A 57,671-nucleotide genomic window follows, 5' to 3' on the forward strand; every position below is an offset into this window, starting at 1 on the left:
ATTTGCCATTTTTAATTTTGGAAAGTAACTACTTGCTGCTCCCATAAATATTAATTCGGCAGTAAATGGATTTGTTACAGTATATGTACTTACTCTGTCTCTAACGCTAAATGCTATACCTCCATATTTCTTGGGCATTCTCCAGCTAAAACCAAAGAGCATCACATTGGCATCTACGTTGGTACTGTTATTACTGAATTTATTGATAGCTTCTTCTCTTTTGGCATAATCAAAACGATCAGTTCTGAAATTGGTCATTGCACCCAACAATTCATTTGTGTTGATGGCTTCAGAGCTAAACGCAACATTTCCTTCTAATAATCCGAAAGTGAATTTTGGATCTCTATAGTTTTTTTTGATTCCGATGTTGGCAGGGTTAATACCAATAGCTTGATAGTCAGTCACGAAAGTTGTACCCACGCCACCACGACCAGTCACTGAGTAAACACTTCCTTCACTTTGAGCGTAGATTTGATTTGAAAAGAGCAATAATAAACTGAAAGTGAGTGAAAAATATATATTTTCTTTATATGATTTCATAAAAGTCTGAAGATAGTTTTTTGGCCTATTTAATAGTAAAGTACCAAGAACACTGTGAACAGTAGTGTTAAGAAACGTAAATATAATTAATCGAGCAATATTTTTTAAACAAATGTGAAAAATATGTACTACCCGAAGTTACTTTGCACTAATTCTATCTTTATTTTGTTATTGATAATCACTTTACTACTGCTAGTGGACTTACTTTTTGGATAGAACTCACAAAAAATAAAAAATAATTGGATAAAATTTATTTTTGGCTTAATACTTAATTCTATATTTCTTAACTTAAATTAGTTGATGAGTATGGAGAAATTTTTGGTAATAAAGTTTTACTTTTGAAAGATAGAGTAAATTCAAAAAATTACTGCTATTGCTATCTTCCCTTATCTATATTAAAAAGAATCATCAAAAATGAATAAAAGAAAAAAGTTTGTTGTTTTTGCGGGCATTAGTTTTCTAGCACTTTTTTTCTTTTCTTTTTCAAGTAACAAGGTTAGCAACCATTACTTTGAAATAGCGAAGAACATGAAAATATTCGCTCAATTATACCAAGAAGTCAATACCTACTATGTGGACGATGTTAACCCATCGGAGATGATGACTACCGGCATTGAAGCAATGTTGGCTACTTTGGACCCTTATACCAATTATATTCCTGAAGATAAAATTGAAGATTACCGTACAATGACTACTGGTGAATATGGTGGTCTTGGTGTTGTTGTTGGAAATAGAGGAGGCAATATTACCGTTTTACTTCCTAATGAAGGTTACCCTGCTTATGAGGCCGGCCTTCAAATTGGAGATATCATAGAAAAAGTGGACGGTGAAGAAATGAAGGGAAAGGGCACTGAAGAGATCAGCAAGTATTTAAAAGGTCAAGCTGGAAGTGAGGTAGTCTTGACCATCAAAAGATATGGAAAGGAAGCTTCGTTTGATGTACCAGTAAAGAGAGAAAAAATTCAAATCAATAATGTACCTTATTATGGTATGGTAACAGATGATGTTGGATTAATTCAGTTAAGTGATTTTACGAGGAATGCCAGCCAAGAGGTAGGAGACGCATTAACAGAATTGAAAGATAGAGGTGCTTCAAAAGTGATTCTAGATCTTAGAGGAAACCCTGGAGGTTTATTGAATGAAGCTGTAAATATTGTAAACTTATTTGTACCTAAAGGTTCTGATGTAGTGTATACTAAGGGACGTATTGAGGATTGGAATAAGACTTACAAAGCGATGAATGCTCCTCTAGATACAGAAATTCCTATTGCTGTTTTGATCAACGGAGGAAGTGCTTCGGCTGCAGAAATTGTTTCTGGCTCAATTCAGGATTATGATCGTGGAGTATTGTTAGGGTCAAGGTCATTTGGTAAAGGTTTAGTACAGGCTACACGCCCATTAGATTATAATTCTAGATTGAAAGTAACGGTTGCTAAATATTACATTCCAAGTGGCAGATGTATTCAAGCTATTGATTATAGCCATAGAAATGAAGAGGGCGAAGCCATTGTAGTTGCAGATTCTTTAAGAGAGCAATTTACAACAGCAAACGGAAGAGTAGTTTTAGATGGAGGTGGCGTTGCTCCAGACATCAAAGTGAAGCCTTTTAACTTTGCTCAAATTTCAATTAGTTTGATTTTAAAGGGATTGATTTTCGATTATGCTACAAAATACCATTATGAGCATGAATCTATTGCTTCTGCAAGAGATTTTGAAATCACGGATCAAGAGTTTGATGACTTTATCGCTTGGTTGAAAGACAAGGATTACGGTTATAAAACAAAAGTGGAAGTTTCTGTAAAAGAGCTTGAAGAGAGTGCTAAAGAAGATAAGTATTATGATGACATTCAAGAAGAAATTGAAACTTTAAAGAAGAAAATTTATCATAATAAAGAGTCTGATGTTATAAAATTCAAATCTGAGATCAAAGATGTTTTACAAGCTGAAATTTGTAAGAGATATTATTTAGAATCAGGTGAGATCGAATCTACATTCAATGCTGACGTAGATGTTATTGAAGCAGTGAAGGTATTGAATGACAAAGAAAGATATCAGAAGATTCTGACATCAAACTAAAAAATAGATTCTTTTTAAAAGAAGGTTATCAGAAATGATAGCCTTTTTTTATATTGTGTATTCTACAAAAGTTACTTTGTACTATTTTTGAAGTAGTAATTAAGCTGTTGCAAATTTGAAATTGGGAGGAGGTGGAGTATTATTTTTGCCTAATCAGGGCAGGAAAAGCAAATCTAAAACTTCCAATTTTTATTGTTCAACTGCTTATACAACAACAAGCAAATGGATTGTGATTTATAGCCACTCTTAAGTTTATCATTGTTACAGTCAGTGTGGTCTATCGAGACTTATCCAATCTTTTTAGATGAAATTTTATAATTCTAACTATTATGTTCGCTAACAATCAGTTTATAGATAACATATTAAAAATCTTCACATATACATTTGAAATTGGAGGCAAAACATTTACTCCACTCTCTATTTTACAGGTAATTTTTTTCATTGTCTTGGTATTCTACTTGTCCAAAAAATTAAGAGACATATTGGTAGATAAAATCTTATTAAAATACCATGTAGATGAAGCTATTAGTTATAATATAGGAATTTTGGTGCGGTACTCTACAATTGTAGTTGGTTGTGCGATTATCATTCAAAGTACTGGTATTGACCTAAGTTCTCTACATGTTTTGATTGCCTCTCTAGGTGTAGGTATTGGTTTTGGTTTACAGACTATTGCAGATAACTTTTTATCGGGTATTATCATCCTTTTTGAACAACCCATAAAAGTAGGTGATATGGTAGAAGTGGGTGATGTTAGAGGACGTATAGTTGAGATTTCATCTAGATCTTCAACGATAAGAACGAATGATAATATTACTGTAATTGTACCTAACTCTCACTTTATTTCTAATAATGTAGTGAACTGGAGTTATAATGAAAAAAGTGTAAGATTAAGGATTCCAATAGGTGTGTCGTACAAAGAAGATCCGGAAAGAATTAGAAAAATAGCATTGGAAGAAGCACATAAGATTGAAGGAATACTCCAATTTCCTACTCCAGATTTGATTTTTACAGAATGGGGAGATAGTTCCATTAATTTCACATTGAACATCTGGACAGTCAATTATTATTCAAAGCCAGATATCTTGAAAAGCCAAGTGTATTACGCCCTTTTTAAAAGATTCAGAAAAGAAAACATTGAAATACCATTCCCTCAAAGAGATTTAAATCTAAGAGATGGTTGGGAACAATTAGAATCTGTAAAAAGTTAGAGATCATACTAAATTAGTGGTAATTTGATATACTTCAGTCATATTTTGATAGTCTTGATGAAATGTTTGTCGTTGAACAATTTATAGTTTTCAATAAGAACAAATCAATTCTAATCTAATATGAAAAAGTTACTTCTTGTTTTCCATTTGATCGTATTTTCATCTTTTACTATTTATGCTCAAACAGCAACAAATACTTCAATTGCCAAAAGTTTAGGCTTATTTGTATTTCCTTCTGATGGGCAAGATCAAGCAACATTGGATGCTGATGAAATGGCTTGTTATAAATGGGCCATCCAACAAACAGGTTATGATCCTATGAACCCGACAAAAGTTGAGGCAAAACAGGCTGATACTTCTGCAGATGGATCAATGGTTGTTGGTGCAGCAGGAGGAGCGGCTGCAGGTGCAGCAGTTGGTGCTATTGCTGGCGATGCAGGAAAAGGAGCTGCGATCGGGTCTGTTGTAGGAGGTTTGAAAGGTAGAAGGGCAAAGGTGTATGGTGATGCAAAAGAACAAGCTCATAATAATGAGGTAGCGGCTCAACAGGAAAAAGAATTAAAAGATAATTTTAATAAAGCATTTACGGCTTGTATGAGTGGTAAAGGTTATACTGTGCAATAGCACAAAAAAATAATAGAATGAAATAATAAAGAGTGATGAGAAATGAGTGTGATGTATAGCACCTTTCTACATCACTCTTTTTTTTATAGTGTACTAAATTTTTTGAAATCTGAAGGTCGCAACTGCAGGTGTTACTTCAGTACCATTTCCTAAAGGAGCCGATGTAATTTCGAAGATATTGACTACCGGATCAGATGGAGCATTCGGTGATGTAAAGGTTTCACCATCATCAGTCCCCGAATCATAGTGTATAGGTGTGATGGTTACATCGTCAACCCATTCATTATCGGCATAAAGGTCTAAGTTTTCTACAGCAACAAACCAATCAGGGCTTGGGGCAATCATAGAAACTAAACTCACATAACTATGGTCACTACTTACTGTAATTTCAAATTCAATTTTTGCAGTACCAGAAGATAATCCTCCTTCACTAATTAAGAAATCGGCTTTTCCAGTAGAAATAATATCAAGGATCTCTGCAGTGAGAGGCGATTTTCCTCCCGTTTCTGCCATTACTTTAATGCCATTAGTGGCTAATGTATTTTCTTTAAAAAGTGTAGTGTCTGCCGTATGTGCCATTCCAATAACACCTGAAAAATGAGAGTTACTCGGATAATCTGTTGGGTGAGAACTTGAAGACCAAGTCCCCTGATAGGTAATTTTATAGGTAGCAGTTGTTGGATCACTTCCACCAGGAGGTTGTACATTATCATCATCATCCGAACAGCCAAATAAAATTCCGATGAGTAATAGAGAGAGAATTCGTAGGTTTTTCATAATATATTTTTGTAGCAATTTAAATTTTGTTGGAATAAATATACTTTATTATAAACCCACGAGATGTGAAGAAGTTCACATTTAAAGAAAAACTTTTTTTAACCCTTTTGTACTTAACATAAATACAAAAGGAAGTACAGGAGGTAAGAAGCGTCCGTCCCAGTTTTCACTTGTGATACTTATTGTGAACAACTGCAGGAGAAAATATATTAATCCAAAAAGCTCGACTTTGGTGAGATTACTTTTCTTAATTCCTACTACCGCAAAGATGTAAATGGGGTATAAGAAAAGAATACTATACAGGTTATGTGAAAGAGAGTAGTAGGGCTTGATGTGCGTCATAAAGAGGCTGCCTTTAACAATACTTATTTTTAGGAAGTAAGTAAAGTTTTTAAAGGCGAATAAGAACAATTGAGTAATTATCCCAAGTTCTTTTGAAGGTAAATAGGGGTTGTCTAAAGGTTTGATTTTGAGCGTTTCTTGAAAATAAATAATCTCAGGAAGCAAGTAGCCTTCGATCATTAAAGGCCCATAGTAAGCGAGCATTTCATTGATAAGCAATCCCAAAAAAAGAAAGGCAATCAAAAATACATATTTGTAGTTGGTTTTTCGTTGAAGGATAAAAAGTGTGATACAAAAACTGAGGAGAAATAAGATGCCGTTTGGGCGAGTAAGAATACATAAAATACCAATTACTATTCCGCTCCAATACTTCTTCTTAAAGATGAGATAAACCGTAATAATACTCAAAGAGGTAAATATCGATTCTGTGTAAAGTATAAAATTCCATTCATGTAAAGGAATCCAACCTAAATACATGAGTACACCACAAAAGGCTAAAAATTGATCTTTGAAATTATAGAAAAGTAAACGAAAAAAGAGGATCATACTACAATAAGCAATGATCAATTGTCCAATAGCGATAACCGTAATTGAATCTGTAAATAGTTTGATGAAAGCGATGTATAGACAATATCCTAAATACCAAATTCTTCGATCGGCTACAAAGGTACCTTCTATTAGATCTTGGCCTGCTTGTAAATAAAGAGGTGAATCAGCCCCTTCTTTTATATTAAACTTTTGGAAACAGATCCATTGTACACTAATCCATAATAGTGATATGATCAGTTGTAGACTGAAAATATTTTGTTGGTTGACAAAATCTCTAAGCCGCCTGATCATCTAATCGTTTAATATCAAAATTATTAAATCCTTCATGTACTACGATTGTGATTTTGTTTTGAGAGAGAAGTTCGAGTACGGCCAGGAAATTAAATACGATGGAAACATTATTGAAGTCTTCTTGAATAAGTTCCATAAATGAAAATTCTTTACGAGTCTCCAATCTTTTGATGATTGTATCTTGGCGTTCTTCTTGAGAATAAGGATAAGGTACAACCTGATGTCGGGGAGCATTTTCTCTAGCTTCTGCCTTTCTTAAAGCAGTTTGATAAAACTTGAGTAATTTGAAGAGGTCAATATCTTGTAATTCTTGTTCAACACCTATTTCCTCTTCAAGTTGTTTTACTTCTGTCTGAATATTTCCTCTTTTTTCACGGTCAAGCATGTCTGCCTCCCATTCTTCTAAAGTGTTCAGAACAGATTTGTATTTCATGTATTCCAAAAGGTGTTTCACCAATTCATCCCTAGGGTCAATGTCATTTCCTTCTTCATCTTTTTCCACCCTTGGTAATAGCATTTTTGCCTTGATTCTCATCAAGGTTGCAGCTACAACTATAAAGTCGCTGGCTAGTTCTATATTCAATCGTTCCATTTCCGCCATATATTCCATAAAGTCATTGGTGATACTGTAGATAGGAATATCATGAATATCCAATTCATCTCTTTGAATAAAGAAAAGTAAAAGGTCAAAAGGACCTTCGAAAATGGGAAGATTGATTTCGAAACTCATGAAAAATTATAAATGTAAGTGGATACGACCAGACTCGTTCAATGACAGTTTGATTACTTTCCCAAAGTGAAATTGAAGCCTGAATATATTTTTAAGTGGCATTTCTAAAAAATGAGCTAAAAAAACTCTCATGACTACACCATGTGCAACTAAGGCAATTTTTTCTCCTTCTTTATAATTGTTGATTTCATTCCAGAAAGAAACCAAACGCTCTTGTACCATCTCTAGCGACTCACCATTTGGAGCAGCAACTTCATCAAATTCTTTTGACCATTGTGCTAGTTCAGTTTTAATGTCGGCAAACTTCTTCATTTCCCAATCACCATAGGAAATTTCCATCAGTCTAGGTTCGCATACTTTCATATCACACCTCAAAGTTGTAGCGAGTAGCTTACACCTTTTAAGTGGACTGTAGTAAACTGAGTTGAATTGCACGTCATCAATGGTTTCTTTTATGGTTTTAACTTCTTCTTCAAAAGTATCCACCACATCTAAGTCCGTTTGTCCGTAAAGTACTGTGTTAGCATCAATATCAGGAGTTGTGTGCCTGATAAGATAAATTGTCATGCTCATAGTTTTAAGCTTTATTGCATTGCCGATTGTAAGTACTGTGCAGTGTAGCCTTCTTTGATTTTGATAAGATCATCTGGTTTTCCCTCAAAAACAATAGTACCACCATTTTTACCACCTTCAGGTCCAATATCAATCACCCAATCTGCTGTTTTGATCACTTCTACATTATGTTCAATGATAATTGCAGAGTGTCCTTTATCAATTAGAGCGTTGATAGATTTTAATAGCTTATCAATATCATGGAAGTGAAGTCCTGTAGTCGGTTCATCAAAGATAAACAATACTTTTTCACTTTCCTTTAATGTTCCTTTGGCTAGGAAAGAAGCTAATTTCACCCTTTGTGCTTCACCTCCACTGAGTGTATTAGAAGATTGTCCAAGTTGAACGTACCCTAAACCTACATCAAGAAGTGGTTGTAAACGTTGGATGATTTTCTTTTGATCACTGAAAAATGCTACAGCATCATCCACACTCATGCGTAGTATATCTGAAATACTTTTCTCTTTATACTTAACATCAAGAATTTCTTTTTTGAAGCGATCACCATTACAGCTTTCACAAGGAAGATAAATGTCAGCCATAAACTGCATTTCGATTTTGGTAGTTCCTTCACCTTGACAAGCTTCACATCTACCTCCATCTACATTGAAAGAGAAAAAGGCAGGTTTGTAACCTCTTTGAACAGATAATTCTTGTTTGGAGAATAACTCACGAATAGCATCATAAGCTTTGACATAAGTGACAGGGTTGGATCTTGAAGATTTCCCAATTGGATTTTGATCTACAAATTCTACTCTATTAACGGATGAAATATTCCCTTCGATTTGATCAATCTTTGGTTTTTCCTCTGTATGCTGCCCTAGTGCTCTCAGTAAAGCAGGTGTAAGACATTTTTTAACTAAAGTAGATTTTCCTGATCCCGATACTCCCGTGATACAAGTAACGGTTCCTAGCGGGAACTTTGCATTTACATTTTTGAGATTATTCTCTCTTGCTCCCTTAATTTCAATATACTCCTTCCATTCCCTGCGTTTTTCTGGAGTAGGTATACTTGATTTTCCACTCAAATATAAAGTAGTGTGAGAGGTATCAGGATGTTTTATAGCTTCTTCAATAGATCCTTGAAAACGGAGTTCACCGCCATAGGTTCCTGCATCAGGTCCAATATCAATAATCTGATCTGCTGCTTTCATGACTTCCTCTTCGTGTTCTACAACAATTACTGTATTCCCTAATTTTTTTAATTCTAAAAGTACAGAAATCAAGTTTTGAGTATCTCTAGGATGAAGTCCGATACTTGGCTCATCTAGAATGTACATAGAACCCACCAAGGCACTCCCCAAGGAAGTGGCTAATTTGATACGCTGATATTCACCACCGGATAAAGTGGAAGTAAGTCGGTTGAGCGTCAAATACCCCAAACCAACTTTATTCATATATTTTAGGCGGTTTTTAATTTCCGCCAATAAGCGGTCTGCAATTTTGTGATCGTGTTCACTGAGGTTGATGGTATTGAAGAAGGTTTCACTTTCTGCAATTGGCATCAACACAACATCTACAATAGATTTACCATCTACTTTCACGTAAGAAGCATCCTTTCTTAATCTCGAACCGTGGCATTCAGGACAAGTCGTTCTACCTCTGTATCTAGATAGCATCACTCTGTACTGAATTTTATGTTTTTTCGATTCTAAATGATCAAAGAAAGCGTTGATTCCTTTAAACTTTCCTTTTCCTTTCCAAAGAATATCTTTTTCATCTACAGTCAATTCACTGTAAGATCTGAAAATAGGGAAATTGGTTTCATGTGCAGTATCTAAAAGTGGCTTTAACCACTTTTTCATCGTCTCTGTTCTCCATGGAATAATGGCATCGTCAACAATGGAGAGTGATTTATCAGGAATGACCAAGTCTTCATCGATTCCTAAAACTTTACCAAATCCCTCGCATCTTTTACAAGCACCATAAGGGTTGTTGAAACTAAAAAGATTGACACTTGGTTCTTCGAAGGTCATTCCATCTGCTTCAAATTTATCAGAGAAAGTTTTGATAATGCTCTCTTCACCTCTTCTTACAAATTCGATTTTACATTCTCCACGACCTTCAAACAAAGCAGTTTGAACAGAGTCAGCAATTCGGAATTGATTTTCCTCATCTCCATGCTTTACTGCATTTCTATCAATCAACATTTCAAGGTCATCTAAAATGATTTTTTCACCTTTTTCCAGTTGATCAATCAGTTCTTCGATATAAACAATCTCACCTTTAAGAATAACTCTTGTAAATCCTTGTTGGAGGAGAAGTTTTAAGACTACATCAATTTCTCGTCCTTCTTGTAAACCCAAAGGGCAGGATACGACAAATCGACTTCCTTCTTCAAAAGAATAAATATAATTGACAATATCTGTTACGGAAGATTTGGCTACTTCTTGCCCTGAAATAGGGGAGTAAGTTTTACCAATTCTTGCAAAGAGGAGTTTTAGGTAATCGTAGATTTCAGTGGTAGTCCCTACAGTAGACCTAGGATTTTTAGTGGAAACTTTTTGCTCTACAGCAATGGCAGGGCAAATTCCTCTGATGTATTCTACCTCAGGTTTTTCCATCCTTCCTAAAAACTGTCGAGCATATGAGCTCAAGCTTTCCACATACATACGTTGGCCTTCAGCAAAAAGAGTGTCAAAAGCTAATGATGATTTTCCTGATCCAGAAACACCTGTAATGACTACAAAACTGTTTCTTGGAATAGCAACGTCAACACTTTTTAGGTTGTTTACTTTTGCCCCTTTTACAATAATAAAATCTTTAGGATTTAATTGATCTACCGACTGCATATAAGAATGGATATTTACTGAACTACAGAGTATAAAATTAAGCGATCTATCTTTAATTTTGACTATGAAAGATGAAATATCTACATCATTTTTTTAAAAAGCACCTTAATTCTGTCACCGAAAAAAAAAAGTAATAAAAATCATGTCAGTTTTTTTTAAATGCTAATTGTTTTCATGATTTTTGAACGGTTACTTCTGCAATTGAGTATGTGGAATACAAAATTCAATTGTTTATTTTGTAAAGTAGAGGCTTAATCTACTCTTAACTTTAAATTACTATATACACTCGACGAGAAATATTTTTTCCAATTTTTAGTTAGTTTTAAGAGCATGTTTTTCGTAGTGTAAAATGTGCTTTTGTTATGATTTTTTAAAATGGCATTTATTCTAAAACTATATTTGGTTTGGGGACTTAGTATGTTTGCATTGGGTTTGATACTACTTTATCCATTTTTTGCTATCATCATCTGGTCATCCAACAATAAACTGCTTAAAGCGACTTATTATGTAAATAGATTATGGGCAGTATTTACTTATGTCATGATCTTGGTTCCAGTAAAACGTATCAGAAAAACAAAGCTCAATAATTCTGAGCCTTATATATTTGTGTCTAATCATTCTTCTTTTTTAGATATACCTGCAGTTCAGCTGATCGTTAATCAATTTGTGGTTTTTCTGGGGAAAAGGAGTTTAGCGACTGCTCCACTATTTGGCTGGATGTTCAGAAATCTGCATATCTGTGTGGATAGAGGAAATCCTGAAAAGACAGAAGAAATGTTTAGAAAGTGCCTTACCAAATTGGAGCAAGGGTTTAGTATCGGTGTATTTCCAGAAGGAACACAAAATAGAACTCCGCCTACATTGAATAAATTTAAAGATGGAGCATTTATTCTTGCCATTCGTGCTCAGCGACCAGTCGTTCCGGTTACCATTGTGAGTAATTGGAAAATATGGCCTGCATTGGCTCCAAGACTTTCATGGTCTCCTTTAATTCTTGTTCAGCATGAACCCATTCCTACCAAGGGAATGACACTCAAAGATGTAGCAGAGTTAAGAGTAAAGGTTAAAGAAGTAATCGAAACAGAACTAAAAACACGTTATCCTAAGGAATATAATTTGTAAAATATTACTATAAATTTTACAGAATTATTAAAAAATGACGTACTTAGTGTTTTAGAGTGAAAAATTAAGCTATTTATTTTATGATTATTGATAAAGAAGCTATAGAAAAAATTGCTCATTTGGCTCGCCTGGAGATGGATGAGAAAAGTGAGGAGAAAATGCTGAAAAGCATGAATGAAATTGTGGAGTGGGTAGCAAAATTGGAAGAGGTTGATACGGAAGGTGTAGCACCTCTAACTCATATGACACAAGAACAAAGTGTTTGGAGAGAAGACGAAGCTAAATATACACTTAGTCATGATGATGCTTTGAAAAATGCACCGAAAAAGGATGCAGATTTTTTCAGAGTGCCTAAGGTATTAGATTAATAGTCGACGATAATAGTACAAGCAAAAATAAAACTTCTGAAGTGTGAAACTTGAGAAGTTTTTTTTATTGTATAAATCTCGAAACTAACTTCATATTTTTAGGAAAGAATCTCTACTGAACAGAGGATTAGGGTATTTGTAGAAACCTTCTCCTGAGATCATCCCCAGCTTTCCTTTCTTTATATATTCGTTTTGTAAAAACTCAGCGTTAGAGGCACGTTTTTGATCATTGTCTTTCTCTCCCCAATATTTTTCAATGTTATAGACCGTATCTAGGCCAACGGCATCTATAATGATAAAAGGTCCATATTTATTTCCAATAGCCATCCATGATTTATCGATGTCTTCAAAAGAGGCAATTCCTTTCCGAAGCATAGTTAATGCAGTAGAAAGCATTGGAATAAGAAGTGAATTTAAAAGATATCCACTGTTTTCTTTTTGTAATACAATAGGGAGGATATTTAAATTTTTGATAAAGTGAATTAATGATTCAATGACCAAAATATCAGTATCCGGGTGTCCCATTATTTCTACAAGCCTATTTTCCCAAATCACATTAGTAAAATGAGCCCCTACTAATTGTAGTGGATGCTTGAAATGTGGTGCTAAATCACTTGGAATAAAAGAATCACTATTTGATGCGACAATCGTAGTTGGGGAGATAAATTGAGAGATAGCTTTATAAAATTCGATTTTAGCTTCCATTTTTTCAGGAATAGATTCTATAAATAAATCACATTCTTGACAGGCTTCTTCGAGATCACTGGTGTAATGAATATTTTTTAAAGTGGTATCAACTTGCTCTCTATTGGAAGTAAACTTTTCCAAAAATGAGGCAGCAAACTTTTCGTGAAGCGCCTTACCAATTTCTAAACCAATATCTGAGGTGTCGTATAATTTTACACGGTAGCCATTAAAGGCAATGTACCATGAAATTTCTGAACCTAAAGTATCAGCACCTGCGATAGTTATTGATTTTAAAAGCATAGAATAAAACGAAGTTACAGCTTAATTGTTATTAAATACACCTCCATAGCTTAGAGCATAAATAATAGCTTTCACTTTCCATCTTTTTATAAAAAGTACGGAAGCGAATTTGATCTTAATTTAATCAAATATAAATAAATTTTAATGGATAAAATAAGGCAGCTGAAAAGAAAATTTTATCTCACGGAAAATTAAAAATAGAAAATGGGACGGAAAAAAGAATGGAAGCTTTAGAGTAGAAAACTTACAGCTAGTGAGGGCACAAAAAAAGTCATTCCTTTTTAATCTGGAATGACTTTCTTTTGATTTATGTATTACGTTGTTTTAGCAACGGAAATGATCTATAAATTATTGACTAACGGTAGCTCTTGTGTCATGCTTAAGTCGATGACAGTATTGAGTTGTCCCATTATTTGAACAAAACGAGCTGCTGTTTGTGTAGAAACCACTTTTTTCATTGCTTTAAAATACTTCTGGTTCAAAGCAATTTCTTTTTTATTAAGCTTGAAACTGGTATTCATCAACTCTTCAGTTCTCTTCTCATCCAAAGTTTCAAAGCTTTCTGCATATTCTTTTAATAGTGCATACTGTTCATTTAATAATTGACTTTGTTCATATTCATATTTATCATAAACAGGCCAAAATTTGTCAGCTTCAGCTTCTGATAAGTTCATATTCTCTTTAAGAACTCCTCTTTTTTCAGCTTTGATTAAGGTTTTAATAGTTTCAAAGTCCATATTTTGACCTTGAACTTTACTTGTTAATGAAGGATTTTGAGCGAACAAGTTTAAGCATACAAAAAGAGCGAGTATAGTACCAATAAGTTTTTTCATAATATCTTGTTATCTTATATTCAAGTTTTATCAACGTTAGAAAATGAGCTGAGTTCTTAAATGAGTATTAATAAAGGTAAATGCGTAAATAAATATCTAAAAAAGAATGCTAAAAAATAAATTATAGTGTAATCTAATCCACCTTTATTTGTAGAGTTTCACTATTCAAAGATCAAGCGGTATTCTATCCGAGTAGATTTACTTTTTGATGTATTTATTTTCTATTCTTTTTTACTCAACCATTCCTCCGGATCTAATTTTTCTCCATCCATATTCCATATTTGAAATTGAATCTCATAGGTCCCATCTGCATTTTGACCTGCATTTCCGAGCTTAGAATTAATAGAAATGACATCACCCACTTTTACATTTACCTTATTCAATTTAGAATAAACAGTAAAAAAGTTATCGTGTCTCAACATTACTACATTTTGAAGGTTGGGTACTTTGGTAACAGCAGTTACTTCCCCGCTGAAAACACTTTTAACGACAGCATTTGGTTTTACTCGAAGGTCTATTCCATGGTTTTCGATGGTGACTCCTGATAGAATGGGGTGAGGTCGAACTCCAAAGTGGTTGGTGATCATGCCTCCTTCTACGGGCCATTTGAGACTACCTTTGGTTTCTTGAAAACTTGTAGTCGTTACATTCTCATTATTGATTTTATTTTCCGCTTTATCGGTAATTTCAATTTCATTTTCGAATACATTTCCTTCTTTAGAGACATTAGAAGTCAATGCTAACATTTGCTTTTGAAGTTCGGCTAAGGCTTTTCTTTCTTTTTCAAGTTGTGTTATTAATTCTCTTTCCTTGAGTTTTAGGTTGCTGACTACTTTGGTTTGTCTTTCTTTTAATGATTTCAATTGAGCCAATTGTACTTTTTCTTCTTCGAGTAAAGCAAAAGACTCTTTATTTCTAGCTTTGATTTCTTCTTTCTTATGAAGCAGAAGTTCTTGAGATCTTTCAATTTCTAGGATCTGTTTTTTTCTGACGTCCTTATAATGTTCAAGGTAATTGGCTCTACGTACAAACTGAGTAAAGTTTTCGCTCGAAAAAATATAAGCCAACTGCTGAAAGTCACCTCCTGTTTTATAAGCAGCATAGACGAGTTCAGCATATTCCTCTTTCAACAACTCAATTTTTCTTTGTAAAGAATCAGCTACAATAATCGCCTCTTTCTCCTCATTTTGAGCTTCGGTGATTCTATTTTGAATTTGACGAAGATAATGTTCACGTCCTTCAATCTGAGCTTCAATGTCATTAAGTTCACTTAATGAAGCCTCTTTTTTATATTGGGTATCATCTAAAATAGCCTTAGTTTTTGCAATTTTGTTTTTTGCTAATTTAATATCCTTTTGAGCAAAAAGGGAATGGGTAACAAATGTGATTAAAAATATAAAAACTATTTTTTTCATTAATTGATTTATATGCAGAACTAAAAAGTGAACCCATAAGTAATTTTAACCCATCAATTGACAATAAATTGATCAAGTTATTTTTGTTTGGTTACTTATTATCTTTATTGAAAATAATATTTTAAGTACTAAGTCAAAAATAGTTTACATAAAATAATTTTGAATTTGTACTTAGTACTTACTTGTACATAAAAAATCGTACCTCTATTAATCATTCACAATTGAAACAGGATTTTAGAATAAGGAAATACGTTGCATCCGATCGAAACAAGTGGGATAATTTTGTTGATGAATGTATGCAACCGCACTTTTTCTTCCATAGGTCTTTTATGGAGTATCATAAAGATCGCTTTACGGATGCAAGTCTTATTATAGAAGACAAAAATGAAAATATTGTGGCTCTTTTTCCTTCTTCAATAGCAAACGGAGTCGTCTCATCTCATGCAGGGCTTACCTTTGGTGGATTATTGTATAAAAGAAGAACTTTCGTTCAAAAGGTAATAACGGTGTTAGGTTTAATTGAAACCTATTACGCCAACTTAAGTGTTCATAAAATGATCTACAAAGTGATGCCTTATATCTATAAATCGGAGCAAGGAGAAGAAGATCTTTATGCTCTGTATATGAATAATTGGAAGTTAGTGAGAAGAGATTTTAGTACAATTGTAAAGAAGGATTCTACCTTGGTTTCAGATAGGTCAAGACGTAAAAACAATACAATTGCCCTTCAAAATCAAATTGAAGTTTTACCATCAGAAGATATCACTGCCTTCTGGAATCTTTTGAATCAAAACTTAAAAGATAGACATCATGTAAACCCAACTCATTCTTTAGAAGAACTTCAATTATTGATGCGTCTTTTTCCTGATAACATTAAGTTGATAGGAGGTTTTAAAGATGGAGAAATGTTGGGTGGGGCCTTATTATTTTTAACTCCTTATGTTTGTAAAATTCAATATTCTGTAAACTCTTTGAAAGGAAGAGAGTTTAAAGTATTAGATGCAGTTTTCTTGTCAATTATAAATGATAATCAAAGGCCTTATGTTGATTTTGGGCATTCCTCCGAAAATGAGGGTAAATTTCTTAATGAAGGTCTGAGTAAGTTTAAATTTTATTTTAAAGGCGAAGCATCTGTCTGTGATTTCTATGAGAAAGATCTCTCAGCAAATTTGTAGACTTAATAGAAACTATAGAACTTTGTATTTATGGATGAAATAGTAAACAGAGTAGCACAGAGTGCACTGATTTCTTTTGACTTGGAAGATATTCGAGCAAAAGGAGAGCGCGTGCTAATTGATATAAAAGAACAACTTTTTCAAGGTTTGATCTTAAGGGAAAAGGACTTTCGGGCGTTTATAAAGGAACACGATTGGTCTCAATATCAAGATAAACATGTGGCGATAACATGTTCGGAAGATGTCGTAATTCCTACTTGGGCTTATATGCTTTTAACCACAAGGTTGGAAAAATATGCTTCAACAATTGTTTTCGGAGATTTATCTCGATTAGAAGAAAAATTATTTGAGAAAGCAATAGCAGAATTAGATACTGATCAATTTATTGATAAACCTGTTGTAGTAAAAGGGTGCAGTAAAGAAGATGTACCTGTTACCGCATATGTGGATATTACAGAAAAGCTTCGCCCTATAGCGAAAACAATCATGTATGGCGAGCCTTGTAGTACAGTACCAATTTACAAGAAGCCGAGAAAAAAATAAGGTAAAAAGAGAGGAGTGAAGAATGCTGAGTTTTCCCAACATTTTTCACTCCTCTTTTATAATTGCTTAAAACGAATCAAATACGTAATTGTAATTGTGTCACGAACAATCCTGCATGATGATCAACAACGTTCTTTCCTAGGTCATTAATCATATACACTGGACGAAGTTGGTAAGCCGCTGTAAGTTTGACATTCTGACCAATGATAGCCCAGTTAACACCAAAATCACTTTGGAAAGAAGTCTCATCTAAGCCTTCAAGATTTTTATAGGAAACAGCAACATAAGGCTGAAGTTTTTTCTCTGAATTATAAATAGTTTTAGGCAATGTGTAGCCTAACTCTGTATGGAAGATATGTCCCGTACCATGAGAATACTGAGAGAAACCAGGTCCTTGGGGTGAAGAAGGAGCATTAGGATCTGTCCCTGCAAAACCACCCATTACATGTAAAGTTCTCAAGTAATCATTTCCGTATTGGTAGTTATAATAAACTGCATATCCTGTAAAACCAGCACCGTTATTACCTAATGGAGTACTTAAAAATACATCTACAGCAAACTTTGTAATGTCATTTTCTTGAATGTACATGTCTCCATTGATGTCTTCTTTATAAGTACCAGTTCCTCCTGGTTGGTATTGGAAACCTGCTCCAATATTGAACACTCTTTTTTGTCCGAAGTAGTTCATCTGACTTGCACCTGAAACAGATTGAGCTTCTACATCCCAGAATTGCCAGCTGAAATATCCGTTATAATTATAATTATTTTGTTTTAAAAGGTAGGTACTGCCAATAGTTGCACCTGCTGCGTTATTGTTATAAGCATCTTCTAACTCACTTTTTGACATTGGAAGACCGCCTACGGTAGGCGTACTTACTGGAGCCGTTCCCATTATTGGTTGGTTGATCGATACTTGATAAGCCAATTTACCTAATACATTACCCCTTGCAAAAACACCCATTTGTCTTACAATAGCGTCCGTACGGTTTACTTCAGGATAGTTGAAGTAAGGATGATCTACAGTAAGGTAGTTGTTTGATCCCACACGTGAAAGACGGGCTAAACCTTGCCAAAAGTGAATACCAGCACCAATATAGTTTTGATCAGCAATTTTTATTTGTCCTTGAAAATCATGAACATAAACGTTATTGTTGATATTAGAATTGGTAGCGTTACTCGTTGCACCGATGTGGGCAAAAAGTAAATACTTATTTTCAATATTAGCATAGAACATCGTACGAATACGACGCATCGAAAAATCACTAAAATTAGAGATAGGCTCTCCTGTTAATGCATTTGTAGTACCAGGGTTTGTTTCACCCGCTCTCCACCATGCTTGAATACCAATTATTGTTTTGAAATAAGAGGTCTTCTCTTTATTTAGATCCAATCGTAAGCCTCTTTTGAAAGCATCTACAGATTTTTCATAAGGCGTTTTTTCAACGACAGGAGCATTGTTTTTCTCTTGTTCTGATTGTGCAAAAATTGATAATGAGACAAAAGTTAACAATAGCGTGGATAAAATTCTTTTCATTTTAAGATAGAGTTCATAAACATTCGTGCAAAGATATTTCACAACAGAATGATAAAAAAGGTGAAGAATCTCTATCTACACTTTTATTCTAATGATTTCTATCATAAAAATTACTAATTTCCTCCTCAGCGTGTGATAATTTGTATTTGAGAATCTGATTAGTATGCTCATCTACCCAACTTTCTAGTGCAATATCGTGCTTCTGTTTACTGTTGGCGTAGTGTGTGTAAGAAAGACCAAGCTTTTGAAATTCTTGATTGAAAAGGTCTTCAATTACAGCAAAATTGGTGATAAGGTCACTACTAAGTTCTCGAACTTCTTGTAGTTCCTGTCGGATACTCTCTTGAATTAGTTTTCTTATTTTTTGAATTTCTTGCTTTTCTTGTTCAATTTTTTGTTGTGAGTAAATGTTGTTATCCTCACTTAAAGAATTCCAGTAAACATCGAAAGCTTCTTGGGTGATATTGTTTTGTGCGTGAGCACTCAATAAAGAAACGAAAGTCAAGATAATTGATAGTGATAGTGTTTTCATGATACAGTTTTAATTATAAAGGGTATGTTTTTGTAAATGGCTTTTACCCTTAAATAGTTCACGAGGCAAAGCTACATTTTATGTAAGAAAATGCTTTATAATTCTTTTTTTACTACAAATTATTATTCAGATAAATCAATTAATACTTAGTGATGAGAATATTTAGTAGAATTAATCTCTTTTTTAATTCAAAAGATAGAGAACAGTGGATTTTAAATGATGTGATTTCCGTTGAAAAGAGGTCATTTTTTAGGGTAGAGAAGATGGTAGAATCTGAGATTATAAAAAAAGCCACCAAAAACTTTCGTCCTTGATGGCTTTTAGAAATTGATCTCTTAAAGATCAAATCTATATCTTATAAGTGGATACACTCATCATACGCTAAGGCAGCAGCCTCCATTACCGCTTCCGATAATGTTGGGTGAGGGTGAACCGCAGTGATGATTTCGTGACCAGTTACTTCTAATTTACGAGCAACAACCGCTTCAGCGATCATTTCAGTAACGTTTGAACCGATCATATGGCAACCTAACCACTCACCATATTTCGCATCAAAGATTACTTTTACGAAACCTTCTTTATGACCTGCAGCAGATGCTTTACCTGACGCAGAGAATGGGAATTTACCCACTTTGATTTCATAACCAGCTTCTTTTGCTTGCTCTTCAGTCATACCTACTGATGCTACTTCAGGAACAGTGTAAGTACAACCTGGGATGTTTCCGTAGTTCATTGGCTCTGGAGATAAACCTGCGATTTTCTCAACACAGATAATACCTTCGTGAGAAGCAACGTGCGCTAAAGCAGGTCCTTTCACGATATCACCAATTGCATATACAGAAGGGATGTTAGTTTGGTAGTAATCATTTACTAAAACTTTACCCTTGTCATGAGCAACACCAACTTCTTCTAAACCGATACCTTCAAGGTTAGTCTCCACACCAACAGCAGAAAGCACTACGTCGCACTCGATAGTAGTTTCTTTACCTTTTTTGTTGTCAGTGATTTTAACTACACAACCTTCACCTGAAGTGTCCACAGTTTGAACAGCAGCGTTAGTCATTACGTTGATGCCTTGCTTTTTGAAGTTACGCTCTAATTCTTTAGAAACGTCAGCATCTTCGTTAGGTACGATACGAGGTAAGTATTCAACTACAGTTACTTCAGTACCGATTGAGTTATAGAAATAAGCAAACTCAACACCGATAGCACCAGAACCCATCACTACCATTTTCTTAGGTTGCTCAGGTAATGTCATTGCTTGACGGTATCCGATTACTTTTTCGCCATCAATTTTGATATGCGGAAGTTGTTTTGCTCTACCACCAGTAGCAAGGATGATGCTCTCAGCGTCATAAACTGTAGCGTTACCATCAGCGTCAGTTACTTCAACTTGTTTAGGTCCCACTAATTTACCGAAACCTAAAAGTTTTTCAATTTTGTTTTTCTTGATCAAGAACTCAACACCTTTACTCATACCAGCGGCTACGCCACGGCTTCTTTGTACCATTGCTGAGAAATCAGCTTCAGCTTCACCTGCTACATTAATACCATAGTCTTTTGCATGGTTAATGTATTGGAATACCTGACCACTTTTCAAAAGGGCTTTTGTAGGGATACATCCCCAGTTCAAGCAGATACCGCCTACTTCTGCTTTCTCTACTACGGCTACTTTCTTACCTAGTTGAGAAGCGCGGATTGCTGCCACATATCCACCGGGTCCACTACCGATGACGATCAGGTCAAATTTTGTTGCTGACATAATTAAAATGTTATAATATAATTTTTCGTTTTCTGTTTGAGCGGCAATTTCGTAAAAATTCCCACACAAAAATAAAGGTTCAGCAATAAAATAAAAACGTATAAGGGGTTCACTTTACATATTAAAGTGTATTAGGGTAAATTATTAAAGGAATTTTATTGTGTTTCTATCAAAAATCAAGAGGGAATAGCGTGTAATACTATCAAAATGTCATTAATAGTTCTTTAAAATGAAAGAATGAGAAAATTTTAAAAGTAAGTACTTAGACAAAAGAAATGATACTATTTTAGGTAAGAGTGAGTAATTTAGAGTGAAGAAAAATGGTTGGTGTTATGGTCCGTAATGTTGTTTTTATAATGAATCATGTATCTCAACATGGATCACCTTCTCTCACCCCCTTTCCTTCTGACCTTCAATAAAAACATTCTAGGATCCTCCTAAAAAAATAAAACAGATCCTATTTGTATCTAAACAAAATAAAATCAATCAATTAATTACTGATAAGTTTGCGTATTTTTGCTGACAGGCACCTGTCCAATATTGATTGATTTTTTTTGCCAAGGTGCTGAAAATGTGGTAAATTATCAATTAAAAGAGATAAGAATGAAAAGAGGAGCATTTTTTAAGTTATTGCAACACAGGACGTTTGATTTTACACCACGTTACTATGATGCAGAAAAAGAAGAAAGAGATGCCAGAATAAAGGCACTGTATGAAAAGTATGGAAAGAAAGAGGAAAAAAACGAAGAAAGTGCTGAAGGTGTAAGGAGAAGTATTTCTTTTTCTAGGGAAAGAAGCCGTCAGGCAGAAAGAAAACCTATCCTTATCAGAGCCGCTGTAGTAGTGGGGATTTTTGCTCTCTTATACGTTATATTTAAATAACATTATATTGAAAATCAGCCGTTAATAATTGTTCGATAGGTTATTAACAGTCTTTCTCTACTTTTAGGTAAAGAAGCGATTATAAAAACTATATATTTGCAGGACTTCGCTAATGAAAATTGGCAAGTTAAACTTCAATTACTTCAGAAATCATTTTTCATGTATATTGCAATAGCCGGAAATATCGGATGTGGTAAAACCACTTTAACACGTTTATTATCAGAACGTTTTGGATGGAGAGCACTGTATGAAAGTACAAGCAACAACCCTTATCTAGAAGATTTTTATGAGGATATGGAGAAATGGGCATTTCACTTACAAACCTATTTCCTAAACCATAGATTCGAACAGGTTCAAGACGCAACTGTTGATAACCCGGTAATTCAGGATCGTAGTTTATATGAAGGAACGTATGTATTTACAGAAAACCTACGTCGTTCTGGCATGATGCACCAACGCGATTTTGAAAACTATTCTGCTTTATCAAAATTATATGAAGCAAAAGCTACACCTCCACACTTATTAATTTATTTGAGAGCTGATCTTGAAAAATTAAAATCTAACATCGAGAAGAGAGGTAGAGATTATGAAAAAACTATTCCTGATGAGTACTTATTAAACTTAAATGAGTTGTACGAGGAATGGATTACCAATTATGAAAAAGGCGGTTTATTAGTGGTAGATGTCAATGATGTAGACATTGTCAACAACCCTAATGATTTCGAGAGAATCGCATCAGCTATTGAATCAGCAATGCGTATCCGTAAAAATGTAGGCGCTACAGTCTAATCCTCTTTTTGTTATTAATCTTAATCTGAAAATATTTTTATCGTATGTATATAGCGATAGCCGGAAACATCGGTAGTGGCAAAACAACTTTAACAGGTAAACTTGCAGAACACTTTGGTTGGGAGCCAAGATATGAAAGTGCGGACGACAATCCTTACTTAGAAGATTTTTATGGTGATATGTCGAGATGGGCATTTCCTTTACAAATCTACTTCTTAAACAGTCGTTTTCGTCAGGTGATGGAAGTATCTAAAACACATACTCCTATCATTCAAGACAGATCTATCTATGAAGACGCTCATATTTTTGCTCGTCAGTTAAATCAAGATGGACATCTTTCTGACCGTGACAACGAGGTCTTCCAAAATGTATTTTCATCTGTAGCAGATCATGCACCCGCTCCAGATCTTTTGATTTACTTGAGAACAAGTGTACCACAATTGCTGGATCATATCAGAAAACGTGGTAGAGAGTATGAACAAAGTATCTCAAGAGCCTATTTAACAGGTTTGAATGAGTTTTACGAAGAGTGGATTTCCAACTATGATAAAGGCAAGCTACTAGTCATTGAGATGGAAGATTTAGACTTTGTAGAAAATGAGGCACACTTTGATCAGATTGTGGCCAACATCGATGCGGAGTTACAAGCGGCAAAAGCACGCGTTTAATCTTAAGCTGTTGAGTATTTAAAATTGAGATAAGTTGGATAATTATTTTTTAGTCTAATCAAAGCAGAATTGAAGAGCATAGCCTAAGCTACGTGATGATATTCTAACGCAGAGTAGGCTAAATAAATAAATCCAAAAATCACGATTTTTAATAGTTCAATAGCTGAATGAGATAATAAATAAGAAGTGTTTGTTATTTCAGTAACAGACACTTTTTGTTTGTCCAAAAATCAATCAATTCTATTAAACTACCCCATTTAGGATCAAAAAAATATGCAATACGTAGCGATAGCAGGGAATATTGGGTCAGGGAAAACTACTCTAACAAAAATGCTTTCTGAACATTTCGGATGGAAAGCTGAGTTTGAGAGTACTGCGGATAATCCTTATCTAGAAGATTTTTATCAGGACATGAAGCGTTGGGCTTTTCATGCTCAGGTGAGATTTTTAGATAATAGTTTTCAGCAGATGTTGGATATTAATGCTTATGGTAAGCCAATTATTCAAGATCGCTCTTTTGATGAAAACGCTCATATCTTTGCTAAAAATTTGCATGTGTCAGGCCAGATGGACGACAGGGATTTTGAATCGTATTGGAAATTATTTTCCTCCTTATCCTCCCAGTTACCAAAGCCTGATCTATTAATCTATTTAGATACTGACTTGGATCGCTTGATAACTCAAATTCAAAAAAGAGGCAGAAGCTATGAACAAACCATTCCAGAAGAGTATTTGAGCAATCTCAATAAACTTTATAACGAATGGATTGATGCTTATGAAGGACCACTTTTAAGAATCAAAATGTCAGAACATGATTTTGTAGAAGAAAATGCAGATTTCTACAAGATTGTGGATAAGATTGACAATATGTTGAGTGTCGAAAAGTAGATCTAGAAAATATTTTTGAAGAAGGCTTTGGTTTTAATTATAAAATCAAGGCCTTTTTTTATTCCCGTTTTTCAAAGACAAGTCTGTTGGATGATAGAAAAACGATAAGGTAGATCTAAAAGTCTTCAGACTTTTTACAGAAAATAGGTCCAAGTCACGCTTACAGCTTAAGACTTGAACCAGTTTTTATTTATATTTAGTTAAATCAATCAAACTATTAGCTAACTAATAACATAACCAAAATTATGAATACAGGAATCGTGCACTTTGAGGCATTTATCATTACCGCATTTCTATTTATAGCATCTCCAGGGATAGATACCATGTTTATTATTAATAAGTCGCTTACGCAAGGGAAGATTGCTGGAGTGTTCTCTACTTTAGGTATTAATGTAGGTGTTTTCATTCATACCTTCTTTGCTGCTGTAGGGCTCTCATGGGTTCTAGCTCAGTCTGCGATGGCTTTTATGATTGTAAAGTATTTGGGAGCAGCATATCTTATTTATTTGGGTATTAAAAGTATTATAGCCAAAGGAACAGAGGATGATAATGTGGCTTTATCGAATATTGAAATGAAGAGAAGGAAACATTTTACAAGTGGTATCATGACGACATTATTCAACCCTAAAGTTGCCTTATTTTTCCTTTCATTTTTCCCTCAATTTATCGCACCTTCAGCAGTAGAAGATAAAATACCTTTCTTATTGTTGGGAATTGTATATGCAGGAATTGCCATTTTATGGTTCTTATTATTGACTTTTTTAGCTTCAACTTTTTCATCAAAAATTCAAGGAAATAGCACCGTCAAGAAATGGATGAATAAAGGTGCAGGTGTTGTATTTGTATTGATGGGATTGAAAGTGGCGTTTTCTAAAAAATAATTTTATCCTCAATTTTATTTCATAGATGTGAATATCTTTTTTATCAAAAGGTAAAGATCAAGTTGATTTCTTTTTTATTACTCAAAATCGATCATACTTAGAGGTTGATTTTGTGAATAACTTGTGGAATGATAGGTTTTGTTGTGTAAAATCTTTGATTTATCAACATATGTGTGAATAAAATGAGTGGAAAAACTGATAAAAATAAAAAAACTGCATTAAAACGATGTTGATAAGTTGTAGAATCCTGTAAATGAGACAGATTAATTGTGAATAATTTCTTCTTTCTGAGAATTAATAGGGAATAAAGAGGGAAAGATTAATAAAAACCGTATCTTTGCATGCGAATTTTACTGATGTATCCATTTTTACAAAGAATACTATACTAGTTATAGGGTTGATTTTTAAAGGTATATCATTGATAGTCATTACATTTTTATAGACTGAAAATTTGATTTTCAACGCCTTTCGAGGCACTATTTAAGTGTTAATGCTGTTAATACTTTTGAAATTTTAATGTAATTCATGGAAATATAGTGATAGTCAGCTAAATTCGGCTTGTAGTTTAGCAGAAGTATGCTTACTTTTGCAAGCCGAAAAATTCTAATCTTACATAGTACGATGAAAAGAACATTTCAACCTTCGAACCGCAAGAGAAGAAACAAGCATGGTTTCCGTCAACGTATGCTTTCAGCAAACGGACGTAACGTTCTTGCAGCAAGAAGAAAAAAAGGAAGAAAGAGCCTTACAGTTTCTGACTCTAGAAAACACAAGGCGTAGATAGCACCCTAAAGTAGGGTGTGTTTCAGAACACTAAAAAATTAATGTGATGAAAACTCGTATCGCAAAAAAGATCTTGAAAAATCAAGACAAATTGAGTTACAACAAAGGCCAAGTTCAAAAAGCTGAGCGCCTTGTTGCTAAAAAACAAAAAGCTGCCGCTAACGCATAATTGACACCAATGTCTTGCAGCTTTTATCTAAGCGTCTCTGCGGGGTGCTCAGATAGTACCCCGCGGAAGCCCGCACAAAGAAATAAAAGCTGAAGGTTCGGCGGCAGCAACTGCATCGAACCTTCACTTTTTTTTTATCCAAAATTTTATGAAGCCGTCATCAACACCAACTTTTGATAATGCCACTTTCCCCAAGTGTGAACATCTAAAAAGTAAAAGCAGCATTAACAAAATGTTTGCGAAAGGGAAATCCGTATTTGTGTTTCCTTGCAAGGTGTACTATACTTTATCAGATGATTTAGAACAGGCTTCAGTTCCCCCTCAAGTTTTATTTTCAGTTTCTAAGAGAGGCTTTAAAAATGCCACTGACCGTAACAGGATCAAAAGACAGCTAAGAGAGAGCTATCGCTTGAATAAAAGCATTCTTATGGCTGAAAATCCTAATGCAAGAATAGAGAGCATTGCTTTTGTCTATGTTTCTAGAAAAAAGGAACCCTACGCTTTTATCGAAAGAAAAATGAAAGCAGTTCTTTACCGATTAAAGGAACAGTATACAGATAGTGAAGCATAAAAAAAGACCCAGAAACCTTCCGAGTCTTTTATTCAATAAGCTAAAAACTACCTAATCTTCATTCATTAAAAGCATAATATTCATCTGCTACTACTCCTTCAGGATACTTTGTGATCTTAACACCGATTCCTTCAGGACTTGCATTAAGGTTGAGAGTAATACCGTTTTTGCAGTCAATAATATTTTTATAAACATACCCTTCACTAAAAAGAACATTGAAATAAGGAGTAAACATTTGATCTGACATTTGATGGTATAAACCTTCTGCTAGTTCTAGTGCGAGGTATTCATAACTTTCTATATTTTCTAAAGCTCCAAAATGATCATTGAAGATGACTGTATTTTCTTCTATGGAAACCTTTGTATGTTCTTCAGTTCTTAACGCTATGATGGCTTGTTCTTTGGTTTGAGCGAATAAAAGGGTGTTGAAAAGGAAGAAGGCGAAAGTAAAAAGGATTTTTTTCATGATTTTTTAATTAGTGGTCAGCCTTTTTTGTAGACTGACCTGATGGATAAATAAATTGGTGTAAGACTGCTTTTGCTATTCTACATTATCGAGCTTATAGTCTCTACTTTTGATGAAGTTTCCATCCTTATCGAAATCTGTTCTTCTTCTCTTCATTGAAGAGGGAATTTTTTCTGTAGGAACAAAGATGGGTTTATCAGAAGGCCACACGTAAGTCAACTCAGGTTGGTATCCTTCAGGATAGTATTCTTCTGGTTTGTACTGCATATCTCTGATATACTGATTTTGCATGTCTTCTCTTTTCTTTCTTGGTACAGGTACAACCATACCTCCATTTTCAGCAACTTGAGATCCAGCTTGTGGAGGTGTTGCGTTTGGATAATCAGGTATTTGCCCATCTCTTACCCAAATTTTATCCTTCGTTACATTCACAACTACACCATCAAACCCAAAATGGAAAGGTCCATTATAATGTTCTCTTACTTCTGCTACCATTTCATTATTAGCATATAAATCATCGGTAGTATGTGTTGCCATGGCCAACCTAGGGTTGGCATCACTGTATAGTTTACCGGCTGCGTAAGCGGGGTTGTGGTGCGTATCAATTGTATATCTAGTAAGAACAGCAGGAACACCGTAAACTTGAGATGATATCGCCACAACTTCTACCTGCATCTCTGTAATTAATACATCCGCATCTTTACCATATTTAGCAGTCAATTTATTTGGTCTACCATCACCAGAGAACACTACAGACATTCCTTTGTATTCTACTCTATAAGCTGAAGCTCCATCTTTACAGTGCGCTTGTTGCCAGTGGATCACTTTTATTCCATCTTTGTCGTATACAATACCACCATCATCAGTAAAGTCAAACTCGTTCACTTCAATTTCCCAACCTCTACCAATAGGGAAGACATCAAAGGCGTCTCTATGCCATTCGGTCATCATTTTCATGCCTTCTACCATGTGTGCCGTACCATATTTCGGTTCAGATCCTGAAGGCCCAGTGACTCTTAATGGTTCATTCCAACGGCCGTTCCAAGCACCAAACATATATACATAAGGCAATGCACCGTAATGATCTACATGAAGGTGAGTCAAGAAAATATCATTGATTTCGTTGAGTGCCAATCCAGCCCCAACAAAATTGGCAACTGATCCTTCTCCAATGTCAAATACAAGGTTTTTTCCATTTCCAAACTGTATTAGAATAGAAGTATTGGCTTGTCCTGGTCTAATCATTGGGGAGGATCCCATGAAGATGATACGAATCTCATCTTCTAGTAAATCTTCTGTGTTGGGGTACCAATTGGCTGCTGATACCATATGACTCATTGGGGCAATTCCATCAAACATTAATCCTTCATTCCATCTTCCTAATGGAAGACCAGCCGTTAAGGCAACTTTTAATTGAGTGGTATCCGTTTGGAAAACATCTTGTTGATTTTTTAAATCATTGATATCTTCAGTAACAACAGATTCTTTATTATTAACATAACCAGCAGCTTTGGTACCAGTTCCTTTGTAATCACCTTTGTATTGATTTGGACCTTGATCGTCTTGTGCATTGATAAATGGGATAAAGCTAATGCTTAAAATGACTAGTTGTAGCAATATTTTATTTTTCATGATTGTAGTATATGACGGTAATTTATTATTTAATTTTCATTTTTAACCAAATGGTTAAATTATAGGTTTAATGACTGATAATTAGGGAAGTATTCTTTCCTAATCTGTATCGGAGTCATAATTTAAGTGAGATAATTAACCAAACGGTTAAATTTTAAATAAGTTTCATATTAAACTAACATTATTACTCTTTAACAATTAGATTTTACATCTCATCCAATTGATAAAGCTGATATCTTTCTATTAAATCAATGATTTTATTACTGTATTGAGGGTCTGTTGCATAGCCTGCTTCGTGTAAACCCACCGCCCATTTTCTATAATTATTTGTTTCGAGTTTAAACAAGTGAAAGTACCAAGGTCTTGAAGAAATGAATTTTCCATAGTCTTGAAAAGATGCTTTTACCGTTGGGTAAGCACGAAAGCACTCTTGTTGTTCATCGTCTGAATGTTGTACACTGCTACCATGCCAAGTGTTATCACATTTAATACCGAAGTGGTTGTTGGATTTTTGAGAAAGTTTACTTTTACCAAAGGAAGTTTCAAGCATGGCTTGAGCCAAAATAACACTAGCAGGAATCTTAAATTCTTTCATGATTTCTACTGCATAGTATCCATAAGAGATTACATACTCTCGGTAAGTATATAGCTGGTTTGGTTGTTCAAATGCAAAATTTTGTTTCTGATTTAGTTCTCTATTTTTTGAGAATGAAGTAAGTATAATCGAACATAAAACTAACATCAAAAACATCTTCTTAGATGTAGTCATAAAATTGTGGTGCAGTAATATAAGCAGGTGTGTATTAGTTCCACATGCTTCACTTAGTTATTATAAAAAAAGTCTAGTGATAAGGGGAAATCACTAGACTACAAAAGTATTACAATTTTTAATATTATTTCTACGTTGCAATTTCAATCACTAGTACTTTGTGTTAAGTGATTGATGTAAAGCTTATTATTTTTTACGTCTGAACTTCTTGATTTTTTTAGCAAACTCCAATAAACTATCCTTTCTACTTGCTCTATATTTCCAAACTACGTCAAAGGGTTTTAGTTCAGGAGCATTTTCAGGACCGAATGTAACGGCAAAAAACCTACTGTCTTTCGATTGTGCCTTTCTCAATTTATGTAAGACCGAAGTTTCTAAAGGTGGAATTTTACCATCTGTAATTAGCATTAAATCGGCTTTTCTGTAATCATCAGATTGCATTTTTTCAATGGCAGCTTGCAAGGCAGGGCCTGCATTGGTTCCTGCACTAAATGACATTGATAAAAACTCAATGAGAGGTTCTAGCCCATGATGAAGATTACTTAAGTCAATCGTTTTGATCTCATCTTCTGTTGCACCAAAAGAGAAAAGTAGGCATTTCCTTTTATTTTCAAGAGCCAGTTTCATGACTGCAAAACACAAGGTTTTTGCAATTTGTTCTGGCTTTCCAAGCATAGAAGCACTTGTATCAATACACAAAATCATAGGTCCCATGACTTCTTCTTTTGTACTTGTTTTCTGTGTCTCTTTTCCTTCATCCTTTTGGGGAGGACGGTCTTCAGCCTTCAACTCAAAAGTTTGCAACTTATGTTCCACAAACTTTTTATAGAAAAGTAGTTCTGTATCTTCATTTCCAAGAAGTGCGGCTTCAGCAGGTAGGATTTGAGAAAGGTCATCACTTTCATGTACGCCAATTAGGGATTCTCTTCCATGAGTGAAAGTTCTTCTGAACGGTTTGATCGTAATTTCTTCAAGCTGTTCTTTTTCCTCTTCCAACTCTGCGCTCGCATATCGACCTAACAGTTCTACCAGTTCTTTAAGCATTTCCTCGTCCTCAAGTAATCTATCGTAACGAGATAAGACTTCAAAGCCTGTATGTTGCCATTGACCTTTCGCTTTTTCGAAACCAAGTCCAAGGTGATCCATCAGTTGACTGACCAAATGCTGAGATTTATCAAACTTACTGGCGTTCTCACTTAACTTCTGGCGGAGTTTATCCTGTCTCTTTTGCGTTTTACTACTTAAGATTTTACGCATCGTTTCCATCAGCTTATTCATCACGCCTTTGGAACTATGCCCTTTGTCTCCTTTTGCATTGCCTGAGCGCATACCAAAAGGTAAACTTAGTCGCTTTTTCTGTCGTTCGATTTGTGGAACTTCAGAAGTGCTTTCAGCAATTTCTTCTATATGCGTAACAATCTCTTTGATGACATGCTCACGCAATGAGGTATGTCTTTGAATAGAATCTCTTAGACCGGGAGTATCGAGGATGTCATCAATGACTTCTTTATAACCAAGGGCCATATCTGAGAAATTTGAATTTAAGATCTCAGGCGTATGACCCTTGGCAATTTCTGAAAGGTATGTGGCTAAAATCTCACGATCTTCAGATTCACCCAAGGAAGAAAACATTTTAAATTTTTCTATCTCCTCAAATGATGTTCTAGCCTCCATAGCTTCGTTTTAATTTTTCGGTTTGTAGTTTGTAGTTCAAGACCAGTTTCCATAAGTCATTTAAACTTTCGTCAATCAATGATCTCCAGTTTTCTGAAAGGAAAATATTCTTGCCCACACCTTCTTCTCTACTATGTCTTACCTCTTCGATTTCATGTGAAATTTTATCAAGGTACTTTAATAGTAAATTGGCTTCTTTATTTAATTGTTCCCTAACGTCTTCAGTAATCGACTTAGAGACTTTACCAATTCTATGCTCTTTAGAAGACTTCAATTTGTACTTGTGGTAGTCGTGCCCAAGTCTTACTTCGATTTCAGTATCTGAGAACTTTCCGATAGTAAAACTTTCACTTCTACCTGTATTGGTATATAAATTCACCTCAGATGAACCTCTTCCTAACATGGCAAAATCATCTGCAAGGATCCTATTGTTCATGCTTGAGAAGCCTTCAATGATATGGTATTCACCATCCACAATTGTAGGAGCTTCCATGTACAGTTCTTTCTCTTCTTTCGTCTGATCTTCCACATCATTGGTGAAAGTTTCTAATTGAGAGCGAACCGTTTCCATACTATATTTTGCACTCCAACCGTATTTTTGTACGGCTCTTGTCACCCATTGTCTCACCATATCGATTTGATCAGGAGAGTGCCAAATGCAGTTAGCAATCAAGAAGCAGTCTGAAAGATCTACTCTTTCTCTACCATTCATAAAAGCAGAAGTACGAATCAGACGCACAATTTTATGCCATCTACGGTCAGAAACATAAATGTTCTTTTCTACTTCAGTACCGGTAGATTGATTAAATCTTTCGATGTATTTTCTAACGATGGAAATCACGCTTAGTACTTCCAAAGGCACTTTTACAGAATCAATTAACGGACTCCAACTGTCTACTTCTGTTTCATCAAATTTCAATTCTTCTCTTACTACCGGATTGGTTAGTTTAGAAGAAGTGATCATATCAAAGAATTTCTGTTCATCAATGATTCTATCGACATACACGCGGACCAAAAAACGGTCCCAGATTGCTTCAAGTCCTTCACCTTTGGCAGGAAGCTCATTGGATGCGGAAAGAAGTGCATGAACTTTTACCTCAATTTCCTGCTCGCCATTTCTAAATACTTTTTCATTCAAAACAGTCAATAACGCATTTTGAATGGACGGTCCGGCCTTCCAGATTTCATCTAAGAAAACCACTGAAGAACCAGGAAGATAGTTGTCTGTAAGACGTTCGTATTTATCTTCTTTACTTAATTTTGAAATGGAAATAGGACCAAAGATTTCATCTGGAGTACTGAATCTATTCATCAGATACTCAAAGGAATCTCCACCTTTGAAGGCATATTTCAGACGGCGAGCAATCATACTTTTACCTACACCGGGAGGGCCTAGCATAAAAATACTTTCGCCAGCAATAGCACTTAGCAAAGCAAGTGACAGAACATCTTCTTTTTCATGAAGATCTTCTCCCAATAAGGATAGTAGTTTCTTAGAGCGCTTTCTTACATCAAAAGCTACTTTCGAGAGTTCGTCCATCTGTTATTCTATGAGATAAAATATAATCGATTCTGATAAAAACGACATGCGTTATTTATGCGTGCGTTAAAAGGGCCTCTTAATTTATAGTTTTTTTTCTACAAATCAGGAAACTTGTACTGTTTATGGCGAGAAATTTAGAAATTGAAAGAGTACTAGAATATGATAAAAGCTACTTTTTTAATGTTGTTTAATTAAAAATTGTTAGAGAAAATGTTTTTTGTAGAATGTTTTATTGGATTTCGTTAAAACTGAAGGAATAACGTTTCTTGATGCATTTAATACTGACTTAAGTCGTATAAAGTTTTAATGAGAAATAGAATTAAAATGACATTGAAAAAAGCTTTTACTTTTTTGGGGTCTACTTTCATCACAAGCTCTGCTCCAATCCAACTTCCAGTAAAAGCCCCCACAATTCCTACTAATCCATAATCCCAATAAACCAACCCTTCCATCATGAAAAAAGATAAAGCAGCTGTTGATGAAATCATGGCAAGGCTTTTTGAAAAGGCGACATTGACCATAACGGGTATGTTACTAAAGAAGGAAAGAATAAAAAAGCAAATGACACTTGTACCAGGCCCAAAAAAGCCGCTGTAAAGACCAATAAAGAATGCCGTAGGAAAAACTACTTTAGAAGGTACACTATCATCATACTTCCCTTCAGGTTTGGGGTGTTTTCGGTTATACCATTCGAGTAGAAATAGAAACAGGATAATGGCTAAGAGTAGATAAAGCATGAATTTAGCATTCATCATTTTACTGAGTTCAGCACCAAAAATAGCCATAACCAAGGAAATGCAACAAGCTATGATTAATTGTCGGTTGATTTTTAATAACCCTTTCTGATGGTATTTAAAGGTTGCCGTAATTGAGGCGGTGGTAAGAATCACTTTGTTTGTTCCCAAGATAAATGCATCTGGTAAACCTAAGTAAATTAAAGCAGGTAATGATAGCATACCGCCTCCACCTGAGATTGATGTAATGACAGAAGAAAAACAACATACCACAAACCAAAAAATGTATTTGTAAACCTGCTCGTCCATTATGATAAAAATAGGCTATAAAAAGAGAGGTTGATTTGTTCATCGCACATAAAATGATCTCTCCACCGAAGCTCTAATATAATTGATAGTAGAGTATTATGAAAATGATACAGGTAGTACAATAGATCCCCATCAATGGAAGTCCAACTTTCATAAAATCTTTCGTTTTATATCCTCCAGGACCATAAACTATCCAATTTGTCTGGTAGCTGACAGGAGTTAAAAATGCAGCAGATGCAGCAAAAGCGATAGCCACAAAGAATGGAGTACTTGGTAGCATTAGCATTTCGCTGACAGAGTATGCAATTGGAAAAACAATGGAAATGGCGGCAACATTGGTGACAAATGAGGTGAGTAAAACGGTTACTAAGAATAACCCAATAAGAACGCCAATAACGCCAAAAGGTAAAAAGATCGTAATGAACATTTTACTGACAATTTCGGATGCTCCAGATGAGATAAAGGCATCTCCTAGAGTAAGGGCAGACATGAGTAGAATGATAAGGTCTAGATCAAGTTCTTTATTGACAGCATTAAAGGTGGTGGCTTTAATCATAAGTAAACCTGCGAACGCAAGAATTGCTCCCGTAAGAATTGAAATAATACCTGAAGCTACCGAGAAAGCAATGGCCATTAAGACACCAAGATAGATGGCTTTGTTCATATCTTTTACGACAGGTCTTTGACTTTCAATAGTGGATAACACGTAAAATTCTTTATACGACTTCATATTAGAAAAGAAAGTGTCACCTGCAGATAAAAGAAGCATATCACCCGCCTGAAGACTTATATTTTCTAATTCGCCTGTTACTTTTTGACCATTTCTATGAATAGCGATCAATTCAACATCATATTTCTCTTTGAAATTGATTTTGCTAATGTATTTCCCATCTAAAAAGGAGTTGGCAGGAATTACAGCTTCCACAATTTCAGAATCATCTTCATGATTAGGCACATCTAAACCAAGTCCTGAGTTGATGATATTCATGATGTTATCGGTTTGTCCCATGAACATCAGCTGATCTTTATAGTTGAAGGTATAGTCTTCGGGGATTGGAGTGATGACTTCTCCGTTTCTGTGTACCTCAATTAAATAAGCACCTTCAAACTTTTTAAGTTCTGAATTTTCGACTGTTTTACCGATTACTTTAGAAGACTTATGTACTTCAAGTGCCATTAAGTACTCAGGAGCAATGGCTTTTGCATCATCAAAAACCTCTTTATTCTCTGGAAGTAGATTATATCCAATCGTAACCAAATAGAGTATTCCTAAAAAAGTCACTAAAATACCTAAATAAAGAAAGTCTGAATAGGCTAAAAGGGGTAAGTTGTTCGTTTCTATAAAACCATTAAGTACTAAATTGGTCGACGTTCCGATAATTGTAATCATACCTCCTAAAATGGTACTGAAAGAAAGAGGTATTAATAGTTTAGAAGGATGTGCTCCCATTTTTTTACACCAGTTGTAGACATAAGGAGTGAGGCCGGCCACAACAGGAGTATTATTGGTAAATGAAGAGAGAAAAGCTGCAAATGAAATGACTTTAAGTAAAAAGAATTTTGGATTTTTAGATTTACCTATCATTCTATCCAAAATAGCTTCTAAATTAAAGGTATGATAAAGGTTAGTCGTAACAATAACTAGCACAATGATTGTAGCTATTGAAGGGTTACTCATGGAGTGCAGAATGTCGTTTGCGGAAATTATTCCGGTGACTAAAAGCACCATGACCCCCATAAAGAAAAGTAACGATGGTTTAATACGTTCTTTCAAGAGTCCTACAACAACTAAAGAAACCGTGATTAAGACAATCCACTTTTCTACTTCATGAGGTAAATAATGACTTATATATAGGATGGGATGTAGAAACTTAGGCATAGATTTGGGTTATAGGTTATAACCAATATAGACTTTTAGAGATTAGAAAAAAGTGATGATTATCAACGAAATATTGATAAAGATTAAAAAAAAATGCTTTTTCAAGAAGTAATGTAATCACTTGATTTGAAATATTAAATTCATATAGGAAAAAATCCTATTTTTTAGAGATATAAAATATGAGAGTAAGCCCAGAATTCAGAGGTACAGCAACTATTGTGGTAGTAAGTTTATTACTACTGATGAGTTTTGTTTCTTTCTTGAGGTCTTCACAAGCAGAAAAAAGAGAGGTGTCAGAGATTCTTTTAAACCAAGAATACAAGATTGCCAATTTCCCTTTTCACGCAAGAGAATATTACAGAACTGATGATAGAAAAACATTATTAGGACTAAAACAAGAAGCAGATAAGGTACTATCTCAAATCAATGCGATGGAGAACGGAACCCAAATGTTATCTTCTGATGAACAATCTTTTTTAATATTGACGACAATTGGTGATGATGATTTATCCCATGCTTTGGAATTGTACCGAAAACGATTTGAAGATTATTATGCTCAAATTGATATTATGTGGGATGCAAGTATTAAATCAAATTCCACTGTAGAAGAACTACAATATGGAAGAAGATCATCTGGTTTTTTTGCAACAAAAACTCAAATGGTAGAAGAGGGCGAAGGAAGTGATGTTGTAGGCAAAGCATTAGATTTTTTAGAGAGAAGAAATTCTTCTTTACTCTTACATAATAGAGAAACACGTTTTCGTTTAGAGGAAAACATTAGACGCACAAAATCTACCAATTTAGTTTTTAATGGCCTCTTAGTAGTTATTGGTGTGATCCTTTTGATCTCTCAGGGTGCTTTCTTTAGAAATAAGTTGTTGGTGCCAATGAACTTATTAAGAAAAAACTTAGAATATTTCACCTCTGAGAAAGGTGCCGAAAATGTTTCTGATATCAACGTGATTGAGGAAAAGGTGAATCATTTGGAAGATGATTTTGAACGCATCACAAAAATGATTGAGCATTTAGGGGAAAAAGATTTTGAGGCAAATACCGACGGGTTAAACCCTAGGCTTGAAGAGTCTTATGAAAAAGCACGTAACACTCTAATGCAGCTGGCCAATGAGGAGTTTGTGAGTAAGTGGATTACGGAAGGTCTGGCAAAAACGACAGAAACATTAAATGGAGAACATTTTGATTCCATTACGGACATGAGTTTTGCCTTTGTAAGATTTGTTACCCGACACCTTGGAGCACTTCAAGGAGGGGTCTTTTTAAGATTGGATCAAAGTAGTGACCAAGTTGTGAATCAGGTGGCCAGTTATGCTTACGGGAAGAAACGTTTTCCTCAAAAGAAAATCTCAACAAACGAAGGCCTTGTTGGACAGGTCATGTTAGAGAAACAATATATCTATGTAGAGGATGTACCGGATCATTATACAGCCATTTCGTCTGGTTTAGGAGAAGCGGCACCTACAAGTATCATCATTATTCCAGTCGTACATGGATCGGATGAAGTGTATGGTGCGGTAGAAATTGCTTCTTACAAAAAGTTGGCAACTCATGAAAAAGAATATGCTAACGCCGCTTGTGAACGATTCGCATCTGCAATTGCCGTTTACATGATGAATGAGAATACTCGCCGTTTGTTAAAAGAGTCAATGCAGGTCAATGAAGACTTGAAGAATAAAGAAGAATCATTGCTTTCCAAGACTAAAGAAATGCAAGGTTTCCAAGATGAATTGAATGTAAAACTTCAAGAACTTTCTAAGGAATCAAATCTGAATAAAAATATTCTAGACGCTATTGGTAAAACAATGGCAATTATTGAGTTTGATTTAGAAGGAAGAATCTTGACAGCAAACGAAATGTATCTTTCTGTAATGGGCTATAAACTAGAAAACCTAACAGGAAAGTATGAGAGAGTTTTGGTCCCTTCTGAAGAAGTTAATTCCATGCGCTATAAGTTACTATGGGATAGTTTAAATAATGGTTCTTATATCTCTGGTGAATATTGTAGAATTAACAAAAGAGGGCAAGAAATATGGATGAACGGTACATACAACCCAATTTTTGGATTGGATGGAAAACCTTATAAAATCATTCAATTTGCCGAATTTACTACAGAACAAAAAGCAAAGGACCTCACTCACTCCGAGAGGTTACATGCTTTTGGAATGCATTTTCCAGTTTTGGATCTTGATTTAGACGGTAAAATTAAATCGGCAAATAATAGCTTTACTGATGTACTAGGCTATAGAAGAAAAGAATATAGAAATTTAGCATTAGTAGAACTTTTTGAAGATGCGAAAGAAATTAGATCTTTCAAGAGGATTCTAAGAGATATCAAGGCAGGGACAGATGCAGTGGCTACCTTCAACTTTATGTCGAGAGAAGGACATGTGAGAACGATGGAGGTTAATTTATTTCCATTGAAAAACTTATCAGGAGACGTTCAGAAAGTAACACTTTTTATGGTTGATAAAACAGAAGAACGTTTTATCAAAAAAGAATTGAAAACAGAATCTGAATCTCTAAAATTATTAAAGAACGAAGTAGCGTCAAGAACGGCGATTCTGGAAGGGATGTCTATGATTTTGGAGGTGGATCTTAATGGCCGAATTCTATCAGGAAATAAAAAAGTACAAGAGTGGACCGGTAAATCCCAAGAGTCACTGATAGGTCAGCCTATTGCGGATATGGTGACCACTTCATACCAATCTGTTATTTCTACATTATTAGCCGATGACACGGAGAAAAATGTAAAGATTAGAACGTTGGAATATTATACCACAAGGAAAGGAGCATTATGGGGAGAAACTAGCGTGAGAGCTGTCTTCAATGAGGATGTACCTGTCAAGTTTACTTTTATCATTTTTGATGTAACGGAAAGAGTAGAGCGTGAACAAGGTTTGACAAGACAGATTGAGCGTCAAAAAACGAAAAACACACTTTTTAGAATGCAGCAAAATGAGAGCAATAAAGAAAGTGGTTTTGCAGTCTTAGAACAAATATTCCAAGATAAGGAAATCGATTTGTCCACTAACGAGTGGATTGATAAGTTGTCTCTTCCTTCTTTATTATTGGATGAAGATGGTAAAATAGAGGCGGATAACTTGGCTTTTCAAGCACTAAATATTAGTGCTACTAAGATCTTGAATGTGCCTGATTTCTTGTCAGAATCTCAAAAGGAGAAAATAACACAATCAGTTAAGAATGCATCTCTTTTAGAAGAGTCCTTAAAATTGAAAGGAGAAGAAAGGTTACTACTTTCAGTACCATTATTCCAAGAAAATACACATAGAATATTGGTGATGTTTGCTTAGTAATTTACATCATAAAAAGAAAAAGGGAAGATCTAGTGTTGTGAATACTAGATCTTCCCTTTTTTATATCAACCTTTCTTTTTCTCTACAATAGCCTCTGCTAACCATAAATATTCTTCTACAAAAATATCAACAGCATCTTCAAAATCTGGGTTCAATATAATCCCTTCTGTATCTACTTGATTTTGCACATTAGCTACCGTCATCATTCTATAAATAGGATAAGCCATCAATGCTAATACTTGGAGTTGCATCGCTTGAGCAGCTCTTATACCACCCAAAGGGCCTGCTGAAATACTGATTACGCCAATAGGCTTTTTTTGATAAGTACTTTTAGGAAAGAAATCAATGGCGTTTTTTAAAGCAGAAGAAAAACTACCGTTGTATTCAGGAGATGCCAATAAAATACCATCGGCTTCATCTAAGATTTTCCCCAGTTTTTTGACGTTTTCAGGAGAGTCATCATGTAGTGTGTTGGTCAGAGGAGGTAGTGCATATTCTTTAAGATCAACCACTTCAACATTGAGTGAAAATTGTTCTTTCATCCTTTGTGCAATATAAAGTACAGCACCATGAGATTGTCTGTCATCTCTTACACTTCCAGAGAGTAGTACTAGTTTCATTTTTATTGAGTTTTAAAAGTATATTTTAATTTATGAAACCTTCTCTAAAAACAAGCACTTTTACTAACAAAACTTAGCAGGGTGAAGGAGAGGTGAGAGAACTTGTCAATATTTAATAACCTTTTCTCTAACTTTGTGCTTTTCTATGTTATTTACCCAAAGCCTCTTTTTGTAGAAGTATTGACAAAAGAGAACATTCAATTATTGACTTCCATTTAAGTAAGAAATATATAATGAAAAAGACATTAGCGAGTGATAACTATTCGGGGACAAATCCTGAAATTATTGAAGCATTGAGTAAAGTAAATATCGGACACCAAGGGTCTTATGGAGCAGATGATGCAACAGCTGGAGCCATTGCAGTTTTTCAGCAATTATTAAAAAAAGATATTGATGTTTATTTCACGATGAATGGTACAGGAGCCAATGTGACTGCTTTGTCTTCTGTTTGTCCATCTTACGGTGCCATTATTTGCTCTTCAGTGGCACACATTAATGTAGATGAATGTGGTGCACCTGAGAAATTTGGAGGATTTAAGTTACTCACTGTTGAAAAGGAAAACGGTAAATTATCTCCAGAAGATATTGCTCCTTTTTTAGTGAATTTAGGTGAACAACATTGGTCGCAACCCAAAGTAGTTTCTATTACGCAAGCTACTGAGTATGGTACTGTTTATACTTGCGAGGAGATTAAAGCGATTGCAGATTACGCTCATCAAAATAACTTATTATTGCATGTTGATGGTGCTAGAATCAGTAATGCAGCAGTTTCATTGGGGGTTTCTTTTAAAGAAATGCTAGTGGATACAGGCGTTGATTTTATCTCATTTGGTGGAACTAAAAACGGTTTGATGTTTGGTGAGGCAGTCATATTTTTGAATACAGAGATCTCAGAAAACTACAAATTTGTTAGAAAACAAGGAATGCAGCTATTATCTAAAATGCGATATATAGCGGTTCAGTTCGAAACACTTTTTGGCTCTGATCTGTGGAAAACAAATGCTTTACATGCCAATAAAATGGCTAAAAAATTGGCTGAAGGTTTAAGCAAAGTACCTGAAGTCACACTTACACAAGAAGTGCAGGCAAATGGTGTGTTTGCTATACTACCCAAAGAAGTGATACCGGCAATGCAGGAACAATCTCCTTTCTATGTTTGGAATGAACAAACAAACGAAGTCCGTCTGATGTGTTCTTTTGATACATCAGAAGAAGAGATTAACGCATTTATTGAAAAATTAGAGGCTCTTACTGCTACTACAGCTTAAGTGTCTATTAAATAAAGGATACTGATTTTGATAAAGTACTTTATAAATGAAGCCATGTATTTTACACAAAGTACATGGCTTTTTACATTTTGTTGAAACAATTATTACTTGAATTGGTTTATTGTTTATTGAAAACTCCTAACTATCTCCTCATTATGAAAATCATTATTAAATACTCTTCTTTCATGTTCGTTGGATATCTATTATTATTCCTCATCATGAGATTCCTAAATCTATATCATATTATAGAATTGAGAGCATTAAATTTTGTGATTCATGCCGGAGGTATCTTTTATGCATTTAAAGCATTACAAAAAGAAAATCCAAGTGATTTTGGTTACTTGTCAGGGTTTCTCAATGGCATGAGAATATCACTTTTGAGTGCTATACCTTTTGCCGTCTTTATGATGTTTTATCTGACTTTTATAGATCCTGAATTTTTACAGTATCTAAAAGACTCAGCACTTTCAGGAGCATACATCACAAAGGGAAAATTATTTATTGGTTTATGTGCGGAAGCCTTGGGTTCAGGGATTCTGATATCATATATAGCGATGAGATACACTTTACTACTTTCTTCTTATCGCTCATAATTAAGACTATCAACTATAGACAAATTAGACCTACAAGCTGGAAACCTCATGGATTTAGTCCGTGAGGTTTTTTATTTTTTTAAGCGATAAATGTTAGAGTGAAGTGCTCAAAGTGTAAAAATATTCTTCTGGCATGAGAAGTAATTTTTTGTAGGCTATAAGTATTTGTAGATGTGTGGTTTATTTTATGTTTAAAATTGATGGTGAAGTAATGAAGTATTGAGGATGAAAACTTGAAGTATTGAAATCTGACGTGATTTTGTGCTGTTTCATTAGATTTCGAAATGAATGTTTAGTGCCGGTAAAGAATAATTATAATGGACTAGGAAACTCGTTATTCCTTATCAATGTCAAATAATTATTTCTACTTTTTGCAGGCTCATTATTCACTAACCGAATCATAACAACTGATTTCAAACCAGCAGAAATCAGTGAAATTAAATGAACAGACAGATGAAAAAGATAGGCTGCTTAACGCTATTACTGTGGGTATATAGTGTTCAGTTCATACATGCTCAATGTTTACAAGATTTGACTCTTGGAGCTTTTGATAACTATTACCTTCCTTCAGATTATAATTTATGTTCTGATTTGCGTGCCGATTTATCAGGAGCAAATGGCATTACAAGTGCAACAGTACCTGCTTCGAGTTTAACTATTCCATCAGGTTCAGACATCACCATTACTGCTACTACTTTTTCAATTTTTTATCTCAATTTAATCATTGAAGAAAATGCAATTCTTCGTATCGAAGGAAATATGCAGATTGAAGATGCGGATGTGTATGTTTCGAGTTATCAGATTGATGGGCAACTCATAGTAAGTGGAGACCTATCAACTAGCGCTTGGAGTTTTGAAAATAATGGAGTTGGAGAAAACATCATGATCAATGGAAATGGTTCTGTTCAGGTGGGAGGAAACTTTAATAGTGGAACAATTAATCCAGATTATATCTCGGATGGAATCACTTGGGATCTGGATTGCGATAATATCACGGGAAGTCTGTATTGTAGTGACCTTCCTGTAGAACTTACTTACTTTCAAGCTTCTCCAAAAGAAGGATCAGTTCTTTTAGAATGGGAAACTGCTACTGAAATAAATGCCTCTCATTTTGAAATTGAAAAAACTTCAGACCGAAAAGTATGGGAGAAAATTGGAACCCTTAAGGCCTCGGGTAATTCTCAAGTACCGATTGCCTATCAATTTGAAGATAAAGTACCTTATTCATCGACTTATTACCGTTTGAAACAGATAGATTTTGATGGGACTTTCGCTTACTATGGTCCTATATCAGTGATGTATCATGCGGAGCAACAACTTTTAAATGCGACAATCATTCCTAACCGCATTACCAATGGAGAAGAATTTCAACTGAGTATATCCGGTTTAAGAGAGGATAATGATATGCAGATACAGATTTATAACAGCCAAGGTCATCAAGTATATTCTGAAGAAGTTCAAAGTATCAAAGCTCACAATTTTTTAAAGACCATCAATTTTACAAGCCAATTAGCATCAGGAATGTATTACGTTATCATCAAGTCGGGAAAGGATAGTACCACTAAGAAGCTTATGGTAAATTAGAACACAAATTGGCAATTACATATCATAAAATCGAATGTTATGAAAATAGGATTTTACGAAGTGAAAATAGATGTTTATTTATAATAATTGTAATTATTACGTTGTTAAACTAAGAAGTGCTTTAAAATTAGATTTTATGAATAAAAAATTGGATTTGTTAAATGTTATGGAACAATTTTGTTGTTAACATTGTTTTGATATATTTGTCTAATAATCTATGAGTTAGATATAACGGACAAGTCAAGTTTTTACGTTAGAACTAGTAAACTATTGTACTTTTACGTTTGTTTACACTTTTTGTGTTATTTTTTTGAAGCTCTAAATTAACCACAACAACCAACTTCAATCATGCTGCAGTTGGTAAGATAAATTGACCTACTTATGAAGAAGATATACTTTTTGATATTATTATTTTCACTATCATTTAATATAGCTGCATTTGCTCAATGTGTATTTGATGTAGTAACGCCTGATTTTAGTAATAATTATATACTAGATGACAATACAGCATATACAATGTGTTCTAGCAATGATGAAGGATCCTATGTTGGTTTTACTGGTGTTTTAAATTCAAATCCAGATGATTACCCAACTTTGATTGTTGATTCTGATGTTATTATTGAAGTAGGTGAATTTGTTTTAGGAGAGGCCAAATTAATTATTAATGAGGAGGCTAGTTTAACAATCAATGGAGATTTACTAATGGGTGAATCTGATGGATTTATTAATGATTATGAATCAAGGTTTATTATTAATGGAGCATTAAATGTTAATGGGAATATTCATGTAGCTCAGTATAGTATTTTCAGCGGTAGGTTCAACAAATTAGACCCAACAAATGTATCGCAAGGAGAAAATATTACGATAGATTTTGGTAGTAATGGATCTATTGAGGTTACTGGTGTATTCAATTCGGGAGGTATTGATATGGATAATATCACAAACCCCAATTTTGTTTTTAAAGGATCTGACGACCCATGTACAGATAATCGAGTGACAGGGAACTTATCAGATGCCGCATATTGTAATGACCTCCCAGTAGAACTCACCTATTTCCAAGCATCATCAAAAGAAGAAACTGTTTTACTAGAATGGGAAACAGCTTCAGAGATCAATGCCTCTCATTTTGAAGTGCAAAGGTCAGCAGATAGAAAAACATGGGAAACGTTGGGGCGTGTACAAGCAAGTGGCAATTCACAAATGGCTATATCCTATAAGTTTGAAGATAATGAAGCATTACCAACGGCGTATTATAGACTGAAGCAAGTTGATTTGGATGAGGCCTACGAATTTTTTGGACCGGTTCAAGTAGCATTAAGTGGAGTCGATATTCCACTATCGTTACTGATTATGCCTAATAATATAAGTAGTGGAGAAAAAATACAGTTTAGCCTTTCAGGTTTAAATGTGGGTAGTAATGTTGATATATCAGTGTATGATAGTCAAGGTAACGTACTTTATTCTGAAATAGAAGAAGACATAACCTCTGAAGTTTTATTGAAACCTATGGATTTCACTGCTTCATTAGGTTCAGGAATGTATTATGTCGTTGTAAAATCAGGAAAAGATATCGTGAAAGAAAAACTCTTAATCAGATAAGAAAGAAGATAAAATATCAAATTTAATAAATGGGGTCCGTAGTGTTTTACTATGGACCTTTTTGCATTTTATTCTCTCAAAAGTGAGAAATTAATGACTACTTTTTTTTCATTAACAAAATAATTTTAGGCACAAACTACCGTTTTTTCAATTCAGTTCTAATAGGAGAATTTTGAGGAGTTTAGAGTACGTTTCAAATAGGTACTTTCCGTTATGTTTTTATATGAAATGAAATCTCTTTATGAGTGCATGTAATAAAAACAAAGAACTAGATAAAAAAGAGTGAAACCTTGCCTTTTTTGGAGGAACTTTTTATCAAATTTTAGATCAGTACTCTAATCTGTTTGAATATTTGAATTTTATGTATTCTTATAACATTTTGCATTATTTTAATAAATATGCCGTAAAGACGACTATTTATTATGATGTAAAGCCTCTAAAGTTCAAATGTTAATATACTGTCCTTCACTTGTTTCATCAAAAACTTTTACAATATTTGTAATATCTAACGATGTCATAAATCGTTGAAAATGATCTAAATATAATTCTTTATTGAAAATATTAATGCTTTAGCTACCTAATAGCTCGCTCATAGTTTTAACCCACTCATTCTCAATTAAAATTTTAGCTCAAGTTGTTTTCAGGAGTTACATAGACCAGCTGTAATTACTGAAAATGAAATTAATTAATCATGAAAAAATATTACTGCTTTTTCTTACTACTATTTACTGCTCAATTTTTATATGGACAATGTGAGCCTGTAGATGAAGTTCCATACACGTCGAGTTGTACTTATGATGCACCAGGAGATGATGTTGATAATTCGGGAGATGATATTAGAGTATCTGACAGTGGTGACCCTCTGAATCCTACAGTTGTAACTTGGAATGTCAATTCTTATACGGTAAGAGGATGGACACTGATCTTCTTAACTAATTTTGGAAATCTTACAGTTGACGAAGGTACCACATTAACCATTAATGGAGATTTTATCATGGCAGAACTAGGGGTCGTTACGGTCAATGGTACATTAAATATTTACGGAGATGTTTCACACAATATAGGAACATCAATTGGTGATCGATTTATAATTGGTCCTACTGGGGTTGTAAATGTCTTTGGGGATTTAGATTTATCAGGTCCTTTTGGAACAGGAGTTTTTGGTAGAGTGGAAGGGCAATTAAATGTAACAGGAACGATTGCGGGTACTGAGAACCTTCCTGTAGAATTGACTTATCTAAAGGCATCTCAATCCGAAGGTGATATCGTGATTGAATGGGAAACGGCTACTGAAGTTAATGCATCTCACTTTGATGTTGAAAGATCTACCGATAGAAAAACTTGGGAAAAGGTAGGAACTCTTCAAGCGGAAGGAAATTCTCAGACAGCAATTTATTATCAATTTGAAGATGAAAGTCCATTACCTCGTGCATATTATCGTTTGAAACAAGTAGATTTTGATGATGCATATGTTTATTATGGTCCTATTGTGGTTAGCCATCATGGAGTAAAACAGTCATTACAAGCTATGATCTTGCCTAATCATATTTCTGGTGGTGAAGAAGTGCAATTTAGCATGTCAGGCTTAAGTGAAGGTAGTGATGTATATATTCAGGTTTTTAATAACAATGGGCATCGAATACATTTTGAAGAAATTAGTAATATCAACTCAAATAACCTCCTTAGGACAATGGATTTTACAAGTCAGCTTGGGTCAGGTATGTATTATATCGTTATCAAGTCTGGACAAAGTACAGTGAAGGAGAGGCTTCTTGTGAATTAATGGACAAAGATATTGAAGTAAACTTCCAACACATTATACTATAGTACTAAACGCAAAGCTCATAGAATTAACCATTCTATGGGCTTTTTTATTCCCCTTTTGTCCATTATTATGTTTTTTTAAGTATTGTAAATGATAATTGGCTTAATTTTTAACTATTCGATAAGTAATATTAAATGTTGATATAGTCCTAATTTTTTTGTGATAAAAACGACCAAACAAGCGGACACAACTTACTCTACAAACTTAATTCTGATATGATAAACTTCGTCGACTACTACAGACCGTTATTCCTATCATTTATTCTTCTGATCAACTATAATGTATTTGCAGAAGATGGGTGCTCAACCGATTACTCCTCTGGACAGGTGACGGTTGGAAATGGGAATTTGACATTTGAAGATAATTGTCAAATATTTTTAGAATCAGCTCTAACATTTACAAATGATAGATCATCACGAACTATTACAATAGGTAGTCCAATTGAAAGTACTACTGTATTAATCGAGGCATCTGAGGTTGTATTAGATGCCGAATCTAATGAAAGGTTATTAGAACTTATAATTGAAAAAGAAGATACTTTAGTAATCATCGGAGACCTAGTTCTATATAACTACAGTACTATTACAGTCAAAGAAGAGGGAGTGCTAATTGTTGATGGTAGTATAATTACTCAAGGGGGAGAAGGGAATTATGAACCTTCAAGTTTAGTCAATATCAATATTGAGACTGGAGGTGAAATTCATATTAATAATGATGCAATTCTCAATTATGCATCTGGTAATATAGAAGGTTTAATATTTGTACCCAATGGAAATTTAGTGACTTATACACAAGAATTTAAAGATAATGATGCACCTTGGTGGTTATGGCTTATTTATTTTTTAACGCCGGACTCTGATTTAAAAGATATTGTAAAGGATACAATAGATCAGATTGAAAACCAAGGTACAATAGGTGATATTGATTTAGATAAAATTAAAGAGGAATATCCACAAAATGTTCATAATCCATTTATTAAAGATTACACTATAGATGTTGAATTTCCATTAAGTGCCAACGGTCTTAATTTCTTTGATGAAACTGGAGTATATACTCAATCCATTTTTACTGAAAGTAATTTGGCGGATATTATTTCTGGAGGTAATATTTTAAGTTTATTGGATAAGGAGGTAGTATTTACAGTACAAAGTGTTGAGGATAAAGATTGTCTTTTATTTTCTTCTTATGAAGTTAATTCAATTGGAAGTTTGAAAGAGGCTTTAAGTGAAATGACTTGGAAATTACCTAGTACGATTGAAACAGAGATTGAAAAAAGAAATGATGGTCAAGAATCAGATAATGAGATGATATTAGACTACTTCCAAAACAAGACGATTAAAATTGAAGTAGTAAATGCTGGTACTGTTACTGACCGTATTCTTGTGGATACAAATCTAGGAGGTAGTAATACAAGAATAACAGCAACTACAGCAGAGAAGTCAAGCGAAGAAATTCTTGTAGATTTCGCAAGCCAAGTACCAGATGACCTACCAGTAGAGTTGACTTATTTCAGAAGTCAAATTAAAGAGGATGAAGTTCACCTAGAATGGGAAACAGCTTCAGAAATCAATGCCTCTCATTTTGAAGTACAACGTTCCTTAAATCGTAAAAATTGGAATACGATTGGGAATGTGGAAGCAAGCGGTAATTCTCAAACGGCCATAAAATATACCTTTATAGATGATGCTCCATTGTCGATGGCTTATTATAGATTGAAGCAGGTTGATTTTGATGAGGTTTATGAATTTTTCGGACCAATATCAGTCAAGTTAGAAGAAATGGAGGAAACATTGAGCTTATTAATTATGCCTAATGTTGTATCAAGTGGTGAAACAATACAATTTAGTTTTGCAGGATTAAATACTGGTACAAGCATCAATTTACAAGTATATAACTCGAATGGATATCTTGTATATGAGGAAGTAATAGAGGATATAAATACAACAAATCTGCTGAAGTCAATGCAATTCACACAGCAATTAATCTCAGGAATGTATTATGTCGTTGTAAAATCAGGAAAAGATATTGTGAAAGAAAAACTTTTGATCAATTAATAAACTCGTTGTCACTACATGGATGCGTGATTAAAAATTAGATAATCCCATAGTTTTGTTAAAACTATGGGATTATTTTATGACCTAATTTCCCTTAAAAATTGACTTCTAAAACATATTTTAAGAAATGTAAGAAAAAAGCTAAGCTGAGAATGTATTTCCCTTTAAAACAATAATTATATGGATAATAGCTTCTTATTTTCATTTTTTAGAATGTATGATTATTTCAAGAAAGGTTACATCTACCTCTTTTTTTTATCACTAAGACCTAAGAAACATACGGTTTCATATTTCCCTAATCTCAACACAACAAACACTATTGCGTTAGACATTACGACCACTGCAATGATTTAAAATACAATGACTAATCGTTTAATTGAGATTAACTATTTCTTGTGAAAATTTCTTTACTATGAGAGCTATTTACCCCTTACTACTAGCTGGTTTACTTGGATTCATAACGATGGAAAGTTATGGACAGTGCGAAAATAAATGGAATTCATCATTATCTATAAGCGATAATGAAACCTTGACTTCAGATGGATCCTGTGTTTATGGAACTGTAGGAACTGATTTAACTTATTCTTTATCGAATTTGGGCAGAACCTTAACTGTTGAAAATGATGTGACAATCAATGTAGGGGATGAAAACACCTTTGCAATTACAGGAAGTAGTATTGCTAGAAATTTTGTTCTTGAAATAGAAGAAAATGCCACATTAACGATCAATGGTAATTTTAGAATGAATTATCATTGCGATTTGAAATTAGATGGAAAACTAATCGTAAAAGGAGATTTAAATACAGCAGGTTGGGATTTCTTAATGAATTTTGATTTAGGTGATAATGCCATATTAGTAGTGGAAGGTGATGCTAATTTTAATAGAGGATATGGCAGTAATACAGACCATATATATGTATTAGGACAAAGTAGTAGTGAATTAAATAATTTTACCACGGTAAACGTCGGATCAGATCCTTTCTCCAATACTAAAGCATTAGATTTTGATGAATCGAGTACATCTATTGACTTTTGGGATGATACCAAATTGGTTGCTTCAGATAGATCATCCAACAAGGTCAGTGCTTATTTGTTAAGTAACTTGACCATTAATTCATCATCAGGTTGGTATGGTAAATATTTAAAAGTAACGGCTTATGGTTTTGATGCAGATGATATAGTAATGCCAGATCAATCTGGAGGAGCAATTCAATCAATACAAGAGTTGAAAAGTAGAATAGGAAAGGTAAAATGGGATGTTCAAAATGCAACCGTAAAAAATAAAATTGATCGCTATCATGTCAATAAAAATAATGGAGAAGATGATGATGACGACCTAAGTGGAGAAGGAGACGCGGAAACCTATACCTATCTCACCAAAAGTAGAAAAATTGTAATTGAATTTGTAGACACTTACGCAGAAGTAGTGACAACGTATCCAGAATATTTATCTGGAGGAAGATTAAACGGTATAATGTCTATCGATGAAATTGAGGTTTCAAATAATAATGTGGGTGATTTACCCATTGAGTTGAGTTCGTTTACTGTTGCATCTACAGATCAGCAGTCTGTGGCATTAAGCTGGACTTCAGCGATGGAAATTAATAATGATTACTATGAAGTACTTCGTTCTGTAGATCAAGCAAATTGGGAAAGTATAGGAATAATATCAGGGGCAGGGAATTCAAACTATGCGATTGATTATACTTTTATTGATGAGGAACCACTTTCACGGGCTTATTATCAATTAGTACAATATGATTTTGATGGAGGAAGTGAAGCATTTGGTCCCTTGTTTATTTCTTTACAAAAAGACGACGTTGACAATTTCCAAGTCAAGACCTACCCTAATGTAATTCATGATGAACCTATAAGCCTTTCCATTCAAGACTTATCAACCACTAATGCGATCATGGTCCAAGTCATAGATAATATGGGAAGCATAGTTTACCAAGAGGAAATTGAAAATTTAGCAAAGAAATCAATCCTGAAGCCTGTTCAATTACCGTCTAATTTACCATCAGGAATGTATTTTATGATTGTGAAAGCAGGAAGACAGGTGGCAAAAAATAAATTGATTTTACAATAGTAGGTGCCAAGACAAAATTATTTAATACTAATTCTATTTATTGTTTTGCGATTACTTCCTTCAAAAAACGCCAAATAGCACTACTATTCATACGTTTTTTAGGATTGTACTCACAAAAAATAAATTAGCATTAAATAGGATCTGTTTTTTGGCTTAGTACTTAGAAAAATAATAATTAGGTAAAGAGTATATATATAACGAGTGAAATTAATGAAGCTGTTCCACGAGTATCTTGTGGAACAGCTTATTTTTATTTTTTAGCATCAAAGGCTTCAATAGGAAGGTCGGTTGCAATAATATCTACACCGAGATCCCAAGCATCTTGATATTCTTTAGTTCTATTTTGAGCATCCTGTACTTTATCAGTGGTGTGGAAAGTAGCAGAAATACAGTAGATTCCTTCTTTATGTAATTTTTCATAAAGTGAGGTATCCTGAAGTTTCACACCCGTAAAAGCGATCATTCTATTAAATGGAATACCAGAAGCTTTAGCTTCTTCCCATCCTTTTTCATCCATTATAGTCACTGAAATCATTAATTCAGGAGCTAATTGATGAACGAGTTTTGCATCTTCCCAATTATAAGTGATTACTGCAGCATACTTTTCAACACCTGCATCACGAATGGCTTTTGTGATTTTTTCAAAAGGAACACCACGTTTTACATCAACAGTCAAAAGTGCTTTGCCTTTTTTAGTCCACTTCAATACCTTTTCAAAAGTATCAAACTTATATTTTGTCAAATTACCTTCATCGTCTTTCAAACGAATTTTCTGTAATTCTTTCCAAGTATAATTTCTAACAGAACCGCTACCTGTAGTAGTTCTTCCTAACTCGTTGTCATGCATTAAAAACATCACACTATCCTTACTCATCTCAACGTCCAACTCAATCACGGGAACGTCTACATATTTGATAAGATGCTTGAAAGTAGGAATACAGTTTTCTGGATAACCTATATAAGGGCCGCCACGGTGAGCACTAACTAATTGCTTAGGTTCAGAAGCATTGTAATCAAAAAAGGAATAAAGATCTTCAACACTTTTAAAATCTAAGGATTGTGCATGAAGTTGGAATGTTCCTAGGAAAAGGATAATGGAAAAAAAGGTTCTCATTTTTTCTTAGGGGAAAATAAAATTAAGTGGATGAGAAAATTAAAACGTGCGTCTATAAGCCGAGTTCTGTACCTCCATTGCAAGCAATGTGGTCCCTGTCATTTATCTAGGCCTGCAATCGCTCACAGGCTCCATCGACCTACCCATCTTATCTGTCTGTGAAGACAATGAAGCGAGCCACTTCATTCCCGAAGGACAATAAGACCTATTTGGTCTTTCATCTCACAAGGTTTACCATGCCGTTCGTGTTGCCACCAACGCGGTGAGCTCTTACCTCACCCTTTCACCCTTACCCGGAGGCGGTTTGCTTTCTGTTGCACTTTCTGTCACTCATTGCTGAGCGCCTTCCCGTTAGGAAGTGTGATGCTCTGTGATGCTCGGACTTTCCTCTTCATTACTGAAGCGACAAGGCAACGCACGTTTGCTGCAAAAGTAAGCAGAGAAAAATTAATAACTAAGGATTAATAACTAATAATTGCCAATTCATAAGTAAAAATTAAAGAAGTCGATATTTTTCACTTTTGGCTTTAAAATGGGTGATTAAATGAGAAATTTTAGAAAAAAAGGCACTTTTAATGATAAATTATAAAAAACTTCACCTTTCATTTATCAAATTGTTGGTGATTCAGTGATTTAAATACTACTTTTATAACTTTAGTACTAAGACAAATGTTATTGAATATTTGAGACTGACTTTTTTATCTATCTTTTATCGGAATTATCATTGCATATTTTCAAGCGATGCATTCCTATTTTGATGTAGTTAGATGAAATAATTTTCAATCATAAATACGATGAATTTGCCTTAGCATTTCAATCGCAAATTTTGCGAATTGTTTATACTTATGGACTAGCAAACAGGAAAAGGATGAAAGTACTCAAGTTTGGAGGTACATCAGTTGGAAGTGCGAAAAATATCCAACAAGTGGCCAATATCCTTTCCGATTACCAACAAAGCGGACAAAGAGTCGCAGTAGTGGTATCGGCGATGAGCGGGATAACAAACAAGCTCATAGAAGTAGGGAACAGAGCAGCGTCAGGTGACGAAACCTATAAGTCATTATTGAAAGATATTGAGTCTACTCATTTGACCGCGATTCGTGAGTTAATTGAAGTACGTAGACAAAGTAAAACCATTGCGTTCGTGAAACTTCAGTTGAACGACCTAGAGGACATTTTAAGAGGTATTTTCCTTTTGAAAGAGTTGTCTCTACGCTCATTGGATATTTTACAGTCTTTCGGAGAGCGCCTTTCATCATATATTATTGCTGAGTTCTTAACACAAGAGGGCGTTCCTGCTGAACAGTTAGATGCACGTAAAGTAGTGCGTACTAACAGTGTATTTGGTGGAGCGAAAGTTGACTTTGTAACAACAAATTCTGCAATCACAAAGCATTTTGCAGAAACAGATAAAATGCAGATCGTAACTGGATTTATTGCTTCTTCTGAAAGTGGTGAAACAACTACTTTGGGTCGTGGTGGTTCAGATTATACTGCAGCGATTTTTGGTGCGGCATTAAATGCCAACGAAATCGAAATTTGGACAGATGTGGATGGCGTAATGACTACAGATCCAAGAGTAGTTCCTACGGCTTTCTCATTACAACAACTGTCCTATGAAGAAGCAATGGAGATGTCACATTTCGGTGCGAAAGTGATTTATCCTCCAACACTTCAGCCTGCAATCAAGAAAAACATTGATTTAAGAATTAGAAATACATTCAACCCGTCTTTCCCTGGTACGCTAGTAACAAGTAAGTCAGGTCAGGAAGATTGGCCAGTAAAAGGTATTTCATCAATCAAAGAAATCTCATTAGTGACATTGTCAGGAAGTGGATTGATTGGTGTGCCTGGTGTATCTTCTAGACTTTTTGGAGCTTTAGCAAGAGGTGGCGTATCAATGATTTTGATTACACAAGCTTCTTCAGAACATACGATTACTTTTGCTGTTGCTCCATCGGATGCATTGGCAAGTAAGAAAATCATTGAAGAGGAATTCTTTAATGAAATGGCTTCAGGAAAAGTAAATCCAGTGGAAGTAGAAGGTAACTTATCAATTCTTGCGATTATCGGTGAGAATATGGCACATCGTCCAGGTGTGGCAGCGAAGTTATTTAGTGCATTGGGTAAAAATGGTGTAAACATCCATGCGATTGCTCAAGGTTCTTCAGAGTTAAACGTTTCTGTGGTAATTGAGCAGAAGCATTTATATAAATCATTGAATGCATTGCACGAGATCTTCTTCTTGTCAGATATGGCAGAGTTGAACGTGTTTATGTTAGGTCTTGGTTTGATTGGTAATACGTTACTTACTCAAATGAGAGATCAGGCAGAGTACTTATTAACGGAGCGTAATTTACGTTTGAATGTTGTAGGTGCTGCCAATTCAAAGAAGATGATCTTCGATGAAACTGGATTAGATATTTCTCTTCCTAAAGATGAAATATTAGCAGAAGGAGAAACTTCAAGTGCTGCAGGTTTCGTGGAGAAGATGATTGAAATGAACTTACCTAACTCTGTATTTGTAGATTGTACAGCAGGTGATAGTGCAGTGAAGTTATATGAGAAGATTCTATTGAATTCTATCTCTATCACAACACCAAACAAAATTGCCAACTCAAGTAGCTTAGAATATTACTTGAAGTGCCAAGCAGCTGCAAAACGTAGAGGTGTGAAATTCTTGTATGAGACCAACGTAGGTGCAGGCCTTCCTGTAATCGGTCCTCTTCAAGATTTAAAGAGATCAGGTGATAAAATCATCAAGATTGAAGGTATTCTTTCAGGTACTTTATCGTACTTATTCAATACGTTCTCAGCAGGAATGAAATTCTCTGAGTTAGTGAAAGATGCCAAAGAAATGGGTTATACTGAGCCAGATCCACGTGATGATTTAGGTGGAGTAGACGTTGCTCGTAAAATCTTGATCTTAGCACGTGAAGCAGGTTATCATATGGAACCTTCTGATGTGACAGTGAAGCCTATCCTTCCACAATCGTGTATGGATGCTGAATCTGTAGATGACTTCTTTGTAGAGCTAGAAAAAGCGAATGATCTTTTCGAAAAGCAAAGAGCAGAAGCAGAAATCGATGGTAAGGCACTAAGAATGGTGGCTACTTTAGATGAAGAAGGAAAAGCAACTGTAAGTTTGGAAGCTGTAGATAATACGCATCCATTCCACGGATTGGTAGGGTCTGACAACATGGTAGTATTTACTTCTCGTCGTTACTTCAATGAGCCATTAGTAATCAGAGGACCTGGTGCTGGTGCGGAAGTGACTGCTGCAGGAGTATTTGCAGAGATCATTACGATTGGAAACTTCTTGATCAACTAAGGTTGATTAGGGGAGAGGTAAGAATGAAGAGTTAAGAGAATTTTCCTTTTCAATTGATTCCATCTCAAAATTTCTAATTTGATTATAAAATGAGGATAAAGCCAGTCTTTGTCCTCATTATACTTTTTATAAAATAATGAAAGAAGTAAAAGCATTTGCCCCTGCTACAGTGGCTAACGTAGCTTGTGGCTTTGATATCTTAGGTTTTGCCGTAGATAGCCCTGGTGATGAAATCGAAATGAAATTAGTCGATAAGCCAGGTATTGTAATTAATGAGATAACAGGAGATGGAGGACGTTTGTCTAAAGATCCTAGAGATAATACGGCTACAGTTTCTGTGTTTCAGTTTTTAGAAAAAATTGGAGCAGAAAAGGCAGGGATTGAAGTAACCTTGCACAAAAAAATGCCTTTTGGTAGTGGTTTGGGATCTTCATCAGCAAGTACAGTTGCAGGTGCTTTTGCTGTCAATGCTTTATTTGACAACCCACTGACTACAGAAGAGTTACTTCCATTTGCGATGGAAGGTGAAAGAGTAGCTTGTGGTGCAGCCCATGCCGACAACGTAGCACCAGCATTATATGGTGGTTTCGTTTTAGTACGTAGTTATGATCCTTTGGATGTCGTTCGTTTGAATGTACCTGAGGAATTATGTTGTGCTGTAGTTCACCCTCATATCGAAGTATCTACAAAAGATGCTCGTAATATTTTAAGAGGTGAAATTCCATTAGTAGATGCAGTTCGTCAATGGGGCAACGTTGGTGGTTTGATTGCTGGATTAGAGCAAGAAAACTACGATCTGATTGGTCGCTCACTACAAGATGTAATTGTGGAGCCAATTCGTTCCATGTTGATTCCAGGTTTTGATGAAGTCAAAAGAGCAGCTGTTTATGCAGGTTCTATGGGTACAGCAATTTCAGGTTCTGGCCCGTCAGTATTCTCTTTGTGTAGAGGATTAGATAAAGCAGAAAGAATTGCCAATGCAAAAGTGGAAGCTTTCAAATCAATCGGAATTGAGAGTGATAAATTTGTATCGAAAGTCAACAAAATAGGCCCGAAGATTATTTATTAATCGGAGAGTTATTTTCTTTATAAAAGAATAAATACCCTAGTGTTTTAAAAATACTAGGGTATTTTTTTAATTTAGAATTTATCTAAATTGATAGATTCGTAGCAGTTTTAATTTATTGTATTGCTAAAAATAGATCCTATATTTTTCTGTTCTGAATCATATTTTATTCCCTATCTTATTTAGATCTAATTTTTAAAATCAGCGAATCATTATAATTCGAATTGATGACTTTTGTAATATGGATTTTAATTGTGGGTTAGTCTTGCAATTTTATTTCTCATAACGTCTTTTTGATACAATCATATACGATTTATCCATTCATGAAATAATTCAATTAGTGAAATGCAAATAAGTGTAAATAAAAGGTTGTTAATTTTGTTATTTTTTATTTAATCCAAATAAGATGAGTGTTTTGTGGAACTTTTGTTAACAAATATTTAACATTACAGCGTATTGTTTCTTGAAATTTGAGTTCTAAATTCGTGAAGGTTCAATTTTAAAAAGATGCCCTCAACCAGCAATATTTTTTTAAAGATTAGACAAAAACTATATCCAGCTTTGAAAATTATAACTATTGACTAAGCTATTTCTGTAACTTAATATAACAACCAAGAAATGAGTAACGATCATGGTGGTCTATCTACAATTGTAGACCATAAAACCGCTGCGTCAACTAATTACGATGCGGTAATCGTCGGTTCTGGTATAAGTGGTGCTATAGCAGCTAAAGAACTGAGTGAAAAGGGGTTCAAGGTATTAATTCTTGAAGCCGGTCCTGGAAAAGATCTGTCATTAAATGGGTATGAAAAGTATTTGGATAACTTTTACACAGCAACATCCAAAGATAACAATGCCCCTTTCCCAAGAAACCCAAATGCCCCCATGCCAAGAGGAACAGACGTAGATAGTCTGAGACCCGGTGAGCCCAATTCTGATAATTTTTTAGTTCAAAATGGACCATTGGTCACTGATACTACCTATTGTAAAGTAGTAGGAGGGACAACGATGCACTTTGAATCGAAAACCCCTCGAATGATTCCAGAGGACTTTCACATGAAAGACAATTATGACGTTGGAATCAATTGGCCCATTGACTACAAGGAACTTCAGCCTTACTACAGAACTGCTGAAAAAGAAATGGGAGTTTCTGGCGAAGTAGCTTCTCAAAACATTACAGGTACTGATAACTATGCAGAAGGATACGTTTTTCCAATGCATGGTATGCCACCTTCTTACCTTGATCAAACGGTTGGTAAAGGACTGAATGGCATGAAGGTAAACATGAAAGGGGAGGAACATACTTTACAGGTGAGACCTTTTCCTCAAGGAAGAAATGGAATTCCGAATGTAGAGTACAAAGAGTTCAATGACGGTGAAAATTTTGTTCCCGAAGGAGCCGTAAGTTTACATCAAGCTGAAATCGGCGAACGTTGTCAAGGAAACAATAACTGTACACCTATCTGCCCTGTTCAAGCGAAGTATGACGCCCGTAAAACATTGGTGAAAGCCTTAAGAACAGGTTATGCTGATTTACTACCACAAACAGTAGCATCAAAAGTTGTAGTCGATGACAACGGTAAAGTCACAGAAATCGAGTACAAGCATTATGATTCTATGGAATCTTCAGAGTATGAGTCTGGGAGCTTCAAGGGAAAGATTTTTGTTTTGGCGGCTAATGCTATTGAAAATGCTCGTTTGATGTTGGCTTCTGGCCTTCAAAGTACCAGTAAATTAATGGGTAAAA

Annotated in this window: 48 protein-coding genes and 1 other RNA gene (2 of these 49 only partly in view); 27 read left to right on the plus strand and 22 right to left on the minus strand. The window is 34.7% G+C overall.

What is annotated here, in order from left to right; all coding sequences use genetic code 11:
* On the minus strand, nucleotides 1–540 hold the beginning of the coding sequence (locus IC221_RS00730) for a DUF5723 family protein (RefSeq protein ID WP_188167136.1). The gene continues 1,005 nt to the left of window position 1, outside the view; 540 of the gene's 1,545 nt are visible here — the first part of the coding sequence; the start codon lies at nucleotides 538–540; its stop codon lies off the left edge, out of view.
* A 528-nt stretch (nucleotides 541–1,068) separates the two neighbouring features.
* Between IC221_RS00730 and IC221_RS00735 the strand changes: the two genes are divergently transcribed.
* The 3 genes from IC221_RS00735 (at nucleotide 1,069) to IC221_RS00745 (ending at nucleotide 4,451) form a co-directional block, all read left to right on the plus strand.
* Nucleotides 1,069–2,616, plus strand: a complete 1,548-nt coding sequence (locus IC221_RS00735) for a S41 family peptidase (RefSeq protein ID WP_223241253.1) — start codon at nucleotides 1,069–1,071, stop codon at nucleotides 2,614–2,616.
* A gap of 329 nt (nucleotides 2,617–2,945) precedes the next feature.
* The gene (locus IC221_RS00740) at nucleotides 2,946–3,827 is read left to right on the plus strand and encodes a mechanosensitive ion channel family protein (RefSeq protein WP_188167138.1); all 882 of its coding nucleotides are present in this window, start codon (nucleotides 2,946–2,948) and stop codon (nucleotides 3,825–3,827) included.
* A gap of 120 nt (nucleotides 3,828–3,947) precedes the next feature.
* Complete coding sequence (locus IC221_RS00745; protein ID WP_188167139.1) at nucleotides 3,948–4,451, plus strand: glycine zipper domain-containing protein; 504 nt, start codon at nucleotides 3,948–3,950, stop codon at nucleotides 4,449–4,451.
* 93 nt (nucleotides 4,452–4,544) lie between these two features.
* Here IC221_RS00745 and IC221_RS00750 read toward each other — a convergent pair whose 3' ends face one another.
* The 5 genes from IC221_RS00750 to uvrA all read right to left on the minus strand — a co-directional run bounded on the left by IC221_RS00750 (nucleotide 4,545) and on the right by uvrA (nucleotide 10,544).
* Nucleotides 4,545–5,228, minus strand: a complete 684-nt coding sequence (locus IC221_RS00750; protein WP_188167140.1) for a spondin domain-containing protein — start codon at nucleotides 5,226–5,228, stop codon at nucleotides 4,545–4,547.
* 81 nt (nucleotides 5,229–5,309) lie between these two features.
* Nucleotides 5,310–6,410, minus strand: a complete 1,101-nt coding sequence (locus IC221_RS00755) for a hypothetical protein (protein ID WP_188167141.1) — start codon at nucleotides 6,408–6,410, stop codon at nucleotides 5,310–5,312.
* Complete coding sequence (locus tag IC221_RS00760; protein WP_172665889.1) at nucleotides 6,394–7,140, minus strand: ScpA family protein; 747 nt, start codon at nucleotides 7,138–7,140, stop codon at nucleotides 6,394–6,396. The genes IC221_RS00755 and IC221_RS00760 overlap by 17 nt, the downstream gene beginning before the upstream one ends.
* Before the next feature lie 6 nt (nucleotides 7,141–7,146).
* Complete coding sequence (gene cobC, locus IC221_RS00765; protein ID WP_082026607.1) at nucleotides 7,147–7,713, minus strand: alpha-ribazole phosphatase family protein; 567 nt, start codon at nucleotides 7,711–7,713, stop codon at nucleotides 7,147–7,149.
* An 11-nt stretch (nucleotides 7,714–7,724) separates the two neighbouring features.
* Nucleotides 7,725–10,544, minus strand: coding sequence for an excinuclease ABC subunit UvrA (gene uvrA, locus IC221_RS00770; protein ID WP_188167142.1), 2,820 nt, complete (start codon nucleotides 10,542–10,544; stop codon nucleotides 7,725–7,727).
* A 375-nt stretch (nucleotides 10,545–10,919) separates the two neighbouring features.
* Between uvrA and IC221_RS00775 the strand changes: the two genes are divergently transcribed.
* Together IC221_RS00775 and gatC are read left to right on the plus strand one after the other, a co-directional pair.
* Nucleotides 10,920–11,666 (plus strand): 1-acyl-sn-glycerol-3-phosphate acyltransferase, encoded by a 747-nt coding sequence (locus tag IC221_RS00775; RefSeq protein WP_188167143.1) that lies wholly within the window; start codon nucleotides 10,920–10,922, stop codon nucleotides 11,664–11,666.
* Between the two features lie 80 nt (nucleotides 11,667–11,746).
* Complete coding sequence (gene gatC / locus IC221_RS00780) at nucleotides 11,747–12,034, plus strand: Asp-tRNA(Asn)/Glu-tRNA(Gln) amidotransferase subunit GatC (protein WP_044208046.1); 288 nt, start codon at nucleotides 11,747–11,749, stop codon at nucleotides 12,032–12,034.
* 90 nt (nucleotides 12,035–12,124) lie between these two features.
* On the opposite strand, the gene IC221_RS00785 is transcribed toward gatC, so the two are convergent.
* From IC221_RS00785 to IC221_RS00795, 3 genes are all read right to left on the minus strand, one after another.
* Nucleotides 12,125–13,021: a 3-hydroxyacyl-CoA dehydrogenase NAD-binding domain-containing protein gene (locus IC221_RS00785; protein WP_188167144.1), complete on the minus strand. Its 897-nt coding sequence runs from the start codon at nucleotides 13,019–13,021 to the stop codon at nucleotides 12,125–12,127.
* Between the two features lie 341 nt (nucleotides 13,022–13,362).
* Entirely contained in the window at nucleotides 13,363–13,854 is a 492-nt protein-coding gene (locus IC221_RS00790; RefSeq protein WP_044208051.1) for a hypothetical protein, read from the minus strand.
* Between the two features lie 221 nt (nucleotides 13,855–14,075).
* On the minus strand, nucleotides 14,076–15,269 hold the full coding sequence (locus tag IC221_RS00795; RefSeq protein WP_188167145.1) for a murein hydrolase activator EnvC: 1,194 nt from the start codon (nucleotides 15,267–15,269) through the stop codon (nucleotides 14,076–14,078).
* Between the two features lie 221 nt (nucleotides 15,270–15,490).
* On the opposite strand from IC221_RS00795, the gene IC221_RS00800 reads away from it, so the two are divergent.
* Both IC221_RS00800 and IC221_RS00805 read left to right on the plus strand, forming a co-directional pair.
* A complete protein-coding gene (locus tag IC221_RS00800) occupies nucleotides 15,491–16,444 on the plus strand; it encodes a hypothetical protein (RefSeq protein WP_188167146.1) in 954 nt (317 codons plus the stop codon).
* 30 nt (nucleotides 16,445–16,474) lie between these two features.
* Nucleotides 16,475–16,987 carry a DUF2480 family protein gene (locus IC221_RS00805; RefSeq protein WP_188167147.1) on the plus strand — a complete coding sequence of 171 codons (513 nt, stop codon included), beginning with the start codon at nucleotides 16,475–16,477 and terminating at the stop codon, nucleotides 16,985–16,987.
* Nucleotides 16,988–17,063: 76 nt separating this feature from the next.
* On the opposite strand, the gene IC221_RS00810 is transcribed toward IC221_RS00805, so the two are convergent.
* The 3 genes from IC221_RS00810 to lpdA form a co-directional block, all read right to left on the minus strand.
* Nucleotides 17,064–18,521 (minus strand): hypothetical protein, encoded by a 1,458-nt coding sequence (locus IC221_RS00810; RefSeq protein ID WP_188167148.1) that lies wholly within the window; start codon nucleotides 18,519–18,521, stop codon nucleotides 17,064–17,066.
* A gap of 88 nt (nucleotides 18,522–18,609) precedes the next feature.
* Complete coding sequence (locus tag IC221_RS00815) at nucleotides 18,610–19,053, minus strand: hypothetical protein (RefSeq protein WP_188167149.1); 444 nt, start codon at nucleotides 19,051–19,053, stop codon at nucleotides 18,610–18,612.
* 355 nt (nucleotides 19,054–19,408) lie between these two features.
* Complete coding sequence (gene lpdA, locus IC221_RS00820) at nucleotides 19,409–20,815, minus strand: dihydrolipoyl dehydrogenase (protein ID WP_188167150.1); 1,407 nt, start codon at nucleotides 20,813–20,815, stop codon at nucleotides 19,409–19,411.
* 603 nt (nucleotides 20,816–21,418) lie between these two features.
* Here lpdA and IC221_RS00825 point away from each other — a divergent pair.
* The 8 genes from IC221_RS00825 (at nucleotide 21,419) to rnpA (ending at nucleotide 26,446) form a co-directional block, all read left to right on the plus strand.
* Nucleotides 21,419–21,697, plus strand: coding sequence for a hypothetical protein (locus IC221_RS00825; RefSeq protein WP_188167151.1), 279 nt, complete (start codon nucleotides 21,419–21,421; stop codon nucleotides 21,695–21,697).
* A gap of 159 nt (nucleotides 21,698–21,856) precedes the next feature.
* Entirely contained in the window at nucleotides 21,857–22,486 is a 630-nt protein-coding gene (locus tag IC221_RS00830) for a deoxynucleoside kinase (RefSeq protein WP_188167152.1), read from the plus strand.
* Between the two features lie 44 nt (nucleotides 22,487–22,530).
* Nucleotides 22,531–23,154, plus strand: a complete 624-nt coding sequence (locus tag IC221_RS00835; RefSeq protein WP_044208064.1) for a deoxynucleoside kinase — start codon at nucleotides 22,531–22,533, stop codon at nucleotides 23,152–23,154.
* A gap of 273 nt (nucleotides 23,155–23,427) precedes the next feature.
* Nucleotides 23,428–24,042 carry a deoxynucleoside kinase gene (locus IC221_RS00840; RefSeq protein ID WP_188167153.1) on the plus strand — a complete coding sequence of 205 codons (615 nt, stop codon included), beginning with the start codon at nucleotides 23,428–23,430 and terminating at the stop codon, nucleotides 24,040–24,042.
* A gap of 245 nt (nucleotides 24,043–24,287) precedes the next feature.
* Complete coding sequence (locus tag IC221_RS00845) at nucleotides 24,288–24,923, plus strand: LysE family translocator (RefSeq protein ID WP_188167154.1); 636 nt, start codon at nucleotides 24,288–24,290, stop codon at nucleotides 24,921–24,923.
* A 621-nt stretch (nucleotides 24,924–25,544) separates the two neighbouring features.
* A complete protein-coding gene (gene rpmH / locus IC221_RS00850) occupies nucleotides 25,545–25,703 on the plus strand; it encodes a 50S ribosomal protein L34 (RefSeq protein WP_188167155.1) in 159 nt (52 codons plus the stop codon).
* 49 nt (nucleotides 25,704–25,752) lie between these two features.
* Nucleotides 25,753–25,875, plus strand: coding sequence for a hypothetical protein (locus IC221_RS29725; protein ID WP_255515979.1), 123 nt, complete (start codon nucleotides 25,753–25,755; stop codon nucleotides 25,873–25,875).
* Nucleotides 25,876–26,023: 148 nt separating this feature from the next.
* Nucleotides 26,024–26,446, plus strand: a complete 423-nt coding sequence (gene rnpA / locus IC221_RS00855) for a ribonuclease P protein component (protein ID WP_188167156.1) — start codon at nucleotides 26,024–26,026, stop codon at nucleotides 26,444–26,446.
* Nucleotides 26,447–26,504: 58 nt separating this feature from the next.
* On the opposite strand, the gene IC221_RS00860 is transcribed toward rnpA, so the two are convergent.
* The 7 genes from IC221_RS00860 to IC221_RS00890 form a co-directional block, all read right to left on the minus strand.
* Nucleotides 26,505–26,912: a hypothetical protein gene (locus tag IC221_RS00860; protein ID WP_188167157.1), complete on the minus strand. Its 408-nt coding sequence runs from the start codon at nucleotides 26,910–26,912 to the stop codon at nucleotides 26,505–26,507.
* Between the two features lie 75 nt (nucleotides 26,913–26,987).
* On the minus strand, nucleotides 26,988–28,544 hold the full coding sequence (gene gntH / locus IC221_RS00865; protein ID WP_188167158.1) for a guanitoxin biosynthesis MBL fold metallo-hydrolase GntH: 1,557 nt from the start codon (nucleotides 28,542–28,544) through the stop codon (nucleotides 26,988–26,990).
* 205 nt (nucleotides 28,545–28,749) lie between these two features.
* Complete coding sequence (locus tag IC221_RS00870; RefSeq protein WP_188167159.1) at nucleotides 28,750–29,313, minus strand: glycoside hydrolase family 73 protein; 564 nt, start codon at nucleotides 29,311–29,313, stop codon at nucleotides 28,750–28,752.
* A 186-nt stretch (nucleotides 29,314–29,499) separates the two neighbouring features.
* Entirely contained in the window at nucleotides 29,500–30,987 is a 1,488-nt protein-coding gene (locus IC221_RS00875; protein ID WP_188167160.1) for a VWA domain-containing protein, read from the minus strand.
* Nucleotides 30,977–32,527, minus strand: coding sequence for an AAA family ATPase (locus tag IC221_RS00880; protein WP_188167161.1), 1,551 nt, complete (start codon nucleotides 32,525–32,527; stop codon nucleotides 30,977–30,979). Before IC221_RS00880 ends, IC221_RS00875 begins: the two co-directional genes overlap by 11 nt.
* A 278-nt stretch (nucleotides 32,528–32,805) precedes the next feature.
* The gene (locus IC221_RS00885; RefSeq protein WP_188167162.1) at nucleotides 32,806–33,573 is read right to left on the minus strand and encodes a sulfite exporter TauE/SafE family protein; all 768 of its coding nucleotides are present in this window, start codon (nucleotides 33,571–33,573) and stop codon (nucleotides 32,806–32,808) included.
* Between the two features lie 73 nt (nucleotides 33,574–33,646).
* Nucleotides 33,647–35,452, minus strand: coding sequence for an SLC13 family permease (locus IC221_RS00890; RefSeq protein ID WP_188167163.1), 1,806 nt, complete (start codon nucleotides 35,450–35,452; stop codon nucleotides 33,647–33,649).
* A 179-nt stretch (nucleotides 35,453–35,631) separates the two neighbouring features.
* On the opposite strand from IC221_RS00890, the gene IC221_RS00895 reads away from it, so the two are divergent.
* On the plus strand, nucleotides 35,632–38,778 hold the full coding sequence (locus IC221_RS00895) for a PAS domain S-box protein (RefSeq protein ID WP_188167164.1): 3,147 nt from the start codon (nucleotides 35,632–35,634) through the stop codon (nucleotides 38,776–38,778).
* A 68-nt stretch (nucleotides 38,779–38,846) separates the two neighbouring features.
* On the opposite strand, the gene IC221_RS00900 is transcribed toward IC221_RS00895, so the two are convergent.
* Nucleotides 38,847–39,401: an NADPH-dependent FMN reductase gene (locus IC221_RS00900; protein ID WP_188167165.1), complete on the minus strand. Its 555-nt coding sequence runs from the start codon at nucleotides 39,399–39,401 to the stop codon at nucleotides 38,847–38,849.
* A gap of 233 nt (nucleotides 39,402–39,634) precedes the next feature.
* On the opposite strand from IC221_RS00900, the gene IC221_RS00905 reads away from it, so the two are divergent.
* The 8 genes from IC221_RS00905 (at nucleotide 39,635) to IC221_RS00940 (ending at nucleotide 50,413) form a co-directional block, all read left to right on the plus strand.
* Nucleotides 39,635–40,669: a low specificity L-threonine aldolase gene (locus IC221_RS00905; protein WP_188167166.1), complete on the plus strand. Its 1,035-nt coding sequence runs from the start codon at nucleotides 39,635–39,637 to the stop codon at nucleotides 40,667–40,669.
* Between the two features lie 185 nt (nucleotides 40,670–40,854).
* The gene (locus IC221_RS00910) at nucleotides 40,855–41,262 is read left to right on the plus strand and encodes a DUF4199 domain-containing protein (RefSeq protein WP_223241258.1); all 408 of its coding nucleotides are present in this window, start codon (nucleotides 40,855–40,857) and stop codon (nucleotides 41,260–41,262) included.
* A 453-nt stretch (nucleotides 41,263–41,715) separates the two neighbouring features.
* Nucleotides 41,716–42,846 carry a T9SS type A sorting domain-containing protein gene (locus IC221_RS00915; RefSeq protein WP_188167168.1) on the plus strand — a complete coding sequence of 377 codons (1,131 nt, stop codon included), beginning with the start codon at nucleotides 41,716–41,718 and terminating at the stop codon, nucleotides 42,844–42,846.
* A 381-nt stretch (nucleotides 42,847–43,227) separates the two neighbouring features.
* Nucleotides 43,228–44,445 carry a T9SS type A sorting domain-containing protein gene (locus IC221_RS00920; RefSeq protein ID WP_188167169.1) on the plus strand — a complete coding sequence of 406 codons (1,218 nt, stop codon included), beginning with the start codon at nucleotides 43,228–43,230 and terminating at the stop codon, nucleotides 44,443–44,445.
* Between the two features lie 691 nt (nucleotides 44,446–45,136).
* Nucleotides 45,137–46,228 carry a T9SS type A sorting domain-containing protein gene (locus IC221_RS00925; protein ID WP_188167170.1) on the plus strand — a complete coding sequence of 364 codons (1,092 nt, stop codon included), beginning with the start codon at nucleotides 45,137–45,139 and terminating at the stop codon, nucleotides 46,226–46,228.
* 257 nt (nucleotides 46,229–46,485) lie between these two features.
* Entirely contained in the window at nucleotides 46,486–48,324 is a 1,839-nt protein-coding gene (locus tag IC221_RS00930) for a T9SS type A sorting domain-containing protein (protein ID WP_188167171.1), read from the plus strand.
* A 180-nt stretch (nucleotides 48,325–48,504) separates the two neighbouring features.
* The gene (locus IC221_RS00935; protein WP_188167172.1) at nucleotides 48,505–48,678 is read left to right on the plus strand and encodes a hypothetical protein; all 174 of its coding nucleotides are present in this window, start codon (nucleotides 48,505–48,507) and stop codon (nucleotides 48,676–48,678) included.
* Between the two features lie 58 nt (nucleotides 48,679–48,736).
* Entirely contained in the window at nucleotides 48,737–50,413 is a 1,677-nt protein-coding gene (locus IC221_RS00940; protein WP_188167173.1) for a T9SS type A sorting domain-containing protein, read from the plus strand.
* 250 nt (nucleotides 50,414–50,663) lie between these two features.
* Here the strand turns inward: IC221_RS00940 and IC221_RS00945 are convergent, their stop codons facing one another.
* Together IC221_RS00945 and rnpB are read right to left on the minus strand one after the other, a co-directional pair.
* A complete protein-coding gene (locus IC221_RS00945) occupies nucleotides 50,664–51,527 on the minus strand; it encodes a glycerophosphodiester phosphodiesterase family protein (protein ID WP_188167174.1) in 864 nt (287 codons plus the stop codon).
* 39 nt (nucleotides 51,528–51,566) lie between these two features.
* An RNA gene (gene rnpB / locus IC221_RS00950) (RNase P RNA component class A) lies at nucleotides 51,567–51,949 on the minus strand.
* A 446-nt stretch (nucleotides 51,950–52,395) separates the two neighbouring features.
* Between rnpB and thrA the strand changes: the two genes are divergently transcribed.
* From thrA to IC221_RS00965, 3 genes are all read left to right on the plus strand, one after another.
* Nucleotides 52,396–54,858, plus strand: a complete 2,463-nt coding sequence (gene thrA / locus IC221_RS00955) for a bifunctional aspartate kinase/homoserine dehydrogenase I (RefSeq protein WP_188167175.1) — start codon at nucleotides 52,396–52,398, stop codon at nucleotides 54,856–54,858.
* Nucleotides 54,859–54,994: 136 nt separating this feature from the next.
* On the plus strand, nucleotides 54,995–55,927 hold the full coding sequence (locus tag IC221_RS00960) for a homoserine kinase (protein ID WP_188167176.1): 933 nt from the start codon (nucleotides 54,995–54,997) through the stop codon (nucleotides 55,925–55,927).
* A 615-nt stretch (nucleotides 55,928–56,542) separates the two neighbouring features.
* A protein-coding gene (locus tag IC221_RS00965) for a GMC family oxidoreductase (RefSeq protein WP_188167177.1) crosses the window boundary here: on the plus strand, nucleotides 56,543–57,671 show its 5' portion. It continues 734 nt past the right edge of the window; 1,129 of the gene's 1,863 nt are visible here — the first part of the coding sequence; it begins with the start codon at nucleotides 56,543–56,545; its stop codon lies beyond the right edge, outside the window.

It is taken from the genome of Flammeovirga sp. EKP202 (genome assembly GCF_014534745.1).
Lineage (GTDB): Bacteria > Bacteroidota > Bacteroidia > Cytophagales > Flammeovirgaceae > Flammeovirga.

Coding starts and splice junctions, on each gene's coding strand:
- IC221_RS00735 (WP_223241253.1), top strand. CDS start 1,069: ATGAAAATATTCGCTCAATTATACCAAGAAGTCAATACCTACTATGTG.
- IC221_RS00740 (WP_188167138.1), top strand. CDS start 2,946: ATGTTCGCTAACAATCAGTTTATAGATAACATATTAAAAATCTTCACA.
- IC221_RS00745 (WP_188167139.1), top strand. CDS start 3,948: ATGAAAAAGTTACTTCTTGTTTTCCATTTGATCGTATTTTCATCTTTT.
- IC221_RS00750 (WP_188167140.1), bottom strand. CDS start 5,228: ATGAAAAACCTACGAATTCTCTCTCTATTACTCATCGGAATTTTATTT.
- IC221_RS00755 (WP_188167141.1), bottom strand. CDS start 6,410: ATGATCAGGCGGCTTAGAGATTTTGTCAACCAACAAAATATTTTCAGT.
- IC221_RS00760 (WP_172665889.1), bottom strand. CDS start 7,140: ATGAGTTTCGAAATCAATCTTCCCATTTTCGAAGGTCCTTTTGACCTT.
- cobC (WP_082026607.1), bottom strand. CDS start 7,713: ATGAGCATGACAATTTATCTTATCAGGCACACAACTCCTGATATTGAT.
- uvrA (WP_188167142.1), bottom strand. CDS start 10,544: ATGCAGTCGGTAGATCAATTAAATCCTAAAGATTTTATTATTGTAAAA.
- IC221_RS00775 (WP_188167143.1), top strand. CDS start 10,920: ATGGCATTTATTCTAAAACTATATTTGGTTTGGGGACTTAGTATGTTT.
- gatC (WP_044208046.1), top strand. CDS start 11,747: ATGATTATTGATAAAGAAGCTATAGAAAAAATTGCTCATTTGGCTCGC.
- IC221_RS00785 (WP_188167144.1), bottom strand. CDS start 13,021: ATGCTTTTAAAATCAATAACTATCGCAGGTGCTGATACTTTAGGTTCA.
- IC221_RS00790 (WP_044208051.1), bottom strand. CDS start 13,854: ATGAAAAAACTTATTGGTACTATACTCGCTCTTTTTGTATGCTTAAAC.
- IC221_RS00795 (WP_188167145.1), bottom strand. CDS start 15,269: ATGAAAAAAATAGTTTTTATATTTTTAATCACATTTGTTACCCATTCC.
- IC221_RS00805 (WP_188167147.1), top strand. CDS start 16,475: ATGGATGAAATAGTAAACAGAGTAGCACAGAGTGCACTGATTTCTTTT.
- IC221_RS00810 (WP_188167148.1), bottom strand. CDS start 18,521: ATGAAAAGAATTTTATCCACGCTATTGTTAACTTTTGTCTCATTATCA.
- IC221_RS00815 (WP_188167149.1), bottom strand. CDS start 19,053: ATGAAAACACTATCACTATCAATTATCTTGACTTTCGTTTCTTTATTG.
- lpdA (WP_188167150.1), bottom strand. CDS start 20,815: ATGTCAGCAACAAAATTTGACCTGATCGTCATCGGTAGTGGACCCGGT.
- IC221_RS00825 (WP_188167151.1), top strand. CDS start 21,419: ATGAAAAGAGGAGCATTTTTTAAGTTATTGCAACACAGGACGTTTGAT.
- IC221_RS00830 (WP_188167152.1), top strand. CDS start 21,857: ATGTATATTGCAATAGCCGGAAATATCGGATGTGGTAAAACCACTTTA.
- IC221_RS00835 (WP_044208064.1), top strand. CDS start 22,531: ATGTATATAGCGATAGCCGGAAACATCGGTAGTGGCAAAACAACTTTA.
- IC221_RS00840 (WP_188167153.1), top strand. CDS start 23,428: ATGCAATACGTAGCGATAGCAGGGAATATTGGGTCAGGGAAAACTACT.
- IC221_RS00845 (WP_188167154.1), top strand. CDS start 24,288: ATGAATACAGGAATCGTGCACTTTGAGGCATTTATCATTACCGCATTT.
- rpmH (WP_188167155.1), top strand. CDS start 25,545: ATGAAAAGAACATTTCAACCTTCGAACCGCAAGAGAAGAAACAAGCAT.
- IC221_RS29725 (WP_255515979.1), top strand. CDS start 25,753: ATGAAAACTCGTATCGCAAAAAAGATCTTGAAAAATCAAGACAAATTG.
- rnpA (WP_188167156.1), top strand. CDS start 26,024: ATGAAGCCGTCATCAACACCAACTTTTGATAATGCCACTTTCCCCAAG.
- IC221_RS00860 (WP_188167157.1), bottom strand. CDS start 26,912: ATGAAAAAAATCCTTTTTACTTTCGCCTTCTTCCTTTTCAACACCCTT.
- gntH (WP_188167158.1), bottom strand. CDS start 28,544: ATGAAAAATAAAATATTGCTACAACTAGTCATTTTAAGCATTAGCTTT.
- IC221_RS00870 (WP_188167159.1), bottom strand. CDS start 29,313: ATGACTACATCTAAGAAGATGTTTTTGATGTTAGTTTTATGTTCGATT.
- IC221_RS00875 (WP_188167160.1), bottom strand. CDS start 30,987: ATGGAGGCTAGAACATCATTTGAGGAGATAGAAAAATTTAAAATGTTT.
- IC221_RS00880 (WP_188167161.1), bottom strand. CDS start 32,527: ATGGACGAACTCTCGAAAGTAGCTTTTGATGTAAGAAAGCGCTCTAAG.
- IC221_RS00885 (WP_188167162.1), bottom strand. CDS start 33,573: ATGGACGAGCAGGTTTACAAATACATTTTTTGGTTTGTGGTATGTTGT.
- IC221_RS00890 (WP_188167163.1), bottom strand. CDS start 35,452: ATGCCTAAGTTTCTACATCCCATCCTATATATAAGTCATTATTTACCT.
- IC221_RS00895 (WP_188167164.1), top strand. CDS start 35,632: ATGAGAGTAAGCCCAGAATTCAGAGGTACAGCAACTATTGTGGTAGTA.
- IC221_RS00900 (WP_188167165.1), bottom strand. CDS start 39,401: ATGAAACTAGTACTACTCTCTGGAAGTGTAAGAGATGACAGACAATCT.
- IC221_RS00905 (WP_188167166.1), top strand. CDS start 39,635: ATGAAAAAGACATTAGCGAGTGATAACTATTCGGGGACAAATCCTGAA.
- IC221_RS00910 (WP_223241258.1), top strand. CDS start 40,855: ATGTTCGTTGGATATCTATTATTATTCCTCATCATGAGATTCCTAAAT.
- IC221_RS00915 (WP_188167168.1), top strand. CDS start 41,716: ATGAAAAAGATAGGCTGCTTAACGCTATTACTGTGGGTATATAGTGTT.
- IC221_RS00920 (WP_188167169.1), top strand. CDS start 43,228: ATGAAGAAGATATACTTTTTGATATTATTATTTTCACTATCATTTAAT.
- IC221_RS00925 (WP_188167170.1), top strand. CDS start 45,137: ATGAAAAAATATTACTGCTTTTTCTTACTACTATTTACTGCTCAATTT.
- IC221_RS00930 (WP_188167171.1), top strand. CDS start 46,486: ATGATAAACTTCGTCGACTACTACAGACCGTTATTCCTATCATTTATT.
- IC221_RS00935 (WP_188167172.1), top strand. CDS start 48,505: ATGGATAATAGCTTCTTATTTTCATTTTTTAGAATGTATGATTATTTC.
- IC221_RS00940 (WP_188167173.1), top strand. CDS start 48,737: ATGAGAGCTATTTACCCCTTACTACTAGCTGGTTTACTTGGATTCATA.
- IC221_RS00945 (WP_188167174.1), bottom strand. CDS start 51,527: ATGAGAACCTTTTTTTCCATTATCCTTTTCCTAGGAACATTCCAACTT.
- thrA (WP_188167175.1), top strand. CDS start 52,396: ATGAAAGTACTCAAGTTTGGAGGTACATCAGTTGGAAGTGCGAAAAAT.
- IC221_RS00960 (WP_188167176.1), top strand. CDS start 54,995: ATGAAAGAAGTAAAAGCATTTGCCCCTGCTACAGTGGCTAACGTAGCT.